The organism is Streptomyces sp. NPDC048291, assembly GCF_043201715.1.
In the GTDB taxonomy this organism is placed as follows: domain Bacteria; phylum Actinomycetota; class Actinomycetes; order Streptomycetales; family Streptomycetaceae; genus Streptomyces.
The window spans coordinates 202,546-260,216 of sequence record NZ_JBICZC010000013.1; the positions used below are offsets into that span (position 1 = coordinate 202,546).

Annotated in this window: 49 protein-coding genes and 1 pseudogene (1 of these 50 running past the window's edge); 34 read left to right on the forward strand and 16 right to left on the reverse strand. The window is 71.3% G+C overall.

What is annotated here, in order from left to right:
• Window positions 1-300 precede the first annotated feature (300 nt).
• Window positions 301-1,017 (reverse strand): IclR family transcriptional regulator NdgR, encoded by a 717-nt coding sequence (gene ndgR, locus ACGF5O_RS33560; protein WP_089098541.1) that lies wholly within the window; start codon window positions 1,015-1,017, stop codon window positions 301-303.
• A gap of 205 nt (window positions 1,018-1,222) precedes the next feature.
• Here ndgR and leuC point away from each other — a divergent pair, with 205 nt between their 5' ends.
• The 4 genes from leuC (at window position 1,223) to ACGF5O_RS33580 (ending at window position 4,540) form a co-directional block, all read left to right on the forward strand.
• Window positions 1,223-2,653: a 3-isopropylmalate dehydratase large subunit gene (leuC, locus tag ACGF5O_RS33565; protein ID WP_393813649.1), complete on the forward strand. Its 1,431-nt coding sequence runs from the start codon at window positions 1,223-1,225 to the stop codon at window positions 2,651-2,653.
• A gap of 6 nt (window positions 2,654-2,659) precedes the next feature.
• Complete coding sequence (gene leuD, locus ACGF5O_RS33570; protein ID WP_393813650.1) at window positions 2,660-3,253, forward strand: 3-isopropylmalate dehydratase small subunit; 594 nt, start codon at window positions 2,660-2,662, stop codon at window positions 3,251-3,253.
• A 286-nt stretch (window positions 3,254-3,539) separates the two neighbouring features.
• Window positions 3,540-3,770 (forward strand): hypothetical protein, encoded by a 231-nt coding sequence (locus tag ACGF5O_RS33575; protein WP_362583586.1) that lies wholly within the window; start codon window positions 3,540-3,542, stop codon window positions 3,768-3,770.
• 140 nt (window positions 3,771-3,910) lie between these two features.
• Entirely contained in the window at window positions 3,911-4,540 is a 630-nt protein-coding gene (locus ACGF5O_RS33580) for an HU family DNA-binding protein (RefSeq protein WP_393813651.1), read from the forward strand.
• 194 nt (window positions 4,541-4,734) lie between these two features.
• Here ACGF5O_RS33580 and ACGF5O_RS33585 read toward each other — a convergent pair whose 3' ends face one another.
• Together ACGF5O_RS33585 and cofC are read right to left on the reverse strand one after the other, a co-directional pair.
• Window positions 4,735-4,938: a hypothetical protein gene (locus ACGF5O_RS33585; RefSeq protein WP_393813652.1), complete on the reverse strand. Its 204-nt coding sequence runs from the start codon at window positions 4,936-4,938 to the stop codon at window positions 4,735-4,737.
• Between the two features lie 9 nt (window positions 4,939-4,947).
• On the reverse strand, window positions 4,948-5,586 hold the full coding sequence (gene cofC, locus ACGF5O_RS33590) for a 2-phospho-L-lactate guanylyltransferase (RefSeq protein ID WP_393813653.1): 639 nt from the start codon (window positions 5,584-5,586) through the stop codon (window positions 4,948-4,950).
• Between the two features lie 155 nt (window positions 5,587-5,741).
• On the opposite strand from cofC, the gene ACGF5O_RS33595 reads away from it, so the two are divergent.
• The 3 genes from ACGF5O_RS33595 to ACGF5O_RS33605 are packed head-to-tail and all read left to right on the forward strand — an operon-like array spanning window position 5,742 to window position 8,730.
• The gene (locus tag ACGF5O_RS33595; RefSeq protein WP_393813654.1) at window positions 5,742-6,506 is read left to right on the forward strand and encodes a lysophospholipid acyltransferase family protein; all 765 of its coding nucleotides are present in this window, start codon (window positions 5,742-5,744) and stop codon (window positions 6,504-6,506) included.
• A complete protein-coding gene (locus tag ACGF5O_RS33600) occupies window positions 6,503-7,513 on the forward strand; it encodes an NAD(P)H-dependent glycerol-3-phosphate dehydrogenase (RefSeq protein ID WP_362583570.1) in 1,011 nt (336 codons plus the stop codon). The genes ACGF5O_RS33595 and ACGF5O_RS33600 overlap by 4 nt, the downstream gene beginning before the upstream one ends.
• Window positions 7,514-7,572: 59 nt before the next feature.
• The gene (locus ACGF5O_RS33605; protein ID WP_393813655.1) at window positions 7,573-8,730 is read left to right on the forward strand and encodes a D-alanine--D-alanine ligase family protein; all 1,158 of its coding nucleotides are present in this window, start codon (window positions 7,573-7,575) and stop codon (window positions 8,728-8,730) included.
• Between the two features lie 79 nt (window positions 8,731-8,809).
• Here the strand turns inward: ACGF5O_RS33605 and ACGF5O_RS33610 are convergent, their stop codons facing one another.
• Window positions 8,810-9,298, reverse strand: coding sequence for a DUF3515 domain-containing protein (locus ACGF5O_RS33610; protein WP_393813656.1), 489 nt, complete (start codon window positions 9,296-9,298; stop codon window positions 8,810-8,812).
• Window positions 9,299-9,318: 20 nt separating this feature from the next.
• A complete protein-coding gene (locus tag ACGF5O_RS33615; RefSeq protein WP_093498875.1) occupies window positions 9,319-9,552 on the reverse strand; it encodes an Lrp/AsnC family transcriptional regulator in 234 nt (77 codons plus the stop codon).
• Window positions 9,553-9,758: 206 nt separating this feature from the next.
• On the opposite strand from ACGF5O_RS33615, the gene ACGF5O_RS33620 reads away from it, so the two are divergent.
• The gene (locus ACGF5O_RS33620) at window positions 9,759-10,724 is read left to right on the forward strand and encodes a thiamine-phosphate kinase (protein WP_093498874.1); all 966 of its coding nucleotides are present in this window, start codon (window positions 9,759-9,761) and stop codon (window positions 10,722-10,724) included.
• Entirely contained in the window at window positions 10,721-11,536 is an 816-nt protein-coding gene (gene thiD, locus ACGF5O_RS33625; RefSeq protein WP_393813657.1) for a bifunctional hydroxymethylpyrimidine kinase/phosphomethylpyrimidine kinase, read from the forward strand. Before ACGF5O_RS33620 ends, thiD begins: the two co-directional genes overlap by 4 nt.
• Here the strand turns inward: thiD and ACGF5O_RS33630 are convergent.
• From ACGF5O_RS33630 to rpmB, 3 genes and pseudogenes are all read right to left on the reverse strand, one after another.
• On the reverse strand, window positions 11,499-12,743 hold the full coding sequence (locus ACGF5O_RS33630) for an FAD-dependent monooxygenase (RefSeq protein ID WP_393813658.1): 1,245 nt from the start codon (window positions 12,741-12,743) through the stop codon (window positions 11,499-11,501). The genes thiD and ACGF5O_RS33630 overlap by 38 nt on opposite strands.
• Before the next feature lie 113 nt (window positions 12,744-12,856).
• A pseudogene (locus ACGF5O_RS33635) lies at window positions 12,857-14,713 on the reverse strand (ATP-binding protein); the annotation flags it as partial.
• A gap of 111 nt (window positions 14,714-14,824) precedes the next feature.
• A complete protein-coding gene (gene rpmB / locus ACGF5O_RS33640; protein ID WP_003993230.1) occupies window positions 14,825-15,010 on the reverse strand; it encodes a 50S ribosomal protein L28 in 186 nt (61 codons plus the stop codon).
• Between the two features lie 258 nt (window positions 15,011-15,268).
• Here rpmB and ACGF5O_RS33645 point away from each other — a divergent pair, with 258 nt between their 5' ends.
• Window positions 15,269-16,945, forward strand: a complete 1,677-nt coding sequence (locus ACGF5O_RS33645) for a DAK2 domain-containing protein (protein ID WP_393813659.1) — start codon at window positions 15,269-15,271, stop codon at window positions 16,943-16,945.
• A gap of 19 nt (window positions 16,946-16,964) precedes the next feature.
• On the opposite strand, the gene ACGF5O_RS33650 is transcribed toward ACGF5O_RS33645, so the two are convergent.
• Both ACGF5O_RS33650 and ACGF5O_RS33655 read right to left on the reverse strand, forming a co-directional pair.
• Window positions 16,965-19,880 carry a tetratricopeptide repeat protein gene (locus tag ACGF5O_RS33650; RefSeq protein WP_393813814.1) on the reverse strand — a complete coding sequence of 972 codons (2,916 nt, stop codon included), beginning with the start codon at window positions 19,878-19,880 and terminating at the stop codon, window positions 16,965-16,967.
• Window positions 19,877-21,703, reverse strand: a complete 1,827-nt coding sequence (locus ACGF5O_RS33655) for an HSP90 family protein (RefSeq protein ID WP_393813660.1) — start codon at window positions 21,701-21,703, stop codon at window positions 19,877-19,879. The genes ACGF5O_RS33650 and ACGF5O_RS33655 overlap by 4 nt, the downstream gene beginning before the upstream one ends.
• Window positions 21,704-21,872: 169 nt before the next feature.
• Here ACGF5O_RS33655 and ACGF5O_RS33660 point away from each other — a divergent pair, with 169 nt between their 5' ends.
• The 8 genes from ACGF5O_RS33660 (at window position 21,873) to mutM (ending at window position 30,245) form a co-directional block, all read left to right on the forward strand.
• Window positions 21,873-25,103 carry a helicase-related protein gene (locus tag ACGF5O_RS33660; RefSeq protein WP_393813661.1) on the forward strand — a complete coding sequence of 1,077 codons (3,231 nt, stop codon included), beginning with the start codon at window positions 21,873-21,875 and terminating at the stop codon, window positions 25,101-25,103.
• 131 nt (window positions 25,104-25,234) lie between these two features.
• A complete protein-coding gene (gene rsmD, locus ACGF5O_RS33665) occupies window positions 25,235-25,822 on the forward strand; it encodes a 16S rRNA (guanine(966)-N(2))-methyltransferase RsmD (RefSeq protein WP_393813662.1) in 588 nt (195 codons plus the stop codon).
• Between the two features lie 26 nt (window positions 25,823-25,848).
• Entirely contained in the window at window positions 25,849-26,328 is a 480-nt protein-coding gene (gene coaD / locus ACGF5O_RS33670; RefSeq protein ID WP_362583540.1) for a pantetheine-phosphate adenylyltransferase, read from the forward strand.
• Between the two features lie 57 nt (window positions 26,329-26,385).
• On the forward strand, window positions 26,386-27,480 hold the full coding sequence (locus ACGF5O_RS33675) for an ATP synthase F0 subunit B (protein WP_393813663.1): 1,095 nt from the start codon (window positions 26,386-26,388) through the stop codon (window positions 27,478-27,480).
• Window positions 27,481-27,613: 133 nt separating this feature from the next.
• Entirely contained in the window at window positions 27,614-28,264 is a 651-nt protein-coding gene (locus ACGF5O_RS33680; RefSeq protein ID WP_393813664.1) for a YceD family protein, read from the forward strand.
• 2 nt (window positions 28,265-28,266) lie between these two features.
• On the forward strand, window positions 28,267-28,440 hold the full coding sequence (gene rpmF, locus ACGF5O_RS33685; protein WP_007493396.1) for a 50S ribosomal protein L32: 174 nt from the start codon (window positions 28,267-28,269) through the stop codon (window positions 28,438-28,440).
• 8 nt (window positions 28,441-28,448) lie between these two features.
• The gene (gene rnc / locus ACGF5O_RS33690; RefSeq protein ID WP_393813665.1) at window positions 28,449-29,303 is read left to right on the forward strand and encodes a ribonuclease III; all 855 of its coding nucleotides are present in this window, start codon (window positions 28,449-28,451) and stop codon (window positions 29,301-29,303) included.
• 81 nt (window positions 29,304-29,384) lie between these two features.
• A complete protein-coding gene (gene mutM, locus ACGF5O_RS33695) occupies window positions 29,385-30,245 on the forward strand; it encodes a bifunctional DNA-formamidopyrimidine glycosylase/DNA-(apurinic or apyrimidinic site) lyase (protein WP_393813666.1) in 861 nt (286 codons plus the stop codon).
• On the opposite strand, the gene ACGF5O_RS33700 is transcribed toward mutM, so the two are convergent.
• Window positions 30,218-30,619 carry a winged helix-turn-helix transcriptional regulator gene (locus ACGF5O_RS33700; protein ID WP_393813667.1) on the reverse strand — a complete coding sequence of 134 codons (402 nt, stop codon included), beginning with the start codon at window positions 30,617-30,619 and terminating at the stop codon, window positions 30,218-30,220. The two genes, mutM and ACGF5O_RS33700, sit on opposite strands and share 28 nt — an antisense overlap.
• A 70-nt stretch (window positions 30,620-30,689) precedes the next feature.
• Entirely contained in the window at window positions 30,690-31,835 is a 1,146-nt protein-coding gene (locus tag ACGF5O_RS33705; protein ID WP_393813668.1) for a CAP domain-containing protein, read from the reverse strand.
• A gap of 190 nt (window positions 31,836-32,025) precedes the next feature.
• On the opposite strand from ACGF5O_RS33705, the gene ACGF5O_RS33710 reads away from it, so the two are divergent.
• The 4 genes from ACGF5O_RS33710 to ACGF5O_RS33725 all read left to right on the forward strand — a co-directional run bounded on the left by ACGF5O_RS33710 (window position 32,026) and on the right by ACGF5O_RS33725 (window position 38,593).
• A complete protein-coding gene (locus ACGF5O_RS33710; RefSeq protein WP_393813669.1) occupies window positions 32,026-32,307 on the forward strand; it encodes an acylphosphatase in 282 nt (93 codons plus the stop codon).
• 383 nt (window positions 32,308-32,690) lie between these two features.
• Window positions 32,691-32,894, forward strand: coding sequence for a hypothetical protein (locus ACGF5O_RS33715; RefSeq protein ID WP_089099736.1), 204 nt, complete (start codon window positions 32,691-32,693; stop codon window positions 32,892-32,894).
• A 257-nt stretch (window positions 32,895-33,151) separates the two neighbouring features.
• A complete protein-coding gene (locus ACGF5O_RS33720) occupies window positions 33,152-36,880 on the forward strand; it encodes an AAA family ATPase (protein WP_393813670.1) in 3,729 nt (1,242 codons plus the stop codon).
• Window positions 36,881-37,174: 294 nt separating this feature from the next.
• Entirely contained in the window at window positions 37,175-38,593 is a 1,419-nt protein-coding gene (locus ACGF5O_RS33725; protein ID WP_393813671.1) for a sugar porter family MFS transporter, read from the forward strand.
• A gap of 310 nt (window positions 38,594-38,903) precedes the next feature.
• Here the strand turns inward: ACGF5O_RS33725 and ACGF5O_RS33730 are convergent, their stop codons facing one another.
• Together ACGF5O_RS33730 and ACGF5O_RS33735 are read right to left on the reverse strand one after the other, a co-directional pair.
• Window positions 38,904-39,875, reverse strand: coding sequence for an LLM class flavin-dependent oxidoreductase (locus ACGF5O_RS33730; RefSeq protein WP_393813672.1), 972 nt, complete (start codon window positions 39,873-39,875; stop codon window positions 38,904-38,906).
• A gap of 61 nt (window positions 39,876-39,936) precedes the next feature.
• Complete coding sequence (locus tag ACGF5O_RS33735) at window positions 39,937-41,409, reverse strand: purine-cytosine permease family protein (RefSeq protein ID WP_393813673.1); 1,473 nt, start codon at window positions 41,407-41,409, stop codon at window positions 39,937-39,939.
• A 274-nt stretch (window positions 41,410-41,683) separates the two neighbouring features.
• Between ACGF5O_RS33735 and ftsY the strand changes: the two genes are divergently transcribed.
• Window positions 41,684-42,886 carry a signal recognition particle-docking protein FtsY gene (ftsY, locus tag ACGF5O_RS33740; protein WP_393813674.1) on the forward strand — a complete coding sequence of 401 codons (1,203 nt, stop codon included), beginning with the start codon at window positions 41,684-41,686 and terminating at the stop codon, window positions 42,884-42,886.
• A 100-nt stretch (window positions 42,887-42,986) separates the two neighbouring features.
• Here the strand turns inward: ftsY and ACGF5O_RS33745 are convergent, their stop codons facing one another.
• Window positions 42,987-43,643, reverse strand: coding sequence for a bifunctional DNA primase/polymerase (locus ACGF5O_RS33745; protein ID WP_393813675.1), 657 nt, complete (start codon window positions 43,641-43,643; stop codon window positions 42,987-42,989).
• 457 nt (window positions 43,644-44,100) lie between these two features.
• Between ACGF5O_RS33745 and ACGF5O_RS33750 the strand changes: the two genes are divergently transcribed.
• From ACGF5O_RS33750 to ftsH, 6 genes are all read left to right on the forward strand, one after another.
• Complete coding sequence (locus tag ACGF5O_RS33750; RefSeq protein WP_393813676.1) at window positions 44,101-45,585, forward strand: hypothetical protein; 1,485 nt, start codon at window positions 44,101-44,103, stop codon at window positions 45,583-45,585.
• 405 nt (window positions 45,586-45,990) lie between these two features.
• On the forward strand, window positions 45,991-47,331 hold the full coding sequence (locus ACGF5O_RS33755) for an ammonium transporter (RefSeq protein WP_393813677.1): 1,341 nt from the start codon (window positions 45,991-45,993) through the stop codon (window positions 47,329-47,331).
• A complete protein-coding gene (locus ACGF5O_RS33760) occupies window positions 47,328-47,666 on the forward strand; it encodes a P-II family nitrogen regulator (protein WP_362583488.1) in 339 nt (112 codons plus the stop codon). Before ACGF5O_RS33755 ends, ACGF5O_RS33760 begins: the two co-directional genes overlap by 4 nt.
• Before the next feature lie 35 nt (window positions 47,667-47,701).
• Window positions 47,702-50,158 carry a [protein-PII] uridylyltransferase gene (locus ACGF5O_RS33765; RefSeq protein WP_393813678.1) on the forward strand — a complete coding sequence of 819 codons (2,457 nt, stop codon included), beginning with the start codon at window positions 47,702-47,704 and terminating at the stop codon, window positions 50,156-50,158.
• A gap of 93 nt (window positions 50,159-50,251) precedes the next feature.
• Window positions 50,252-51,799, forward strand: a complete 1,548-nt coding sequence (ffh, locus tag ACGF5O_RS33770; RefSeq protein WP_393813679.1) for a signal recognition particle protein — start codon at window positions 50,252-50,254, stop codon at window positions 51,797-51,799.
• A gap of 49 nt (window positions 51,800-51,848) precedes the next feature.
• Window positions 51,849-53,792 (forward strand): ATP-dependent zinc metalloprotease FtsH, encoded by a 1,944-nt coding sequence (gene ftsH, locus ACGF5O_RS33775; protein ID WP_393813680.1) that lies wholly within the window; start codon window positions 51,849-51,851, stop codon window positions 53,790-53,792.
• A 137-nt stretch (window positions 53,793-53,929) separates the two neighbouring features.
• Here the strand turns inward: ftsH and ACGF5O_RS33780 are convergent, their stop codons facing one another.
• Window positions 53,930-54,790, reverse strand: a complete 861-nt coding sequence (locus ACGF5O_RS33780) for an SAM-dependent methyltransferase (RefSeq protein WP_393813681.1) — start codon at window positions 54,788-54,790, stop codon at window positions 53,930-53,932.
• 587 nt (window positions 54,791-55,377) lie between these two features.
• Here ACGF5O_RS33780 and ACGF5O_RS33785 point away from each other — a divergent pair.
• The 5 genes from ACGF5O_RS33785 to trmD form a co-directional block, all read left to right on the forward strand.
• The gene (locus tag ACGF5O_RS33785; protein ID WP_093498845.1) at window positions 55,378-55,974 is read left to right on the forward strand and encodes a hypothetical protein; all 597 of its coding nucleotides are present in this window, start codon (window positions 55,378-55,380) and stop codon (window positions 55,972-55,974) included.
• A gap of 306 nt (window positions 55,975-56,280) precedes the next feature.
• Window positions 56,281-56,700 (forward strand): 30S ribosomal protein S16, encoded by a 420-nt coding sequence (gene rpsP, locus ACGF5O_RS33790; RefSeq protein ID WP_351323544.1) that lies wholly within the window; start codon window positions 56,281-56,283, stop codon window positions 56,698-56,700.
• Window positions 56,701-56,705: 5 nt separating this feature from the next.
• A complete protein-coding gene (locus ACGF5O_RS33795) occupies window positions 56,706-56,945 on the forward strand; it encodes an RNA-binding protein (protein ID WP_003973401.1) in 240 nt (79 codons plus the stop codon).
• Between the two features lie 122 nt (window positions 56,946-57,067).
• On the forward strand, window positions 57,068-57,610 hold the full coding sequence (rimM, locus tag ACGF5O_RS33800; protein WP_393813682.1) for a ribosome maturation factor RimM: 543 nt from the start codon (window positions 57,068-57,070) through the stop codon (window positions 57,608-57,610).
• Window positions 57,610-57,671 carry the 5' portion of a tRNA (guanosine(37)-N1)-methyltransferase TrmD gene (trmD, locus tag ACGF5O_RS33805; protein ID WP_393813683.1) on the forward strand. Its footprint extends 772 nt past the window's final position, so the window shows 62 of its 834 coding nt (coding positions 1-62); it begins with the start codon at window positions 57,610-57,612; its stop codon lies beyond the right edge, outside the window. The genes rimM and trmD overlap by 1 nt, the downstream gene beginning before the upstream one ends.

Here is a 57,671-nt window from a genome sequence, read left to right on the forward strand (position 1 = left end):
GACGGCCGGTGGCTGTGCGAAGGGCTGCTTCGCTTGTCGCCCGGCTTGGGTGCGGCGCCCTGTAGGGGGCGCGGGGAACTGCGCGATCAGCCGCGACGGCGTCGCAGTCGGCTGGCGGCCGGTGGTGGCACGTTCTGTGCCGTGGGAATGCCGGTCACTGGTCGGGTGCGGGCCGCGCGTGGCTTGTCGCGCCCACGCGGCGGTAGCCGCAAAATCGATACGGCGCCGCGCCCCTGGGGGTTGCACTGCCGTAGGGAGAGACCTGCCGCGGCGTTGGGGCCGGGCTCTCCCTGCGGGGTGTCAGCCGGTGCGGCGCAGGGCCTCGGAGAGGCGGGCCGCCGCGTCGATGACGGCCTGGGCGTGCATGCGGCCGGGGTGGCGGGTCAGGCGCTCGATGGGGCCGGAGACGGAGACGGCGGCGACGACCCGGTTGGAGGGGCCGCGCACCGGCGCCGACACCGACGCGACGCCCGGCTCCCGCTCGCCGATGGACTGGGCCCAGCCGCGGCGGCGCACACCCGACAGGGCCGTCGCCGTGAAGCGGGCGCCCTGGAGGCCGCGGTGCAGCCGCTCCGGCTCCTCCCAGGCCATGAGGATCTGCGCCGAGGAACCGGCCTTCATCGTCAGCGTCGAGCCGACCGGGACCGTGTCCCGGAGTCCGGACAGGCGTTCCGCGGCGGCCACGCAGATCCGCATGTCGCCCTGGCGGCGATAGAGCTGCGCGCTCTCTCCGGTGATGTCACGGAGGTGCGTCAGCACCGGGCCCGCCGTCGCGAGCAGGCGGTCCTCGCCGGCCGCCGCCGCCAGTTCCGCGAGTCGGGGGCCGAGAATGAAACGGCCCTGCATGTCGCGTGCCACCATGCGGTGGTGTTCCAGGGCCACGGCCAGTCGGTGGGCCGTGGGTCGTGCCAGTCCGGTGGCCCCGACCAGACCCGCGAGGGTGGCCGGACCGGACTCCAGGGCGCTCAGGACAAGGGCCGCCTTGTCCAGCACGCCGACGCCGCTACTGTTGTCCATGCAACGATACTCACGTCTCACTCTGTGAAACGCAAGTTCAATTTTCCGTGGAACGCGCCACCCTGGAACCACACAGTGGCCCGCAGACCAACGGGCCCGGCGGCGGACGCCCGGAACCACGACTTCAGGGGCCCGGAACACGGGCAGCCGCCTCCTCAAGATCTCTAGTTGGGCCGGTGCACGTCTGCCGGCCGGAGGGAAAGCGATGGGTAGGACACTCGCGGAGAAGGTCTGGGACGACCACGTCGTCCGGCGCGCCGAGGGCGAGCCCGACCTCCTCTTCATCGATCTGCACCTGCTGCACGAGGTGACCAGCCCGCAGGCCTTCGACGGGCTGCGCCAGAACGGCCGCCCGGTGCGCCGCCTCGACCTCACCATCGCGACCGAGGACCACAACACCCCGACCCTCGACATCGACAAGCCCATCGCGGACCCGGTCTCCCGCGCCCAGCTGGAGACCCTGCGCAAGAACTGCGCCGAGTTCGGGGTGCGCCTGCACCCGCTGGGCGACGTCGAGCAGGGCGTCGTGCACGTCGTCGGCCCGCAGCTGGGCCTGACCCAGCCCGGCACGACCGTGGTCTGCGGCGACTCGCACACCTCCACGCACGGCGCCTTCGGCGCCCTCGCGTTCGGCATCGGCACCTCCCAGGTGGAGCACGTGCTGGCCACCCAGACGCTGCCGCTGGCGCGCCCCAAGACCATGGCCATCACGGTCGACGGCGAGTTGCCCGACGGCGTCACCGCCAAGGACCTGATCCTGGCGATCATCGCGAAGATCGGTACCGGCGGCGGCCAGGGCTACATCCTGGAGTACCGCGGCTCCGCCATCGAGAAGCTCTCGATGGAGGCCCGGATGACCATCTGCAACATGTCGATCGAGGCCGGTGCCCGCGCGGGCATGATCGCCCCCGACGAGACCACATTCGCCTACCTCGAGGGCCGCGCCCACGCGCCCGAGGGCGAGGACTGGGACGCCGCCGTCGCGTACTGGAAGACCCTGAAGACCGACGCGGACGCCGAATTCGACGCCGAGGTGCACATCGACGCCGCCGCGCTCTCGCCGTTCGTCACCTGGGGCACCAACCCGGGGCAGGGTGCGCCGCTTTCGGCCGACGTCCCCGACCCGGCTTCGTACGAAGACGCTTCGGAGCGCCTCGCCGCCGAAAAGGCCCTGGAGTACATGGGGTTGGACGCCGGCCAGCCGCTGCGCTCGATCAACGTGGACACCGTCTTCGTAGGCTCCTGCACCAACGGGCGGATCGAGGACCTGCGCGCCGCCGCCGAGATCCTCAAGGACCGCAAAGTCGCCGACGGCGTACGGATGCTGGTCGTCCCCGGCTCCGCCCGGGTCGGTCTGCAGGCCGTCTCCGAGGGTCTGGACGTCGTCTTCAAGGACGCCGGCGCCGAATGGCGGCACGCGGGCTGCTCGATGTGCCTCGGCATGAACCCGGACCAGCTGGCCCCGGGTGAGCGCTCCGCGTCCACCTCCAACCGCAACTTCGAGGGCCGGCAGGGCAAGGGCGGCCGTACCCACCTGGTGTCGCCGCAGGTCGCGGCCGCAACGGCCGTCCTGGGCCACCTGGCCTCGCCCGCCGACCTGTCCGACGCCGACGTTCGCACGCCCGCTGGAGTCTGATCAGCCATGGAAGCATTCACCACGCACACCGGCCGGGCCGTCCCGCTGCGCCGCTCCAACGTCGACACCGACCAGATCATCCCTGCTCACTGGCTCAAGAAGGTCACCAGGGACGGCTTCGAGGACGGGCTCTTCGAGGCCTGGCGCAAGGACGAGAACTTCATCCTCAACCGCCCCGAGCGGCAGGGGGCCACGGTTCTGGTCGCCGGCCCCGACTTCGGCACCGGCTCCTCCCGTGAGCACGCCGTCTGGGCGCTGCAGAACTACGGCTTCAAGACCGTGATCTCCTCCCGCTTCGCCGACATCTTCCGCGGCAACTCGCTGAAGAACGGCCTGCTCACGGTGGTCCTGGACCAGAAGATCGTGGAGGCGCTGCAGGAGCTCACCGAGAAGGACCCCGAGGCCGAGATCACCGTCGACCTGGAGGCCCGGGAGGTGCGCGCCGAGGGCGTCACCGCCTCCTTCGAGCTGGACGAGAACTCCCGCTGGCGGCTGCTGAACGGCCTGGACGACATCTCCATCACCCTCCGGAACGAGGCGGACATCGCCGCCTACGAGGCCAAGCGGCCGTCGTACAAGCCGCGGACGCTCCAGGTCTGAGCCGGAGCCGGTTCGGCGTGAACCCGCACATCTGAATACGGCTGGTTTCAGCCACCGCAACACCCCGCCTGTACCCCCGATCGCCACGATTGGGGGTACAGCCATGTCTGCACCCGAACGGGCGCTCGCGTTGTCGCAGGTCTTGCCAACTTCCCACGTTAGGGCGGATGTTGTCGGGGTAAGTGAGTGCTGTGTCCGTGGCTTCCGCAAGTGCCTGGAAGGCCATTCGAGGCGCCAGTTGCACCCTGCGCAGGCGACAACTCGCCCCAGATGGCACAATCTGTGCATGGAACACGACGGCCAACTCCAGCTCTATGCGGCAGTCGCGGACCAACTCAAGGAAGCGCACACAAAAGTGCGTGCACTGCAAGTCCCGGAGGGCGTACGGATGGCGCTGACCCGGAAGCTGCTGGTCATTACGGCCGCGGCCAAACACGACGTCGCCGACGCGGCACGGCGGCTCGAACGGTTCAACGCGGACCTCGACGCGGGTCGAATCCCCGAAGAGGACCGCTGACCGGACCGTACGAGCCGGCCGAGTCCGTTGCGGCACAAGGGTGATAAGCCCGTTTCGTGTTTGATTTGCGGTATATATCTGCCTAACGTGCGAAAAAGCTTGAACACATTCGTTCTGGCGATGTCTCCGAAGGGGAAGACGTGAACAAGGCGCAGCTCGTAGAAGCGATTGCCGACAAGATGGGCGGCCGCCAGCAGGCCGCCGAGGCTGTCGACCATGTCCTGGACGCCATCGTCCGCGCGGTCGTCGCAGGTGAGCGGGTCTCGGTCACCGGCTTCGGGTCCTTCGAGAAGGTGGACCGCCCCGCCCGCTACGCCCGCAACCCGCAGACGGGCGAGCGGGTTCGGGTCAAGAAGACCTCCGTGCCGCGCTTCCGCGCCGGTCAGGGCTTCAAGGACCTGGTGAGCGGCTCCAAGAAGCTGCCGCGCGGCGGCGAGGTCGCGGTCAAGAAGGCGCCCAAGGGCAGCCTGACCGGCGGCGCTTCGGCGACGGTGAAGAAGGCGGCGGCGAAGAAGACCACCACCGCCAAGAAGGCGACGGCGGCGGCGAAGAAGACCACCGCGAAGAAGACGGTGGCCAAGAAGACCACCACCGCTGCCGCGAAGAAGGCCACGGCGACCGCGAAGAAGACCACCGCCAAGAAGACCACGGCGACGGCGAAGAAGACGGCCGCGAAGAAGGCCCCGGCCAAGAAGGTCACCGCCAAGAAGGCGCCGGCCAAGAAGTCGACGGCGCGCAAGGCTGTCGCCAAGAAGGCCGCGGCTCGCTGAGCCGGGGCCCGCTTCAGGGCAGGGTTGGGACACTCACGCGACGGGCCGGACTCCCTCGGGGAGTCCGGCCCGCGGTGTGTTCGGTGACAGGGATGCGTTGGGTTTCGGGTGCGGCGCCGTTGGGGCTGGTCGCGCCCACGCGGCGGAGCCGCATACCGAATGCAGCCCCGCGCCCCTTACGGGGCGCTTGCGCTTCAGAACGTTTGCAGGGTCACCAGAGTCACGCGAAGTTCTTCGCCCGACCCCTCGGTCTCGATCCGCACCCGCTGTCCCGGCCGGAGCAGCCTGAGGCCGCCCGCCTCGAAGGCCCTGCCGTCGAACGGCACCGGGGTGCCGTCGTCCAGGAGCACCTGGCCGCTGCGGGTCTCGGGGTCGTACGTGTATGCGGTCGCCTGCATGGGCGCAGCCTACTGGTCCGGGATCAGCAGGCGGGCCGCCACCGCGGCGGTGCGGGGGCCGACGCCCAGGGCGAGGGCCGCGCGCAGGTCGGCGCCGGTGTCCACGTCCTGGCGTACCGAATCCACGCCCACCAGGCGCAGTTCCGCGGCGCCCGAGGCGGCGTGCCGGGCGCGGGAATCCGGGCCGAATGCGGGCGCCAATTCCTGGCCGGGGACCGCCGCCAGCAGGGTCGTGCCGATTGCCGCGGTGTCCGGGAGAAAAGCGCGCGGGAATTCCGCGGCCGCGTCGAGCACCCGGGCCAATTCCAGCGGGCGGACGGCCGGGAGATCGGCGTTCAGGGCCGCCACGGGGCTTTCCGGTCGCGATGCCCGGACGGCCGCCGCCCCGTGCCGCAGCGCCGCGTTCAGGCCGCTGCCCGGCGTGTCCGGGACGATGCGCGCACCCAGCGCCGACAACTCGCGCCCGGCCAGCGTGTCGTCCGTGACGACCGCCACATCCTTCACCGACTGGCAGGCCAGGGCCGCCGCCACCGTGTCCTGGGCGAAGGCGAGGGCCAGTGACGGACGCACACCGTCCGCCGCGGTGTCCGCGAGCCTGCTCTTGGCGCGGGCCAGAGGTTTGAGCGGGATGACCAAGGTCCACTGCACAGTCGTACCGTCCCTCCCTTGTTGCCTCATTGTCACCCGGGCCCACGGGGTGGTCGCGACACCGAGGCGTACGGTGTTCTCGACAGGCCGGCGGGCCGGGGCCACACTTCTTCCCGATCCCAGGCCGGGAAGAAGTCCTAGAGGAAGGTGTCCGCGTGCCCCGCCGGAGAATCGGCTTCTGGTACCGCTTCGCTGCGGTGCTCTGCAAACCTCCGCTGGTGGTTCTGATCAAGCGGGACTGGCGTGGAATGGAGAACATTCCGGCCGAGGGCGGTTTTATCACCGCGGTGAACCACAATTCCCACATCGACCCCTTCGCCTACGCCCACTATCAGTACAACACCGGCCGTGTTCCGCGATTCCTCGCGAAGAGCGGGCTTTTCAAGAAGGGATTCGTCGGCGCCGCCATGCGGGGGACCGGCCAGATCCCCGTCTACCGCGAGTCCACCGACGCGCTCAGCGCCTTCCGGGCCGCGATCGACGCCGTGGAACGCGGCGAGTGCGTCGCCTTCTACCCCGAGGGAACGATCACCCGAGACCCCGACCAGTGGCCCATGGCCGCCAAGACCGGTGCCGCCAGGGTCGCGCTGCAGACCAAGTGCCCGGTGATCCCGGTCGCCCAGTGGGGCGCCAACGAACTCCTCCCGCCGTACGCGAAGAAGCCCGACCTGCTGCCCCGCAAGACGCACCACGTCCTCGCGGGCCCGCCCGTCGACCTCACGCGCTTCTACGGCATGGAGATGACCCAGGACGTCCTCAAGGAGGCGACCGAGGTCATCATGGCGGCCATCACCCGCCAGCTTGAGGAGATCCGCGGCGAGAAGGCTCCCGAGACCCCCTACGATCCTCGCCAGGTGCGGATCGAGCAGCGGCGCCGCACGCGTGCGCAGAGCGGTCCGGAAGAGGAGAGCGGCAAGTGAGCAAGCCTGCCAAGGCGGCGGTCTTCAGCGCGGGTTCGTGGGGTACGGCCTTCGGAATGGTGCTCGCCGACGCGGGGTGCGACGTCACCCTGTGGGGGCGGCGCGCGGAGGTGGTCGAGGCGATCAACTCCGGCCGTACCAACCCCGACTACCTGCCCGGTGTGGAACTCCCCGGGAACCTGCGGGCCACCACCGACCCCGCCGAGGCGGCCGCCGGCGCCGACTTCACGTTCCTGTCGGTGCCGTCCCAGACCATGCGGGCCAACCTCGCCGAGTGGACGCCGCTGCTCGCTCCCGAGACGGTCCTGGTGTCCCTCATGAAGGGGGTCGAACTCGGCACCGCCATGCGGATGAGCGAGGTCATCGAGGACGTCACCAAGGTCGGCGCGGACCGGATCGCCGTCGTCACCGGCCCCAACCTCGCCCGCGAGATCGCGGCCCGGATGCCGGCCGCCGCCGTGGTCGCCTGCACCGACGAGACGGTCGCCCGGCGGCTGCAGGCCGCCTGCCACACCCCGTACTTCCGGCCGTACACCGAGACCGACGTGGTCGGGTGCGAGCTGGGCGGCGCGGTGAAGAACGTGATCGGCCTCGCCGTGGGCATCGCCGACGGCATGGGGCTCGGCGACAACGCCAAGGGCTCGCTCATCACGCGCGGTCTCGCGGAGACCGCGCGGCTCGGCCTCGCCCTCGGCGCCGACCCGCTGACCTTCTCGGGACTCGCCGGGCTCGGCGACCTGGTGGCCACCTGCTCCTCCCCGCTCTCCCGCAACCACACCTTCGGCACCAACCTCGGCAAGGGCATGACCCTGGAGGAGACCATCGCGGTCACCCGGCAGACCGCCGAGGGCGTCAAGTCCTGCGAGTCGGTGGCCGATCTGGCCCGCCGGCACGGCGTGGAGATGCCGATCACCGAGACGGTCGTCGACATCGTGCACGAGGGCAAGCCCCCGGTGGTCGCCCTCAAGGAGCTGATGTCGCGCAGCGCGAAGCCCGAGCGACGCTGAGCCACCCCGCCCTGCCGACGCTGTCTCGGGGCCCTACCACCGGGTACTCTCAACGCGATATGAGCACCGAGAACCTCTCCCAGAGCCCTGAGCAGCCCGCTCGCAAGCCGCGCGTGGCCGTCGTCTTCGGCGGCCGGAGCTCCGAGCACGGGATCTCCATGGTCACCGCCGGAGCCGTGCTGAGCGCCATCGACCGGACGAAGTACGACGTCCTGCCGATCGGCATCACCCGGGAAGGCCGCTGGGTGCTCACGGCCGACGAACCCGAACGCATGGCGATCAGCGAACGCCGTACCCCCGAGGTCGCCGACCTCGCGGAGTCCGTCGAGGGCGGCGTGGTGCTCCCCGTCGACCCGGCCAACCGCGAGGTCGTCTACAGCGAGCCCGGCTCGGTGCCCAAGGCGCTCGGCGAGGTCGACGTCGTCTTCCCGATGCTGCACGGCCCGTACGGCGAGGACGGCACCCTGCAGGGCCTCCTGGAGCTGTCCGGCGTCCCGTACGTCGGCTCGGGCGTGCTCGCCTCGGCCGTCGGCCAGGACAAGGAGTACATGAAGCGGGTGTTCGCCTCCTTCGGGCTGGCCGTCGGCCCGTACCTGGTGATCCGCCCCCGGGAGTGGCAGCAGGACGAGTCCGCCGCCCGCAAGAAGATCGTCGACTTCGCCGGCGAGCACGGCTGGCCGCTGTTCGTGAAGCCGGCGCGCGCGGGTTCGTCGATCGGCATCACCAAGGTCGACGGTCTCGCCGGGCTGGACGAGGCGATCGCCGAGGCCCAGTCCCACGACCCGAAGATCCTGATCGAGGCGGCCATCCGCGGCCGTGAGATCGAGGTCGGCGTCCTGGAGTTCGAGGACGGCCCGCGCGCCTCGGTCCCGGCGGAGATCCCGCCGCCCTCGGAGCACGCCTACTACGACTTCGAGGCCAAGTACATCGACTCCACCCCCGGCATCGTCCCGGCCCCGCTGACGGTCGAGGAGACCGCCGAGGTCCGCGAGCTCGCGGTGGACGCCTTCGAGGCCGCCTCCTGCGAGGGCCTGGTCCGCGCCGACTTCTTCCTCACGGAGGACGGCGACTTCGTCATCAACGAGATCAACACGATGCCGGGCTTCACCCCGATCTCCATGTACCCCCAGATGTGGCAGGCGACCGGCATCCCCTACCCCGAACTCGTCGACCGCCTGATCCAGGCCGCCCTCAACCGTTCGACAGGGCTGAGGTGACCCACCTGGGGGCGCGGGGAACTGCGCGAGCAACCACCACGCACCGGCACCCGACACACAACGGCTCCGCGCACGGCGCCTAGTCGGCAATCCCCTCCGGAATCGCCTTCTTGACGGCAGGCGCCAAGCTCACCAGCGGCGCCATGCCGTCCCCGGTCCGCCCCGCGGGAATCGTCACCTCGACATACGCCTTCCGTAGCGTCGTGGTGAACCGAAACGATTTGTCGGACTCCTGTTCCAGCAGCCACCCGACCCCGTTCACCTCGACCCCGTCGGCCTCGGCGTCGGCCATCTTCGCAGGCCGCTCGACACCGCAGCGCAGTATGATCGCCGGGTCGCCGCCCCAACCGGCGGTCAGCGGGGAGGCCGGTTCGGGATCCCGTCGGCCCAGCTTGTCGACCTTCGTCGGCAGCACCCGGTCAAGGCGATCGCAGAGCGTCGCAACCGCCCCGCCCGGACTGGGAACCGCCGCAGACGGGGCGTCGTCTGCTGATGAGCAGCCCGCTGCGGCGATCATCAGCGCGGCGAGCGCGGGCAGACCGAATGGCCGGTGACGGAAGGAGTTCACCGGCCAAGGGTAGACGGGGGCTACAGATGGACCACCGGGCAGGTCAGGGTACGCGTGATGCCGTCCACTTGCTGGACTCTCGCGACCACCAGCCGACCGAGCTCGTCGACGGTCTCCGCTTGCGCGCGCACGATGACGTCGTACGGTCCTGTCACGTCCTCGGCCTGGATGACTCCAGGGATCTTGCTGATGATCTCGGCGACGGTCGACGCTTTGCCGACCTCCGTCTGGATCAGGATGTACGCCTGTACCACGGAACCTCCAGGGCGGCCACGAGGATCATGTGGGGAAAAGGAACGCCACGGTATCGCGTCGCCGCTCACCGCGGGGAGACCTGCGCGGACAGGGGCTTGCGCGCCGGGGTGCAGGCACGACAGATGTTGACGGTCACCTCGACCGTATCCAGGACGACGGTGACGCGCGAGCGGGCACGGCAAGGCAGAGAAGGGGCGAAAGGGCAATGAAGGGCACTGTTGGTGAGCTGGGGGAGTTCGGGCTCATCAGGGAGCTCACCTCCCGTCTCACCACCACTCCTGCGGTCCGGGTCGGCCCCGGCGACGACGCCGCGGTGGTCGCCGCGCCCGACCGCCGGGTGGTGGCGAGCACCGACATCCTGCTGGAGGGGCGGCACTTCCGCCGCGACTGGTCCACGGCCTACGACGTGGGCCGCAAGGCGGCCGCGCAGAACCTCGCGGACATCGCCGCCATGGGTGCCGTGCCGACCGCGCTGCTGCTCGGCCTGGTGGTGCCCGCCGAACTCCCGGTGACCTGGCCCAGCGAGCTGATGGACGGCATCCGGGACGAGTGCCAGGTGGCCGGTGCCTCGGTGGTCGGCGGCGACGTGGTCCGCGGCGACACGATCATGGTGTCCATCACCGCCCTCGGCGACCTGCGCAACCAGGAGCCGGTCACCCGGGCCGGCGCCCAGCCCGGCGACCTGATCGCGGTCACGGGCTGGCTGGGCTGGTCCGCGGCCGGCTACGCGGTGCTCTCCCGCGGCTTCCGCTCGCCCCGGGCGTTCGTGGAGGCGCACCGCCGCCCCGAGCCGCCGTACCACGCGGGCCCGGCCGCCGCCGCCCTCGGCGCGACCGCGATGTGCGACGTGAGCGACGGGCTGATCGCCGACCTCGGGCACATCGCCGAGGCCAGCAAGGTGCGGATCGACATCCGCTCCGGCGCGATCGACATCCCGACCCAGATGAACGACATCGGCCAGGCCGTCGGCGTCGACCCCATCCAGTGGGTGCTCACCGGCGGCGAGGACCACGCGATCGTGGCGACCTTCCCGCCGGACGTGAAGCTGCCCGCCCGCTGGAAGGTCATCGGCGAGGTCCTCAACCCGTCCGCGCTGCCCCAGGTGACCGTCGACGGCGCACCCTGGACCAGCAAGGGCGGCTGGGACCACTTCGGGGACATCGAGTCGTGACCCCGCCGCGCGTGCTGACGGTCGCCGGTTCCGACTCCGGCGGCGGGGCCGGGATCCAGGCCGACCTGAAGACGATGCTCGCGCTGGGCGTGCACGGCATGAGCGTGCTCACCGCGGTGACCGCGCAGAACTCCGTGGGTGTACAGGGCGCTTGGGAGCTGCCGGTGGCGGCCGTCCGCGCCCAGTACCGGAGCGTGGTGGACGACATCGGGGTCGACGCGGTGAAGACCGGGATGCTCGCCTCCGCCGAACTCGTGGAGACGGTAGCCGAGTTGCTCGCCGGGACCGACGCGCCCGTGGTCGTGGACCCGGTCGGCGTCTCCAAGCACGGCGACCCGCTCCTCGCCGCCTCCGCCCTCGACTCGGTCCGCACCAGGCTCCTCCCGCTGGCCACCGTCGCCACCCCGAACCTCGACGAGGTGGCCCGACTGACCGGCGTACACGTCGAGTCGGAGGCCGATCTGCGCCGGGCCGCGGCGGCCGTGCTGTCGTACGGCCCGACCTGGGTGCTGGTCAAGGGCGGGCACCTGCCCGGCGAGGCCGTCGACCTGCTCACCGACGGCAGCGACGAACTCCTGCTGCGCGCACCCCGGCACGACAACCGGCACACCCACGGCACCGGCTGCACCCTCGCGTCCGCGATCGCGTCGCAGCTCGCGAAGGGGCAGCCCGTGCCGGAGGCGGTGGCCGGGGCCAAGGAGTACGTCACCGGGGCGATCGCGGCCGGGTTCGCGCTCGGCGCCGGGATCGGTCCCGTGGACCACGGCTGGGCCCTCAGGCCGCAACCGGGGCCGGGTACTCCCGCAGCCTGATGTCGGTGGCCGCCTTCTCGGTCATCCGCTTGAAGAACCGGGCCAGCGGACGGGAGGCGAGCACCCGGTACATCCGGTCCCGGCTGCGGATCGGCCGCTCGGTCGGCGGGGCGAAGAACGGGCCCGCGTTCCCGGAGATCTTCTGGCAGCCCTTGGCGAAACCCCGGATCCGGGACTCGTACTCCGCGAAGGCGGTACGGAAGTCACCGCCCGCGAGAGCCAGTTCACCGGCGAGGACATAGGCGCCGACGATCGCGACCCCCGTCCCCATCCCGCCCGTCGTCGCCCCGTACCCGGCGTCCCCGAGCAGCGCCACGCGCCCGTTGACGAGCCGGTCGACGTGGATCTGGGTGATCGCGTCGAAGTACACGTCGTCGGCGTCCGCCAGGACCCTGAGGACGGCCGGGGTCTCCCAGCCCATCCCGGCGAAGCGGTCCGCCAGCAGCCGCTTGACCGCCGCGAGGTCCCTGCGGTCGTACGACAGCTCCTCGGACCGGAAGACCAGCAGCGCGCCCGCGCGGTCCGGGTCGCCGTCGTAGTTGCCCACGACGATCCCGCGGCCCGGCTCGCTGTAGGCCCGGCCGGTGCGGTCCAGGCCCAGGTGGTTGGGGACGTCGAAGCCGGCCACGTAGTGGTCGAAGAAACGCAGGTAGCGGGACTCGTCGCCGAAGACCAGGCGACGGGTGTCGGAGTGCAGCCCGTCGGCGCCGACGACCAGGTCGAAGCGGCGGGGCGCGCCTTTCTCGAAGGCGACGTCGATACCGCCGGCGTCCTCCGCGAGGGCGGCGATCGAGTCGCCGAAGACGTACTCGACGTCGTCCCGGGTGCGTTCGTACATGAGCCGCGCGAGGTCGCCGCGGAAGATCTCCACGTCGCCGCTCATCAGCTCGGCGGGCAGGTCGACGCGCGGGCTGCCGTCGGCGTCGACGACCGTCTGGCGGCCCATGTGGGTCTGGCGGGCGTGGATCTCGTCCCAGATGCCCATGGAGGTGAGGACCGTGCGGTGCACATGGCCGCGGAAGTCGACCGCGAAGCCGCCGCCGCGCAGCCCGGCCGCCTTCTCGACGACGGTGACGCGGGCGCCGAGCCGGGCGAGGTTGAGGGCGAGGGCGGGTCCGGCGACGCCGGCACCGGAGACCAGGACACCGAGGTGGGCGAGGTCCGCGGACGGCTTGGTGGTCGTGTTGTGCGCCGTGTTCTTCGTCATGCGACGAGCTTCGGAGGGGGCGCTGACCGTCCTCCTACCGTTCGCCGACCGCCGCTGACCGTTGCCGTCGGCCCTGCTCGAAGGCCTGGTCGTAGGCCTGGTCGTAGGCCTCGGCGGACAGCTTCGCCGGTGTCGTGGCGGACCAGGTGGCGCAGGGCCGCGTCCAGGTTGGCGTGCTCGGCGGCGAGCCGGGCCAGCCAGGGCAGCTGCCCGCCGCCGCGCAGCCGCGGTTCGGCCTCCCCGGCCAGCCGCAGGAAGTAGCCGGCGTGGGCGGTCGCCGGGTCCTCCGGACCGGGCAGGTTCGGCAGGCTCTCGGCGGCGAACGCCCGGATCGTCTCCAGCATCCGGTAGCGGCCCTCGGACACCTCCAGGAACGACTTCTCCACCAGCGAGGCCAGCACGTCCTCCGGATACGGCAGTCCGCACACCGCCTCGACGGCCGCCAGCGTCGCGCCCCCGGAGAACGCCGTCAGCCGCCGCGCCAGCTCCCGCTCCTCCTCGTCCAGCAGCCCCCAGCTCCACTCCACGACCGCGCGCAGGGTGCGGTGCCGGGGCGCCTTGGACCGGTCGCCGCGGGACAGCAGGCGGAAGCGGTCGTGGAGGCGGTCGGCGAGTTCGTCGGGGGTGAGGGTGCGCAGCCGGGCCGCGGCCAGCTCGATGGCGAGCGGCAGCCCGTCCAGGGCGGCGCAGATGCCGGCCACGCGCGCCTGCCCGTCGAATCCGGGGCGCACCGCGCGGGCCCGGTCCAGGAAGAGCCGCACCGCGGGTTCCGGCGGCAGCGGGGGCACCGGGACCAGGACCTCGCCGGTGATGCCGAGCGACTCCCGGCTGGTGGCGAGCACCCGCACCCCCGGGCAGGCGGCGAGGAGCAGCGCGGTGAGCCGTGCGGCCTCCTCGACCAGGTGCTCGCAGTTGTCCAGGACGAGCAGCAGCTCGCGCTCCTCCAGGGCGGCCAGCAGCCGGTCCGTGGTGTCGGCGGCGGGACTGCGCAGCCCCTCGCGGACGCCGAGGGCGGCCAGGACGGCGTACGGCATCGTGGCGCCGTCGGTCAGGGGCGCGAGTTCCACGAAGCAGGCGGCGGGGTGCTGCTGCGCCGCCTCGATCGCGAGCCGGGTCTTGCCGGCCCCGCCCGGGCCGGTCAGCGTGAGCAGCCGGGACCCGGCGAGGCCGGCGGCGATCCGGGCGAGCTCGGGCTCGCGGCCGACGAAACGGGTGAGCTGGACCGGGATCCGGGGCCGCTCCGGCGCCGCGCCCCGCAGCAGCTCCAGATGGAGCGCGGACAGCTCGGGGGAGGGATCGGCACCCAGCCGGTCGGCGAGCGTGCGGCGGGCGTCCTCGTACACGGCGAGGGCCTCGGCGGGGCACCCGGCCGCGTGCAGGGCCCGCATCAGCTGCCCGTACAGCCGCTCGCCCAGCGGCCGGGCGGCCAGCAGCGCCCGCAGCTCCGGCACCAGCCCCGAGCCGCCGCCGAGCGCCAGGTCCGCCTCGATCCGGTCCTGTACGGCGGCCAGCCGCAGCTCTTCGAGGCGCGCGGCCTCGGCCTCGGCGTCCGGAAGGTCGGGCAGCGCGGGGCCGCGCCACAGGGCGAGGGCCTCGCGGAACCGGGCCGCGGCGGTCACGTGGTCGCCGGCGGCGAGGGCGGCGCGTCCGGCCGCGGAGACGGTTTCGAACCGGTGCGCGTCCACGGTGTCGGGGGCGACCGCGACCCGGTACCCGGTGGCGGTGGCCTCGATCTCCGCGTGCGGGGCCAGCCGCCCGCGCAGCCGGGAGATCTGCGACTGGAGTGCGTTGGCGGCCCCGGCGGGCGGCTCGGCGCCGTACAGGCCGTCGGTGAGGCGCTGGACGGAGACCGGCCGGCCGGCGTCCAGGAGCAGCAGGGTGAGCAGGGCGCGGGGGCGGGGGCCGCCGGGGTCGAGAGGGGTGCCGTCGCCGGTGCGTACGTCCAGGGGGCCCAGGATGCCGAAGCGCATGGGATCAGCTTGTCAGGCCTGGTGCGGGGCACGGCAAAAAGCCGGCCCACCCGGAGGTGGACCGGCTCAGTGCAGCGAACCAGCGGTGGCCGCGCGCTCAGCGACAGTGCGTCAGCGCGAGACCTTGCCGGCCTTGATGCACGAGGTGCAAGCGTTCACGCGCTTCGGCGTCCCGCCGACCACAGTACGCACGCGCTGGATGTTCGGGTTCCAGCGACGGGACGTACGGCGGTGCGAGTGCGAGATGTTGTTGCCGAAGCCCGGCCCCTTGCCGCAGACGTCGCAGTTGGCAGCCACGGGTCACTCCAAAGACTTCAGATGCACTTACGGTTGAATCCCGGCGTGCCGGGATCGAGACCCTACGGATCAGAGATCTTGAGTGGCGTTGCCAGGGAATGGCCCGATCGGATCGGGCAACCGGAGCAGCATACAACGGCTGCGTCCGTTAGACGAAACTAGCATGGCAGCTCAGGGGCCCGCCCCCGGCCCTCTTCCGGCGGACACCCTTCCGGGGTCTACGCTGCGTCCACGTTCGGCCGGCTCAAGGAGGCGCAGGTGGCGCAGGTGCCGCAGACATTCTTCGATGCTCTCGCGGTACGCACCTGGTGCGGACTGTCGCTCGGGGCGCTCGGGCGGGCGCGCGAGGAGATCGACGCGATCAACGTCTACCCGGTGGCAGACGGCGACACCGGCACCAACCTGTACATGACGGTGGAGTCGGCCGCGGGGGCCGTGGAGGCCGTCTTCGCGGGCTACGAGCTGGGCGAGGAGGTGCCGACCCTGGCCGACGCCGTCCGCGCGATGGCGCACGGCGCCCTCATAGGCGCGCGCGGCAACTCCGGCACGATCCTGGCGCAGTTGCTGCGCGGCATGGCCCACGTCCTCACCGAGGGTGAGGCGACTCACATCGACGCGGAGCGGCTGCGGCTCGCCCTGCGGTATGCCGCCGACGCCGCCCGCCGGGCCGTCGCCCACCCGGTGGAGGGCACGGTGCTGTCGGTCGCGACGGCCGCCGCGGACGCCGCCGAGGCGGCCGAGGGCGACTGCGGGGCGGTCGCGCGGGCCGCCTACGAGGGAGCGTGCAAGGCGCTCGCGGCGACGCCGGGACAGCTGGCCGCGCTGGAACGGGCCGGCGTGGTGGACGCCGGCGGGCGGGGCCTTGTCGCGGTGCTCGGGGCGCTCGTCGAGGCGTTCACGGGGGAGACACCCGCCTCTTTCGACGTGTACACGCGCGCGGAGGGCCCGGCCGGCCACGCGCGCGTGGACGCCGTCTCCGGCGCCCGGGCCGAGAACCGCGCGGAGCGCGCCGGCGGGCCCGCGTTCGAGGTCGTCTACCTCCTGGAGGCCGAGGACACCGCCGTGGACCGGCTGCGGGCCCGGCTCGACGCCCTCGGCGACTCCCTGGTGGTGGTCGGCGGCGACGGCCTGTGGAACGTCCACGTGCACGTCGACGACGCCGGCGCCGCCGTCGAGGCGGGTGTGGAGGCCGGACGCCCTCACCGGATCCGGATCACGCACTTCGGCGTCGGGGACGTGCACACCGGCGGGGCACGGCCGCCGCGCGAGCGGGTGCAGCGGGCCGTGGTGGCCGTCGTACCGGGGGAGGGCCTGGCGGGGCTGTACACCGACGCCGGCGCGACCACCGTGCTCGCCCGCCCGGGGGAGCCGCCGGCCAGCGGGGAGCTGGTGGACGCCGTGCGCCGCGCCAACGCCCGCGAGGTGGTGGTGCTGCCCAACGACGCCGACCTGCGGCACACGGCAGCCGCCGCGGCCGAGCAGGCCCGCGCGGAGGGCATCCGGGTCGCCCTCATCCCGACCCGCTCGGCGGTCCAGGGCATCTCCGCGCTCGCGGTGCACCAGCCGGACCGCCGCTTCGACGAGGACGTCGTCCAGATGACCTCGGCGGCCGGAGCCACCCGCTACGCCGAGGTCGTGGTCGCGGAGCGGCAGTCCTGGACCATGGCCGGCATCTGCCAGGCCGGGGACGTCCTGGGGCTGATAGACGGGGACGTGGCGGTGATCGGCTCGGACGTGACGGCCACCGCCGAGACCGTCCTGGACCGCATGCTCCAGGCCGGCGGCGAGCTGGTCACCCTCGTCCTCGGCGACGAGGCCCCCGACGGCGTCGCCGACCGCCTGGAGGCACGCGTGCGCGAGGCGTACCTCGCCGTCGACACGGTGGTCTACCGGGGCGGCCGGCAGGGGGCTCCGCTCCTCATCGGCGTCGAGTGAGCCCCGCTCCCGGCCGCCCTCACTCCTCCGTGGGCTCCAGCAGCTGCCGGGCCTCCGCCCGCCGGGCCCGGACCGTCTCGTCGGCCGGGTCGGCGCCCTCGTAGGCGTCCAGCACCGCACGCGCGCGGGCCGCCGCCGCGGCCGGCCTGCTCAGGTCGGCCTCCAGCCAGCCCGCGGCCAGCTCCGCGGCGGTACGGCTGTGCAGCCCGTCCTCGCCCAGCCCGGCGAACACCGAGATCGCGGCCGTCATCTGCGCGAGAGCCGCCTCGAACGCCTCCTGGATCGCCGGATCGTCGGCGTCCTCCGGCACCGAACGGGCCAGCAGGTCCCCGAACTGCCGGCGGGTGTGCCCGAGTTCGCCGGCGAGCCGCTCCGCCGCGGCCGGGTCCCCGACGGCCTCCAGCGCCGCCTCGCACTCCCGGACCGCGTCCGCCATCAGCTTCCGCGCGCCCTCCGGCCCCGCCTCCGTCCGCAATGCCAGCCAGGCGCGGGCCCGCAGCGAGCGCACCAGGAAGTGCACGTTGCCCATCGCCCGCCACAACTCGCCCGCGCGCGTGTAGGCCCGGTCCGCCTCCGCGGGCAGCCCCGCGTTGCCCAGCGACTCGGCGGCCAGGTGGGCGAGGGTGGCGTGGTCGTGCTGCTCGGGCCAGTGCCGGGCGATCTCGGCCGCCTGCAGCCGCCGTTCCGCCGCCGCGTGGTGCTCGCCCAGCTCGCTCAGGCAGTCCCCGAGCCACCACTGGGTCTGGACGACCGCGCCGTCGCCGTGCGTCTCGGCGCTCAGGTCGGCCAGCGCCGACTCCAGCACCTCGGCGGCCTCCGCGAACCGCCCCTGCCGCAGCAGGAAGCCGCCCAGCTGGTGCCGGGCCCAGGCACCCAGCGTGCCGCTCTGCCCGGCCTCGTCGGCCCAGTGCGCCGCCTCCAGGGCGTGCTCGGCGGCCTCCTCGGCCGCGCCCCGGCCGCCGAGGACCTCGGCGAGCTGCAGATGCAGCTGCGCCCGCCCGACCGGCTCCACGTACGGCCCGCCGTGCTCCAGCGCCGCGCGCAGCGCCCGCTCCGCCTCGGCCAGGTCGCCCTGCTCATGGGCGAGCGCGGCCACCCGCACCTCGTACTCGACCGCGAACCACGGCAGCTCCGCGCCGACGAACTGCGCCGTCGCCTGCCGGAACAGCTCGCCCGCCCGCTCCCCGTCCCCGGCGTGCTCGGCCAGTTCGGCCAGCATCGCCCGACCCTCGGCCGCCCGGGACACCAGCCGCAGGTCGGACCCGCCGCGCCCGCCGACCAGCGCCAGCAGCTCCCGTACCGCCTGCTCGGCGTCCCCGGCGCCCGTGGACCGCTCGTGCACCTGGCGCATCAGGATCCGCGCCCGGCTCATCAGCACGGACGCCGTCTGCCGCACCCCGGTCGCGTCGTCCGCGTAGAGCGCGAGGATCCGGTCGTACGGCTCGTCGAGCGCGGCCAGCGCCTCGTCCAGCTCCCCGGAGAGCGCGCGGACGTAGGCCGCACGCGCGCGTGCGGCGATCGCCTCGCCCTCGTCGCCCGCCTCCGCGTACAGCTCCGCCGCCCGCTCGAACAGCTCGACCCCCTCGGGGCCGCGCCCCATCGCCGTGTGGTCGGCGATCTCCGCGCGGACGTACGTGTCCACCTCGGTCTCCTCGGCGGCCTCCGCGACCGCCGCCCAGGCCTCCAGCGCGTGCGGCCGGAGCGTGTCCGACAGCCGGCGTGCCTCGGCCAGCAGCGCGGGGAACGACGGCTGCCCGGCCTGCTCCGGCGCGGGCGCGGGCGCGGGCGCGACCGGCGCGAGGGGCCCGGCGGGCGCCGTACGCACCGCCCGCACGCCCAGCGGCAGCCGGTCCACCAGCGGCTGCTGCGCCATCCGCTCGCGCAGCTGGTCGCCGACGTAGGAGGTGCCGTTGCGGGCGTCGAACCGCGCGGCCAGCTCCAGGGCCTCCGCGCGCGCGTGCCCGGCGAGTTCCCCGGCGGTCCACGTGCGCCCGGCGGGCCCCGGCACCCGCTGCCCGCCAAGACCCAGCCCGGTCAGCCGGTCCATCAGCAGCGCCACCACCGCGAGGAAGTCCATCCGGCTGCGCGGCTGCCCGGTGTCCGTGAAGTAGGCGGGACGTTCCGCCAGCAGCTCCAGACCGCGCGCCTCGTTGCCGGTCAGCGCACAGAACTCCACATGGTCCGCGTAGGCGCCCCGCATGCTCTCCATGGGGCGCACCAGACGGAAACCGCGCAGATGGTGCGCCCGGGCCTCGTCGACGCGGCCGAGGCGCAGCAGCGGCGCCAGGGAGGAGGCGAGCACCGTGTGCGGCTCGTGGGCGCAGCTGTACTCGCCGTCCAGCACCGGCCCCCACAGCTCCAGGGCCGCCTCGTCCCGGCCGTTCTTCAGCTGCCAGCCGCCCTGCCCGTGCAGCTCGCACGCGTGGCAGTCGGCCATCCGGTCCCGGTCCGCCGCCAGCCAGGCCGTGTACGCCCGCTCCGCGCGCGGCAGGTCACCGACGTGCCCGGCGACACTGAACTCCGCGCTGCGCACCGCCCGCTCGGAGTGCCCGGCCAGCCGGTAGCGGTGCTCCATCTCGCCCAGCCACTTCTCGATCGAGGCGAGCGGTATGTGCGGCTGGTCGAGCATGCCGGCCGTCATCCACTTGAAGACCCAGTGCAGCGAATGCGTCTCGTACTCGTCGAAGTCCTCGGGCCGCTCGTCCCACATCCGCAGCAGTCGCGCGAACGGGACGAACATCCTGTCCTTCTCGGAGCTGTAGTTGTAGACCTTCAGCTGATGCCCGAGCGCCTCGATCACGGCGAGCGGGACGTTCAGCTTCTCGGCCTCCACCAGCAGCTGCTCCGCGCGCGCGTTGCGGGCGGGACCCTCCGGCTCCTCGGAGTTCTCCGCCATCGCCCGGCGCAGCGAGTCGAAGTCAGCAATCTCCATCAGCGATCGTCTTCCCCATGCGTGGCCCATTCCAGGAGGCCGATGAACGAGCGGTTGAGCAGCGCCGAGTCGGCCGGCCGCAGCGGGCGCTGGGCCATCAGCAGCGCCTGACCGTAGAGCGACTCGGTCGCGGTGCCGATCAGCTCGGGGTCCCTGAGGGCACTGATCCGCCGGATCAGCGGGTTGAGGTGGTTGAGCACCAGCCGGGCCCGGGGCGCGCTGCCGCGCAGCGAGCCGAGGATGCCCGCCCACAGGTCGTCGGCCTGCTCCTCGGCTTCGGCACGGGCCTGCTCGTGGCGGGCGGCGCGGTCGTCGAGGTGGAGGGCGGGGACCGAGAGGGGGTGGAAGGCCCTCAGTACAATGTCACATTGCAGTGGGTCCAGCTTCGCCCGCGCCACCCCCAGGAACCCCGCCACGGCCAGCTCCTCCGCCGGGTCCACCGCGTCCAGATGCGCGGTCACGGTGTCCGCGTCCAGCTCCGCGACCACCGACCCGGGCCGCACCGAAGGCAGCGCCTCGACCAGCTCGCTGTCGTACGTGTAACCGCCGTTGACCACCCCGACGCCCTGCGCGGAGGCGATCGGCGCGACCTGCCGGTACTCCTCGACCGTCCGCGTGAAGTGCACCACCGGGTGCCGCTGCGCGAACTCCTCCAGGGACAGCTGCCCGTCGGTGGTCTCGAACGGCAGCCACGGCAGCATCGTCCGCAGCATCTCGCTGTCGTGCCGGGCCAGCGACTTCACACCCAGGTGGTGCACGGACAGGAACGCGGAGAGCCGTTCCGGATCGCCCGCCGCGAGCCCGGTCAGCCAGGACCGAATCCTTTCGCCCAGCGCCTCCCGCACGGCCGCCAGCGTCTCGTCCTCGTACAGCGACTCGCGCGAGGCCGTCGGCCGCAGGCTGTCCGTGTCCAGGACGCAGCGCACGAAGAACGCCCAGTCCGGCAGCAGCTGTTCGGCCCGCTCGGTGAGCAGCATGCCCTTCAGATGCACCCGGTGCGTGGCCCGCTGCGCCGGACTCACCGCGGACGGCAGCACGTACGCCACCCCCCGGATCCCGGCCAACGGCACGTCCAGCGCGATCGAGTCCAACGGCGTGAACCCGAACAGCTCGTGACAGTGCCGGGCCAGCGCCACCCGCCGGGTGCTGGGGGAGGGGTACGGCCGGTCCCAGGGCGCCGGCAGGTCGGTGACCGCCTCGTCGCCCACCCGGACGTCGTAGGGCAGCAGCGAACCGAAGTCCCGCGCCAGCGCGAGCACCCGCCGCTCGTCCAGCCACTCCGCCGCACCCGCCCGCGCCACCAGATGCACGGTGGTACCGGGCTCGGGCCGGGCCTCGGGCGCCAACGTCCGCACGGTGTACGACCCGTCGTCCCGGGCCGTCCACTCCACGGGCAACGCGTCCGGCGTCCGGGCGCTGCGGCTGACCACCCGGATCCGCTCGGCGACCACGAAACAGGCCAGCAGCCCGATGCCGAACTGGCCCAGGAAGTCGGAACGGGCCTCCTGCAGCCCGTCCCCCCGCTTGGAGCTGCGCCCGATCGTGGCGAGCAGGCTGTGCACGTCCGACTCGGTGAGCCCGACGCCGCTGTCCTCCACCCGGAGCGAACTGCCGTCCGCGTACAGCCGCACCCGCGCCGGGGCGTCGGGCTGCTCGGCCCGTCTCGCGGTGATCGCGTCCACGGCGTTCTGCAGCAGCTCGCGCAGGTAGACCTTGGGGCTGGAGTACAGGTGATGGGAGAGCAGGTCCACCAAACCACGCAGGTCGACCTGGAACGTATGAGGTGACTGTGATGCCTGGGATGACTGTGAGGTCTGGGAGTCCATCGTCGCTGCGCCGGAGGGGGGAAGACGTGGTCGGCGCGGGGTCGGGCGGTCCCTGGTGGGGCGGTGACCGCGGAAGGATGGCCGGAGCGCGCCATCCTATGACTCAAAACGGCCGCCTGACCAGGGGTTTCCCGAGACATATGCGGCAATGTCAGTGGTGTGGTGTGCAATGGATCTCGTGCCCGCACTGGAAGAACCACTGAAACAACCGCTGAAGTCAGTGCTCGGCCCCGCCACCGCAAAGGTGATGGCCGAGCATCTCGGCCTGCACACCGTCGGCGACCTCCTGCACCACTATCCGCGGAGATACGAGGAGCGCGGCCAGCTCACCCACCTCGCCGACCTGCCCATGGACGAGCACGTCACGGTGGTCGCCATGGTCGCGGACGCCCGCCTGCACACGTTCGCCTCCGCCAAGGCGCCCCGCGGCAAGGGCCAGCGTCTGGAGGTCACGATCACCGACGGCAGCGGCCGGCTCCAACTGGTCTTCTTCGGCGCCGGCGTGCACAAACCGCACAAGGAACTCCTGCCGGGCACCCACGCGATGTTCGCCGGCAAGGTCTCGGTCTTCAACCGCCGCCTCCAACTGGCGCACCCGGCCTACGAGTTGATCCGCGGCGACGATCCCTCCGAATCCGTCGAGACCTGGGCGGGCGCCCTCATCCCGCTCTACCCGGCCACCGCCAAACTGGAGTCCTGGAAGATCGGCAAGGCGGTCCAGACGGTCCTCCCCAGCGCCCAGGAGGCCCTCGACCCCCTCCCCCCGACCCTCCGCGAGGGCCGCGGCCTGCTCCCCCTCCCCGAGGCCCTCCTCAGGATCCACCGCCCGCACACCAAGGCGGACATCGCGGCGGCCCGCGACCGCCTCAAGTGGGACGAGGCCTTCGTCCTCCAGGTGGCCCTGGCCCGCCGCCGCCACGCCGACGCCCAACTCCCGGCCGTTGCCCGCCGGCCTTCCCCCGACGGCCTCCTCGCCGCCTTCGACGACCGCCTGCCCTTCACCCTCACCGACGGCCAGCAGAAGGTCTCGAAGGAGATCTTCGACGACCTGGCGACGGAGCATCCGATGCACCGCCTGCTGCAGGGTGAAGTGGGTTCGGGGAAGGCACAGCCTCTCGACTCACTGGTGCTCACACCCGCCGGTTTTCGTCGGATGGGGGACTTGGATGTGGGGGACGAGGTCATCGTGCCGCAGGGGGAGATTGCCCTCATCGACGGTGTCTTCCCGCAAGGAGAACGCGACGTCTGGCGCCTTGTGCTCTCCGATGGCAGCTCTGTGGAATGCGATGACGAACATCTCTGGATCGTCGGAACAAGCTGCGGGTGGCACCGAGGTCAAGCCCCCAAGGTCATGACGACTCGGGAGATCCGCCTGGACACGTTCAGAGCCAACGGATCTTCGAAGTGGTATCTCCCGGTTGCGACCCCTGTCGACCTCGGAGGTGACTCCGGGCTACCGATGGATCCGTACCTGTTCGGCCTCCTCCTCGGCGATGGCTCATTCCGCCATAACCTGCGTCTGTCCACCATCGACGAAGAGATCCGCGACGCTGTGGCAACGGAGGTGGCTCCGCACTGCCGACTGGTGCCTGTGAAGGGTTCCCGTTGCGACTACACGATCCAGCTCACCGAGCGTGCCGGTGGAGTTCGTAACCCGGTGATCCAGGCCTTGCGGGAGCTGCACCTGTGGGGCCGAACGTCCCACGACAAATTCATTCCCGACGACTATAAGAACACGTCCGTCAAAAACCGTCTGGCTGTGCTCCAGGGACTCATGGACACCGACGGCACCATCCATGCCGACGGTATGAGCGCTTCCTTCTGCTCAGCCTCACGTACGCTTGCCGACGATGTCGCCTGGCTTGTGCGCTCGCTGGGGGGTCGTGCGCGCGTCCTGCCGAAGAGTTCCGCTTTCAACGTCTCGGTGGCTCTGCCCGCTGAGTACCCGCCCTTCCGTCTGTCCCGAAAGGCTGCCCGCGTCCGGTCACGGCCGAAGTACGACACCTTTCGACGAGGAATCCGCGCGGTCGAGTACGTCGGGCAGAAGCCGGTTCAGTGCATCAGCGTTGCTCATCCGAGTCACGCGTACGTCACCGACCACTTCACGGTCACCCACAACACGATGGTGGCCCTCCGCGCCATGCTCGCCGTGGTGGACGCGGGCGGCCAGGCCGCCATGCTCGCTCCCACCGAGGTCCTCGCCCAGCAGCACCACCGCTCGATCACCGAGATGATGGGCGAGCTGGCCGAGGGCGGCATGCTCGGCGGCGCGGACCACGCCACCAAGGTCGTCCTGCTCACCGGCTCGATGGGCACGGCCGCCCGCCGCCAGGCGATGCTGGACCTGGTCACGGGCGACGCGGGCATCGTCATCGGCACGCACGCGCTGATCGAGGACAAGGTCCAGTTCCACGACCTCGGCCTGGTCGTGGTGGACGAACAGCACCGCTTCGGCGTGGAGCAGCGCGACGCCCTCCGCGGCAAGGGCAAGCAGCCCCCGCACCTCCTCGTCATGACCGCCACCCCCATCCCGCGCACGGTCGCGATGACCGTCTTCGGCGACCTGGAGACCTCGGTCCTGGACCAGCTCCCGGCCGGCCGCTCCCCGATCGCCACCCATGTCGTCCCCGCCGCCGACAAGCCCCACTTCCTGACCCGCGCCTGGGAACGGGTCAGCGAGGAAGTCGGCAACGGCCATCAGGCCTACGTCGTCTGCCCCCGCATCGGCGACGAGGAGGACGACCCGAAGAAGGCGAGGAAGTCGGCCGAGGACGAGGCGGAGAAGCGCCCCCCGCTGGCCGTCCTCGACGTGGCCGACCACTTGGCCAAGGGCCCGCTGAGCGGCCTCAAGGTCGAGGTCCTGCACGGCCGCATGCACCCCGACGACAAGGACGCGGTCATGCGTCGCTTCGCGGCGGGGGAGACCGACGTCCTCGTCGCCACCACGGTCATCGAGGTCGGCGTCAACGTCCCCAACGCGACCGCCATGGTGATCATGGACGCCGACCGCTTCGGCGTCTCCCAGCTCCACCAGCTGCGCGGCCGGGTCGGCCGGGGCTCCGCCCCCGGCCTCTGCCTCCTGGTCACGGAGATGCCGGAGGCGAGCCCGGCCCGCCAGCGCCTCACGGCCGTGGCCTCGACCCTGGACGGCTTCGAGCTCTCCCGCATCGACCTCGAACAGCGCCGAGAGGGCGACGTCCTCGGCCAGGCCCAGTCGGGCGCCCGCTCCAGCCTCCGCGTCCTCGCCGTCATCGACGACGAGGAGATCATCGCGGAGGCGAGAGAGGAGGCGACGACCCTGGTCGCGAGAGACCCCGACCTCACCGACCTCCCAGGCCTGCGAACGGCCCTGGACGCCCTCCTGGACGAGGAGAGAGAGCAGTACCTGGAAAAGGGCTAGAGGCGACTGACTCAGGGGCGCGGGGCTGTGCCGATATGCGGCTCCGCCGCGCGGGCGCGAGCAACCACGACGCACCTGCTGCCAAACTGAATCCGTAACCACCCCGGAAAACCCCAGACCGAGGATTCGAGATGACCCGCGTGATCGCCGGCCAAGCAGGCGGACGGCGCCTCTCCGTGCCGCCCGGCACAGGAACCCGGCCGACATCGGACCGCGCACGCGAAGGCCTCTTCTCCACCTGGCAGTCCCTCCTCGGCGGCCCCCTGGACGGCGAACGCGTCCTCGACCTCTACGCCGGCTCGGGCGCCGTGGGCCTGGAGGCGCTCTCCCGCGGTGCCGGCCACACCCTCCTCGTGGAGGCCGACCCCAGAGCCGCCCGCGTCGTACGCGAGAACGTGAAGAGTCTGGGTCTCCCCGGCGCCGAGGTGAGAGCAGGTAAAGCCGAGCAGATCATCCAGTCCCCGGCCCCGGACCGGCCGTACGACATCGTCTTCCTCGACCCGCCCTACGCGGTCACAGATCACGATCTTCGGGAGATTCTCCTCACACTCCACTCGCAGGGCTGGCTCGCGCCGGATGCTCTCGTCACCGTGGAGCGCAGCACCAGAGGTGGCGTTTTCAACTGGCCGACCGGCTTCGAAGGCCTCCGGTCCCGTCGCTACGGCGAGGGAACGTTTTGGTACGGTCGCGCCGCCGCTACGTGCGAAGACGCACGATGACCGGACCGGAGAGCGAGGGATCTCAAGTGCGCCGCGCCGTCTGTCCCGGGTCGTTCGACCCGATCACCAACGGACACCTCGACATCATTTCCCGTGCGTCCCGTCTCTACGACGAGGTCTACGTCGCGGTGATGATCAACAAGTCCAAGAAGGGCCTGTTCGAGATCGACGAGCGGATCGACCTGATCCGCACGGTCACCGCCGACTACGGCAACGTCCGGGTCGAGGCGTTCCACGGCCTCCTCGTCGACTTCTGCAAGCAGCGCGACATCCCGGCCATCGTCAAAGGCCTCCGGGCGGTCAGCGACTTCGACTACGAGTTGCAGATGGCCCAGATGAACAACGGTCTGTCGGGTGTCGAGACGCTGTTCGTGCCGACCAACCCGACCTACAGTTTCCTCTCCTCCTCGCTGGTCAAGGAGGTGGCCCAGTGGGGCGGCGACATCGCCCACCTGGTGCCGCCGGCCGTTCTGGAGGCCCTCAACAAGCGTCTCGGCAAGGACTGATGGGGCTACAGTCGTCCCGTCCGTCTCCAACCCAGCTGTAGAGAGTGGCGAGCACAGGTGGACGTGCAGAAGAAGCTCGACGAGATCGTGAGCACGGTCTCCGGCGCCCGGTCCATGCCCATGTCGGCGTCGTGCGTGGTCAACCGTGCCGAGCTGCTCGCGATGCTCGAAGAGCTGCGTCTGGCGCTGCCCGGTTCGCTCGCGCAGGCCGAGGAGCTGATCGGCGGCCGGGACCAGATGGTCGAGCAGGCCCGCATGGAGGCCGAGCGGATCATCGAGACCGCGCACGCCGAGCGCGGCTCGCTGATCTCCGACACCGAGGTGGCCCGCCGCTCGCAGACCGAGGCCGACCGGATCCTGGCCGAGGCCCGGCAGGAGGCCGAGGAGGTCCGGGCCGACGCAGACGACTACGTCGACTCCAAGCTCGCCAACTTCGAGGTCGTCCTCACCAAGACCCTCGGCTCGGTCGGCCGCGGCCGGGAGAAGCTGCTCGGCACCGGCCCCGGCCTGGACGAGCAGGGGTACGAGGACGAGGACGCCCCCGAGCGCAGCCACGACCCCGAGACCCTGCGCCGGGACGCCGACGCCTACGTGGACGTCAAGCTCGGTGCCTTCGAGGCGGTGCTCGCCAAGACCCTGGAGGCGGTCGGCAAGGGCCGCGCCAAGCTGCACGGCCGGATCGCCTCCGACGCCCTCGGCGCCCTGGCCGACGACAACACGACGTTCCAGCACTCCAGCGACGCCGACTACCTGGCCGACCTCGCGGCCCTCGCCGACCAGGACGAGCGGGCCGCCCAGGCGGCCCAGGCCGAGCAGCCCGCCGCCGCCCAGCCGCAGCAGCAGCCGCAGTACGACCAGCAGCCCATGCAGCAGCCGGTGGCGCAGGATCCGTACGGCTACCCCCAGCAGCAGCCGGTCTACGCCCAGCAGGACGCCTACGGCTACCAGCAGGACCCCTACGGCTACCAGCAGGCCGATCCGTACGCCGCCGCCTACCAGGGCTACGACACCGGCCAGCAGCCCGTCTACGACCCCCAGCAGGCGGCCCAGCAGCAGAACCAGTCGTACGCCCTCGACGAGACCAGCCTCTTCGACACCGGCATGATCACGCCGGAGCAGCTGCGGGCCTACGAGCAGGGCCGGGGCCTGTAGCGACCGGCCGGATTGGGCCGACAGCGAAAGGTCCAGTATCCTGGCTCTTCGGTCGCGTCTACGTCCGCGATCAACGCTGCCCCGGAGGGATCTCCGGACGGCGTCCCTCTGAACTCGAAGATCGAAAGCAGGAATGGCTCCTCACGCGCGCCTCGACCACCGCAACCCGTTCGTGTTCGACACACACGAGCTGGGCCGGCGTCCTGGTGCCTTGCAGCGCCTGCCCCGCACGATCGACGCTCCCGAGGACTTCGGGATCAAGGGGGTCATCGGAGTGCCGCAGGGCGCCCCGGTGGAGCTCGACCTCCGGCTCGAGTCGGTCATGGAAGGTGTGCTCGTCACCGGCACCGCCCGTGCACAGGCCGAGGGGGAGTGCGTAAGGTGTCTGGAGCCGGTCGGGCAGGAGCTCGAAGCGGACTTCCAGGAACTGTTCTCGTACCCTGACGCCGACGACCGGGGCCGCGTGATCGCGGAACCGGGCGACGACGCCGAGGACGACGAGGACAGGTTCTTCATCGAGGACGGCCTGTTCGACCTCGAACCAGTGCTGCGTGATGCGGTGGTGCTCGCACTGCCGATGCAGCCGGTGTGCCAGGACGACTGTGCAGGGCTGTGCTCCGAGTGCGGAGCCCGTCTTGCCGACGACCCGGACCACCACCACGACGCCGTCGACATCCGTTGGGCGGCTTTGCAGGGACTCGCCGGTTCCACGAAGGACGGCGAGAAGGACGAGATGTCCGGCGCTGACGCGGAAGCGGGCGTCGACGAGAAGCAGGAGAAGTAGCCGTGGCTGTTCCGAAGCGGAAGATGTCGCGCAGCAACACGCGCCACCGCCGGTCGCAGTGGAAGGCTGCGGTCCCCACCCTGGTTGCGTGCGAGCGCTGCCACGAGCCCAAGCTGCAGCACATCGCGTGCCCGTCTTGCGGCACCTACAACAAGCGCCAGGTCCTCGAAGTCTGAGCGGCCAGGTGAGAGGCACTGTGTCCAGTCCCAAGAAGGGCGATGAGCCCAAGGCGGACCCAACCGCCAAGAAGAAGACGGACAGCACGGCCTCGTCCCACACGCTTCTGGAAGGGCGGCTCGGGTACAAGCTCGAGTCCGCCCTTCTGGTGCGTGCGCTGACCCACCGTTCCTACGCGTACGAGAACGGCGGCCTGCCGACGAACGAGCGGCTGGAGTTCCTCGGTGACTCCGTCCTCGGTCTCGTCGTCACGGACACGCTGTACACCACCCACCCCGACCTGCCGGAGGGCCAGCTGGCCAAGCTCCGTGCGGCGGTGGTGAACTCGCGTGCGCTCGCGGAAGTGGGCCGCGGTCTCGACCTGGGCTCCTTCATCCGGCTCGGCCGCGGTGAAGAGGGCACGGGCGGCCGGGACAAGGCGTCCATCCTCGCCGACACCCTGGAAGCGGTGATCGGCGCGGTCTATCTCGACCAGGGCCTCGATTCGGCGTCCGAGCTGGTGCACCGGCTCTTCGACCCGCTGATCGAGAAGTCCTCGAACCTCGGAGCCGGCCTGGACTGGAAGACCAGTCTCCAGGAGCTCACCGCGACGGAGAGCCTCGGCGTGCCCGAGTACCTCGTCACGGAGACCGGCCCCGACCACGAGAAGACCTTCACTGCTGCCGCCCGCGTCGGAGGCGTCTCGTACGGCACCGGCACCGGCCGCAGCAAGAAGGAGGCGGAGCAGCAGGCCGCCGAATCCGCCTGGCGCGCCATCCGCGCCGCGGCGGACGAACGCGCCAAGGCCAAGGCGGCCGAGCAGGCCGCCCGGGCCGAAGCCGAGGAGGACGACGGCCCGCCGTCGTCCGCCGCCTCCGCCTGACGAACAGCGCAGCCCGAGCGCCCGCCACCTTTCCACGGAGGCGGGCGCTCGGATCGTCCACGGTCCTTCCCGGGAGTCCCGATGCCTGAATTGCCCGAGGTGGAGGTCGTACGGCGCGGCCTGGAGCGATGGGTCGCCCATCGCGTCGTGGCCGAGGCCGAGGTCCTGCACCCGCGTGCGGTACGACGGCACCTCGCCGGCGCCGACGACTTCACGCACCGGCTCAAGGGCCACCGCATCGGCACCCCGAGCCGGCGCGGCAAGTACCTGTGGCTGCCGTTGGAGGACACCGGCCAGTCGGTCCTCGCCCACCTCGGCATGAGCGGCCAGCTGCTGGTCCAGCCGCACGAGGCACCGGACGAGAAACACCTGCGCATCCGCGTCCGGTTCGCCGACGAGGTGGACACCGAGCTCCGCTTCGTCGACCAACGCACCTTCGGCGGACTGTCGTTGCACGACAACACCCCCGACGGACTCCCGGACGTCATCGCGCACATCGCCCGCGACCCCCTCGACCCGCTGTTCGACGACGAGGCCTTCCACCAGGCGCTGCGCCGGAAGCGGACCACCATCAAGCGGGCGCTGCTCGACCAGTCCCTGATCAGCGGAGTCGGCAACATCTACGCGGACGAGGCCCTCTGGCGCGCCCGCGTCCACTACGAGCGGCCGACCGCCGGCTTCACCCGCCCGCGCACCGCCGAACTCCTCGGCCACGTACGGGACGTGATGAACGCGGCGCTGGCCGTCGGCGGCACCAGCTTCGACAGCCTGTACGTCAACGTCAACGGCGAGTCCGGGTACTTCGACCGCTCGCTGGACGCCTACGGCCGGGAGGGGCTGCCCTGCCGGCGGTGCGGTACGCCGATGCGCAGGCGGCCCTGGATGAACCGGTCCAGCTACTTCTGCCCGCAGTGTCAGCGGGCGCCGCGCGTCTCGTCGTAACGCTCGCGGGCGGTCAGCACCTCGTCCATCCGGCCCTCGACGAAGTGCACGACGGTCAGCAGGCGCTCGGCGACCCCGCGGCCGAGCGGGGTCAGTTCGTAGTCGACGCGCGGCGGGTTGGTCGGCTGGGCCTCGCGGTGCACCAGGCCGTCGCGCTCCAGGGCCTGGAGCGTCTGGGAGAGCATCTTCTCGCTGACGCCGTCCACGCGACGGCGCAGCTCGTTGAACCGGAACGATCCGTCGTACAGCGCGCTCAGCGTGAGCCCGCCCCAGCGGCCCATCACGTGTTCGAGGGTGGTGCGCGAGGGACAGGCCCGGGCGAAGACGTCGTACGGAGGCTGCGGCTCCACGGCGCCGTCCTGGGTGATGGTCATGCGTCAAGCGTACGGGAGCACAGCGCTAACCGACAGGGTGCGCTAACCGGTGGTTAGTGGGCTGGTCGGGTCAGTACCCGAAGTCCTGCGTCCACCACGGCCCGCCCTCGCCGAAGTGCACGCCGACCCCGAGGGTCTTGAAGTCGCAGTTCAGGATGTTGGCGCGGTGGCCCTCGCTGTTCATCCAGGCGTCCATGACGGCCTGCGCGGTGGCCTGGCCGCGGGCTATGTTCTCGCCGCCGAGGTTGGCTATGCCGGCCGCCGCGGCCCGGTCCCACGGCGTCTTGCCGTCCGGGTCGGTGTGGTCGAAGAAGTCCCGCGCGGCCATGTCGTCACTGAACGCCTCGGCCAGCTTGGTCAGCGAGGAGTTCGCCGACAGGGCACTGCAGCCGACCTTGGCCCGCTCCTCGTTCACCAGCTTCAGCACCTCGGCCCCGACGACCGCCTCCTCGGAGGAGGTGATCGGCGCGGCGGTCTTCACCGGCGCCTTGGTGGCCGTCTTGCTCGGCGTGGCCTTCGGCTCCGTGGACGCCGTGGCGGTGGGCGTCGGCTTCTCGGTCGCCGTCTTCGCCGGGGCGGGCGACGCGGAGGTGGAGGTGGAGGTGGAGTCCGAGGCGGACGCCGACGCCGTCGGCGAGCCGGAGCGCCGGGTGTCGCGGCTGGTCGAGGAGCCGGTGTCGCGGCTCTCGGCGCTGCCGGAGGTGCCGCCCTGCTCGGCGGCCGTGTTGCTGGGCTCGCCGTCGGCCTGCACCCGCTCGCCGCCGGTCGTGCTGCTGTTGCCGCCGAGCTTGTAGTTCTCCAGGCCGGGCACCATGCCGGTGGCCACCGCGACCGTGCCGATGGCGACGGCCGCCGAGACCCCGAGCAGGCCCGTGGCCACGGGCCGCCCGCTCTTCTTCCGCCGCCGGTGCCCGCCGCCCGAGGGGGAGCCGCCGGCCGGGGCGAACTCCTCGGCCGGGAACTCGGTGGTGTTCATGAAGCGGGCGTAGTCGTCCTCGGTCGCGAACAGATAGGCCGAGCTGCGCGCGTTGGTGTCCGCGTACTCCTGGTACTCCTGCTCCTGGCGCAGGTAGGCGGCCGTGCCCGTGCCGTAGCGGAGGCCCGCGTACGAGTCCTGCGGGTCGTGGCCGCCCGGGTACGAGCCGTCGCTTTCCGTGACCCCCGTGGCGTGGCCCGTGGTGGCGCGGCCGGCGGCGTGGCGTCGGTGGCGTCCCATTGTCCTTGCCCTCTTCCCTCGTCCTCGCGGTCGCGGTCGACCAGGGGCCGGTGTGGCCAGTGACTCCTTCTGGTCAACCAGGCTCACTCGATCGAGTGAGTTTCATATGAGATTCATTGGGTGGGGACGGTACCCCATACCGCTGGGGGAGGAGGCGTCCCGAGGGACATTGGCCCGTTAGGTTGCATCCATGAGCGAGGATGTGCGACTGGTCGCCTGGGTCCGTGGACGGGTGCAGGGTGTGGGTTTCCGCTGGTTCACGCGGGCCAAGGCGCTGGAGATCGGGGGCCTGAGTGGTTTTGCCCTCAATCTGGGCGACGGCCGCGTCCAGGTGGTCGCGGAGGGTCCCCATGCGGGCTGCCAAGGGCTGCTCGACTGGCTCCAGGGCGATGACACGCCCGGGCGGGTGGAGGGTGTCACCGAGATCTGGGACACACCCCGGGGTGGCTACGACGGCTTCGCCATCCGCTGAGCCCGCTCTGTAAAGCCGCGCAGGAAGAAGCGGAGCGATCTGCCACCGGCATGTGCCCCGAGCAGAAATGGCCTGGTGGTTGCCAAGAACCGCGTGTCGTGGCAGGCTCCGCACTTACAGATGATCGCCTCGCCCTGAGGGCCCCGCGGGAGTCGCAGCGCCACCCGGTCAGGGCCGCCCGACTACGGGTTCACCCGCCAATGCAGGGTGTGATCGTGTTGACCGTCAAACTTTTTGGTGAGACGCTGAAAGCCCCGCGCACCTTAGCTGTTTGGCATGGCGCAACAGTCGAGCAACACTCGGATGTGTCAAGCACCGCGGGTGCGAATCCCTCACGACCCACACCGCTACGGTCGGTCACTCAGTGTGGAGGACCATCCATCATGGCAAAGGCGCTTCTCGGTTACGTCGGCGGCTCCGACCCGCGACTCCTCGCCGAGATGCGACGGCTCCAGCAGCGAGTCCAGGACCTCGAATCCGAGCTGGTACGGATCCAGGCCGAGAACGACGAGCTGACGGCTGCCGCTTCTCCCGACAGGATCATGGAGAGCATCGACGCACACCAGGCGGAGCCTGCGCTCACCTGATCGCTGCATCGCTCCACAACAGCACATGCGGCGGTTGGGCAGCCCTTTCAACCGCTTAAGTTGTCAAGATTTGCAAGGGACGCCTCGGCGTCCCTTCTTTCTTGTACTCCCTGCGCCCCCGCGCCCCGCCCCGATCCAGCTCCGCGCATCCTTTCACCTTCTTTAACGTCTGGTGTGCCCTGCATGTTCATACGCGAAACCGCGAGGTTGCGAGGGGTCGTGGAGTGCGGTAGCGGCGCCGGGTAGAGTCCGACGGCGTGCACCTCAAGGCCCTGACCCTCCGCGGGTTCAAGTCGTTCGCCTCGGCGACCACGCTCCGGTTCGAGCCGGGGATCACGTGCGTCGTCGGTCCGAACGGCTCGGGCAAGTCCAATGTGGTGGACGCGCTCACCTGGGTCATGGGCGAGCACAGCGCCAAGTCGCTGCGCGGCGGCAAGATGGAGGACGTCATCTTCGCCGGCACCACCGGCCGCCCCCCGCTGGGCCGCGCCGAGGTGTCCCTGACCATCGACAACTCCGACGGCGCGCTGCCCATCGAGTACGCCGAGGTCACCATCACGCGGATCATGTTCCGCAACGGCGGCAGCGAGTACCAGATCAACGGCGACACGTGTCGCCTCCTGGACATCCAGGAACTCCTCTCCGACTCCGGCATCGGCCGCGAGATGCACGTCATCGTCGGCCAGGGCCAGCTCGACTCCGTCCTGCACGCCGACCCGATGGGCCGCCGCGCCTTCATCGAAGAGGCCGCGGGCGTGCTGAAGCACCGCAAGCGCAAGGAGAAGGCCCTCCGCAAACTGGACGCGATGCAGGCGAACCTGGCCCGCGTACAGGACCTGACCGACGAACTCCGCCGCCAGCTCAAGCCCCTCGGCCGGCAGGCCGCCGTCGCCCGCCGGGCCGCCGTCATCCAGGCGGACCTCCGCGACTCCCGCCTGCGCCTGCTCGCCGACGACCTCGTACGGCTCCGCCAGGCACTCCGGACCGAGGTCGCCGACGAGGCCGCCCTCAAGGAACGCAAGGAAGCCGCCGAGCAGGAGCTGAAGAAGGCCCTCCAGCGGGAGGCCCTCCTGGAGGACGAGGTACGGCAGCTCACCCCGCGCCTGCAGCGGGCCCAGCAGACCTGGTACGAGCTCTCCCAGCTCGCCGAGCGGGTCCGCGGCACCACCTCGCTGGCCGACGCCCGGGTCAAGAGCGCCACCTCCGCGCCCCCCGAGGAACGGCGCGGCCGTGACCCCGAGGACATGGAGCGCGAGGCCCACCGCATCCGTGAACAGGAGGCCGAGCTGGAGGCCTCCCTGGAGGCGGCCCAGCACGCCCTCGACGACACCGTCGCCCACCGCGCCGAGCTGGAGCGCGAACTGGCCCTCGAAGAGCGGCGCCTGAAGGACGTGGCCCGCTCCATCGCCGACCGCCGCGAGAGCCTCGCCCGGCTGAACGGCCAGGTGGGCGCGGCCCGCTCCCGTGCCGCGTCCGCCCAGGCCGAGATCGACCGGCTGGCCGCCGCCCGCGACGAGGCCCAGGAACGGGCGGTCTCGGCTCAGGAGGAGTACGAGGCGCTGAAGGCGGAGGTCGACGGCCTCGACGCCGGCGACGAGGAACTCGCCGGCCGGCACGACCAGGCCAAGCACCGGCTCGCCGAGGCGGAGGCGGCCCTGACCGCGGCCCGCGAGGACGTCACGGCGGCGGAACGCAAGCGGGCTGCGACCCAGGCCCGGCACGAGGCGCTGGCCATGGGCCTGCGCCGCAAGGACGGCACCGGAATACTGCTCGGCGCCCGGGACCGCCTCACCGGAGTCCTGGGCCCGGCGGCAGAACTCCTCACCGTGACCCCGGGCCACGAGGTCGCCCTGGCAGCGGCCTTCGGCACAGCCGCGGACGCCATCGCGGTCACGACCCCGTCCTCGGCAGCCGACGCCATCCGCCTCCTCCGCAAACAGGACGGCGGCCGCGCCGCCCTCCTCCTGGCAGGAGCCCCGGAACCACCCCGACTCGAAGCCCCTCGCCTCGAAGCCCCCCAGTCCGCAGCGCCCCATAGGGGCGCGGGGAACGGCGCGACGAGCCCCCACGCACCCGCACCCGAAGTCACGGCCGCGGGGGCCGTGCCCCATAGGGGCGCGGGGAACGGCGCGACCGGCCACGACGGCGCCGCACCCGACCGCCGACCCCCCACGGCCCCCCCGTCAGGGAACTTCGCCGCAGATCTCGTCCGCGGCCCCGCCGACCTGATGCCCGCCGTACGACGCCTCCTCGGCGACATCGTCGTCGTCGACACCCTCGAAGCCGCCGAGGACCTGATCTACCGCCACCCCCACCTCACCGCGGTGACCGCCGAAGGCGACCTCCTCGGCGCCCACTTCGCGCACGGCGGCTCCGCCGGCGCCCCCAGCCTGCTGGAAGTGCAGGCCTCCGTGGACGAGGCCGCCGCCGAGCTGGAGGAACTCGCCGTCCGCTGCGAGGAACTGTCCGAGGCACAGCACACGGCAGGGGAGCGCCGCAGGGAGTGCGCGGCCCTCGTCGAGGAACTCGGCGAGCGGCGCCGCGCCGCCGACCGCGAGAAGTCGGCCGTGGCCCAGCAGCTCGGCCGCCTCGCCGGACAGGCACGCGGCGCGGCAGGCGAGGCGGAACGCTCCACGGCAGCCGCCGCCCGCGCCCAGGACTCCCTCGACAGGGCTCTCGAAGAGGTCGAGATCCTCGCCGAGCGGCTCGCCGTGGCCGAGGAGATGCCCGTCGAGGAGGAGCCCGACACCTCGGCGCGCGACCGCCTCGCCGCCGACGGCGCCAACGCCCGCCAGACCGAGATGGAGGCCCGCCTCCAGGTCCGCACCCACGAGGAACGGGTCAAGGGCCTCGCAGGGCGTGCCGACTCCCTCGACCGCGCCGCCCGCGCCGAACGCGAGGCACGCGCGCGTGCCGAGCAGCGGCGCGCCCGGCTGCGTCACGAGGCGGCGGTCGCCGAGGCCGTCGCCGCCGGCGCCCGGCAACTGCTCGCGCACGTCGAGGTCTCGGTCGGCCGGGCGGAGCAGGAACGCGCCGCCGCCGAGGCCGCGAAGGCCCGCCGCGAGCAGGAGCTGACCGCTGCCCGCACCGCAGGCCGCGACCTCAAGGCCGAACTCGACAAACTCACGGATTCAGTTCACCGGGGCGAGGTACTCGGCGCCGAGAAGCGGCTGCGGATCGAGCAGCTGGAGACCAAGGCGCTGGAGGAACTCGGTGTCGAACCGGCGGGGCTCGTCGAGGAGTACGGCCCGCACCAGCTGGTGCCGCCCTCGCCCCCCGCCGAGGGCGAGGTGCTGCCGGACGACCCCGAGCACCCGCGCAACCAGCCGAAGTCCTTCCACCGGGCCGAGCAGGAGCGCCGGCTCAAGGCGGCCGAGCGGGCCTACCAGCAGCTCGGCAAGGTCAACCCGCTGGCCCTGGAGGAGTTCGCGGCCCTTGAGGAACGGCACAAGTTCCTCAGCGAGCAGCTGGAGGACCTGAAGAAGACCCGCGCCGACCTGCTTCAGGTCGTGAAGGAGGTCGACGAGCGGGTCGAGCAGGTCTTCACCGAGGCCTACCGGGACACGGCCCGCGAGTTCGAGGGCGTCTTCAGCCGCCTCTTCCCGGGCGGCGAAGGACGGCTGATCCTCACCGACCCCGACAACATGCTCACCACGGGCGTGGACGTCGAGGCCCGCCCGCCGGGCAAGAAGGTCAAGCGGCTCTCCCTGCTGTCGGGTGGCGAACGCTCGCTGACCGCCGTCGCGATGCTGGTGTCGATCTTCAAGGCCCGCCCCAGCCCGTTCTACGTCATGGACGAGGTCGAGGCGGCCCTGGACGACACCAACCTGCAACGGCTGATCCGCATCATGCAGGAGCTCCAGGAGTCGTCCCAGCTCATCGTGATCACGCACCAGAAGCGGACGATGGAGGTCGCCGACGCGCTGTACGGCGTGTCCATGCAGGGCGACGGTGTGTCGAAGGTCATCAGCCAGCGGTTGCGCTGACGCTGGGTCCTGGCCGACTTCTTCGGGTGCGGCGCCGTTGTGGCTGGTCGCGCAGTTCCCCGCGCCCCCAGGTAGATCATCTCCTCCCATTCTTCAAGAAGTGAACGCATCTTCGTTGCGTGGTATCTGCAACTTCACACTCCACCGCCTATTGACTTCGAAACTTGAAGGCATAGTCTCTGCAACGTTGCTTTTACCTTCAGGTGTGAGCGGTGTGCGGATGTGCGCCACTTAGACCTGGGAGGGCTCACCCCCCACCCCCGGCGGCGTTGCCGGTGGCCCGAGGAGTTTCTTGTGACCAGCACTGCGCAGGCACCCCAGTCAGGAGCCGGGACGGCTCACCCCGATCACCTCGGGCATGTCATCTTCATCGCGGCGGCGGCCGCGATGGGCGGTTTCCTCTTCGGCTACGACAGCTCCGTCATCAACGGTGCCGTCGAGGCCATCCGGGACCGCTACGACATCGGGTCCGCGGCTCTCGCCCAGGTCATCGCCATCGCCCTGATCGGCTGCGCCATCGGCGCCGCGACCGCCGGCCGGATAGCCGACCGCATCGGCCGTATCCGCTGCATGCAGATCGCGGCCGTGCTGTTCACCGTCAGCGCCGTCGGCTCGGCGCTCCCCTTCGCCCTCTGGGACTTCGCCTTCTGGCGGATCATCGGCGGCTTCGCCATCGGCATGGCCTCCGTCATCGGCCCCGCCTACATCGCCGAGGTCGCCCCGCCCGCCTACCGCGGCCGTCTCGGCTCCTTCCAGCAGGCCGCGATCGTCGTCGGCATCGCCATCTCGCAGCTGGTCAACTGGGGTCTGCTGAACGCCGCCGGCGGCGACCAGCGCGGCAAGCTGATGGGCCTGGAGGCCTGGCAGGTCATGCTCGGCGTCATGGTGGTCCCGGCCGTCCTGTACGGCCTGCTCTCCCTCGCGATCCCCGAGTCCCCGCGCTTCCTGATCTCCGTCGGCAAGCGTGACCGCGCCCGCGCGATCCTCGAAGAGGTCGAGGGCAAGAACGCCGACCTGGACGCCCGGGTCACCGAGATCGAGCACGCGATGAAGAGCGAGCACAAGTCCACGTTCAAGGACCTGCTCGGCGGCTCCTTCTTCTTCAAGCCGATCGTCTGGGTCGGTATCGGCCTCTCCGTCTTCCAGCAGTTCGTCGGCATCAACGTCGCGTTCTACTACTCCTCGACGCTGTGGCAGTCGGTCGGTGTCGACCCGACGGACTCGTTCTTCTACTCCTTCACGACGTCGATCATCAACATCATCGGCACCGTGATCGCGATGATCTTCGTGGACCGCATCGGCCGCAAGCCGCTGGCCCTCATCGGTTCGGTCGGCATGGTCGTCGGCCTGGCGCTGGAGGCCTGGGCCTTCTCCTACCACCTGGTCGACGGCAAGCTCCCGTCCGCGCAGGGCTGGACCGCCCTGATCGCCGCGCACATCTTCGTCCTCTTCTTCGCCCTGTCCTGGGGCGTGGTCGTCTGGGTCATGCTCGGCGAGATGTTCCCGAACAAGATCCGCGCCGCCGCCCTGGGCGTGGCCGCCGCCGCGCAGTGGATCGCCAACTGGGCGATCACCGCGAGCTTCCCGTCGCTGGCCGACTGGAACCTCTCCGGCACCTACGTGATCTACACGGTCTTCGCCGCCCTCTCCATCCCGTTCGTCCTCAAGTACGTCAAGGAGACGAAGGGCAAGTCCCTGGAGGAGATGGGCTGACCCGCACCGGGACCCCCTGAACTCGGGGAGAAGGGCCAAGTCCCCGCTGCCCCTCTCCTCGTACCCCCCGCCGCCCCGCCCGGTCACTGCCCGGGCGGGGCGGCGGTTCGCATGCGCCCGCCCGCTCCGGCGTTCCCCGGTCCACCCGGCCGCCGTGGACCCCGCATCGCGATCCGCCGCGGAATCCCCGGTCCCCGGTCCTGACCTCTGCCGCACCTTTTTCCCCGCCGCAACGGCGATCAGTCACGACGGTGCCACCCGGCAGGGCCGCCACCTTCCCGCACCCACCTGTCGGCGAACCCCGCCCCCGCTACGCCGCCAGTGCCGGAAGCACGGCCTCGGCGAACAAGCGCAGGCTCCGCCAGCCCTCCGCCACCGGCATCCCGCCGGCCAGCGGATGCAGCACCAGGTTGTCCAGCCCCGCCGACACGCACTCCTCCGGCGTGACGATGCGGTAGACGCCCTCCGCGCGGAGTTCCGCCACCGTCGTCGCCCCGGAGCGCACCGCCGAGTGGATCTCCCCGGACTGCCAGGACGCGTACGTCAGGGCCTCGTGCAGGAAGTGCTCGCCGAACTCCGCCCACGCCCGGTCCGGGTCCTCGGCGATGTGCAGCAGCGGTGTCTCGGCCGTGGGCATCATCGTCCAGCCCTCCGTGCCGTACTCGGTGAGCCGCTCCTTGTAGTACGCCTCCAGCTCCGGCAGGTGCGCGCTCGGGAAGAACGGCAGGCCGAGGCGGGCGGCGCGGCGGGCGGCGGCCTTGGAGGAACCGCCGACCAGGAGGAGCGGGTGGGGGTCGGTGAGGGGGCGCGGGGTGACCCGTACCGTGCGGCCCCGGTACTCGAACTCCTCCCCGGTCCAGGCCTTGAGCAGCGTTTCGAGCAGTTCGTCCTGCAGCCGCCCGCGCCGCTTCCAGTCCACGTCGAACAGGGCGTACTCCTCGGGCCGGTAGCCGATCCCGGCGACCGTCACCAGCCGGCCCCCGCTGAGCAGGTCGAGGACCGCGATGTCCTCCGCGAGCCGCAGCGGGTCGTGCAGCGGGCCGATCACCGCCGACACGGTCACCGCGATGCTCCGGGTCGCTCCGAACACCGCGCCCGCGAAGGCGAACGGCGACGGCAGCCAGTTGTTGCCGACGCCGTGGTGCTCCTCGGTCTGCACGGTGGTGACCCCGTGCTCGTCGGCGTACGCGGCCATGTCGAGGGCCGCTCGGTACCGGGCGCCCAGGCCGGCCGGGGAGGCGCCGGGCTCGACGAGGTTGAAGCGGACGACCGAGACGGGCATGGGAGTTCCCCTTCACCTTGGCTGGCCGGGCGGGTGTGCGGGGACAGTAGCTGACGGTGCGTCAGACGGCCAGGGGTGCGGGCTTCCCGGCCTGCGCCGGCACCACCGCCGGTTTCGGCAGCACCACGTAGAGCAGGCCCGAGACGGCGATCGTGGCGATCCAGCCGAGTCCGTACCGGCCGACGGGGTTGTCCGTGGCGAGCGGGCCGGTGAACCAGTCGCACGTGGTGAAGAGCAGGCCGGCCGCCAGGCCGAGCGCCCAGGCCGCGACGGCGGCAGGGGAGAAGCCCGCCCGGTACCAGTAGGCGCTGGTGCGCGTGGTGTCGAGGAGGGCCGCGCCGTCGTACTCCCGGCGGCGGAGCATGTCGGTCCCGAACACCCCGACCCATGCCGAGAACGCCACCGCCAGCAGTGACAGGAAGGCGGTGAAGGAGGCCATGAAGGAGGTGGCCACCAGCATCAGGACGGCCCCGAGGGCCAGCGAGATGACCGCGTTGACGGAGACCGCCCAGGGGCGGGGGACCCGGAAGCCGAGCGTCTGCGCGGTGAAGCCCGCCGAGTACATCGACATCGCGTTGATCAGCACCATCCCGACCAGGGCGATGAGCAGGTAGGGGACCGCCAGCCAGAGCGGCAGGATCGCGCCGAGGAAGGAGACCGGGTCGGCCGCCCTGGCGAGGCCCGGGGCGCCGGACGCGGTCACCGCGCCCATCAGGATCAGGGGGAGCACGACGATCCCGGCACCGCCGACCGTGTTGCGTACGATCGCCGCCGAGGACGCCGTACCCGGCAGGTACCGCGTGAAGTCCGGCGCGGCCGGTGCCCAGCTCATCCCGCCCGCCGCGATCAGTCCGGCCCCGGCGACCATCGCGGTCGCGGGGCCGGCGGGCTGCCCGAACACCCGGGCCCAGTCCGTCACCGCGATCAGGCGCCCGAGGACCAGCAGCGAGAAGCCGCCGAACAGCCAGGTCGCCCACCGGTTGCAGTACCGCACCGCCTTGATGCCCATGCCGGAGATCGCGAACGTGGCGATCACGAAGAGGAGGAGGGCGACGATGACCAGGGCGGTGTTGCTCCTGATCCCGAACAGGATGTCGAGGACGGTCAGCGCGGCGTAGCAGCCGGTCACCGCGTTGATCGTCTCCCAGCCCCAGCGCGCGACCCAGATCAGCGCACCGGGCAGCAGGTTGCCGCGCTGGCCGAAGACCGCCCGGGAGAGTGCCATGCCCGGTGCGCCGCCCCGCTTGCCGGCGATGCCGATGAGGCCGACCAGGCCGTACGACACGAGCGGCGCCGCGACGCCGACCACCAGGGACTGCCAGAAGTTCAGCCCGAACGACACCGCGAGGCTCGCGCCCACGGTCACCAGCAGGACGGTGATGTTGGCGGCGATCCAGGTGGGGAGCAGACCGCGGGGTGTGCCGGTGCGCTCGGAGTCCGGGACCGGTTCGATGCCCCGGGTTTCGAGGCCGTGGTGCTCCAGCGACTCTTCGAGATGTTCGAGCGGGCCATCGTGGTGGGCGGTGGTGCTCATGCCAGCATCGTAAGCTAGGTGGACTTATACGCTCAAAAGCGGCAGGGTGTTCATGCCGATGGCGAGGGCGTGTCACGGCCCACTGCATGAACCGTGACCCGCCCTGGGTACGCCATGACGTACCCCACCCGTCGGATACTGGACGGGTTGTGACTCCGCCCGTGAGGGCTTCCCGCCGACACGCGGCCGACGGCGGGCCGGCCCGGCCCGGGGGCGCGCGGCCCCACTCTGGGAACGACCGGCCGCGCAGGGGGTCACGCATACTGGAGCGGTTATGGAAACCGTCATCCTTGCTGTAGTCATCGCCGTGGTCGTGCTCGGTGCGCTCGGCGGGCTCGTCGTCGGCAGCCGGCGCAAGAAGTCGCTGCCCCCGCCGCCCCCCGCCGCCCCCGACATCACCGCGCCCCCGGCCGAGCCGCACATCGGCGACGAGGCCGAGACGCCGCGCGACGAACCGCGCCGGACGATAGAGGAGGTCGACCTTCCCGACGGCTCGGCTTCCGTCGCCGTCGAAGAGCCCCCCGCGGTCGAAGCGCCCGAGATCGAGATCCCCGAGCCCACCGCCGGCCGGCTGGTCCGGCTGCGCGCCCGGCTCTCCCGCTCGCAGACCGCCCTCGGCAAGGGGCTGCTCACGCTGCTCTCGCGCGAGCACCTCGACGACGAGACCTGGGAGGAGATCGAGGACACCCTGCTCACCGCCGACGTCGGCGTGCAGCCCACCACCGAGCTGGTCGACCGGCTGCGCGAGCGCGTCAAGGTGCTCGGCACCCGGACCCCCGAGGAGCTGCGCGGCCTGCTGCGCGAGGAGCTGCTCAAGCTGGTCGGCACCGACGCCGACCGCGAGGTGAAGACCGAGCCGGCCGACCGCAAGCCGGGCATCGTGATGGTCGTCGGCGTCAACGGCACCGGCAAGACCACCACCACCGGCAAGCTCGCCCGCGTCCTGGTCGCCGACGGCCGTACGGTGGTGCTCGGCGCCGCCGACACCTTCCGGGCCGCCGCCGCCGACCAGTTGCAGACCTGGGGCGAGCGGGTGGGCGCCCACACCGTGCGCGGCCCGGAGGCCGGTGACCCCGCCTCCGTCGCCTTCGACGCGGTGAAGGAGGGCAAGGAGATGGGCGTCGACGTGGTGCTCATCGACACCGCCGGGCGGCTGCACACCAAGACCGGCCTCATGGACGAGCTGGGCAAGGTCAAGCGGGTCGTGGAGAAGCACGCCCCGCTGGACGAGGTGCTGCTCGTCCTCGACGCCACCACCGGCCAGAACGGCCTCGTCCAGGCCCGGGTCTTCGCCGAGGTCGTCGACATCACCGGCATCGTCCTCACCAAGCTGGACGGCACCGCCAAGGGCGGCATCGTGATCGCGGTCCAGCGTGAACTGGGTGTCCCCGTGAAGCTCATCGGCCTCGGTGAGGGCGCGGACGACCTGGCGCCGTTCGAGCCGGAAGCGTTCGTGGATGCCCTTATCGGTGACTGACGGCAGTAAATCCACCGGCCGCCTTCGTGAGAAGCGCCCGATCCCCGAGGTGCAGTCGGGGACGGGCGCTTCGGCGTATGGGCCGCCGGGTCCGCCGCGGTTACGCCCGCGACCGGTGCGCCACGTAGGCCAGCGTCCCCAGGAGCAGCCTCGCCGCGGGCGGCCTCGTCGCCGAGTCCAGGGCCGGCGGGCGCAGCCAGCGCACCGGGCCCAGGCCGCCCCGGTCGGACGGCGGGGCGGTGATGTGCGTACCCGTGCCGAGGCCGCGCAGGTCCAGGGAGGTCGGGTCGTCCCAGCCCATGCGGTAGAGCAGCGCGGGGAGTTCGGCGGTGGCGCCGGGGGCCACCAGGAACTGGGCGCGGCCGTCCGGGGTGGCGGTGACCGGGCCGAGCGGGAGGCCCATCCGCTCCAGGCGGACCAGGGCTCGGCGCCCGGCGGGCTCGGCGACCTCGATCACGTCGAACGCGGAGCCGACCGGCAGCATCACCGCCGCGCCGGGGAACTCGCCCCAGGCCTTGGTGACCTCGTCGAGCGTGGCGCCCGCGGGCACCTGGGGCGCGAAGTCCAGCGGATGCGCTCCCGGCGCGGGACAGTCGGCGTGCCCGCAGGAGCACGCCCCGGCCGCGGCCCGGGCGCCCGGGACCACGTCCCAGCCCCACAGCCCGGTGAACTCGGCGACGGCGGTGCAGTCCGATGAACGACCGCGCCGGCGTGTGCCGGAACGGATCTCGCGAATGCCGCCGATCGTGAAGCCCATACCCCCTCCAACGGGTCCGCCGCGCCGGTGGTTACGACACGGAACGAGACGGAAACGGAACGTGACGCTACGGCTCCGCCTTCCCTCCGGCCCGCAAGGTCACGGCGGCGCCCTGAAGCTCCCCGGGTGGTGCACCTGGGGATGTGCGCCCCCGAGTGCACCGCTCCGCCTACTCCCGGCCGTCCTATGTCAAGTGAATCGCGCCCAGGGCATCGTGAGTTCATTCGAAGGGGTGGCGAATGGTGGCGTTTCCGGGATCGCCGTGGCTGGAGCAGTGATCGTAGGATTACTTTGAGTGCACGAGGCCTGGGGGCACTTGCACTCGTGGGTATGCCGGAGGCAACTCGGCATCCCGTTCGAAGGGTGAGAACTACCGGACGGGCAGCCGTATTTACCGGCATTCTGATAGGGCTTGGCGCATCCGGCATCAAGTGGTCTCAGGGATGGGGGCGTTCCAGTGGGCGGCAACGGCGGAAGCGGGGCGACCGCGACCAGCACCGACAAGCGCCCCAACGAGCTGCTCAACTCGTGGTTCGTGCGCAGCGGCTGGTCGAAGGGCGAGCTGGCGCGGCAGGTGAACCGCAGAGCACGCCAGTTGGGCGCCAACCACATCTCCACGGACACGTCCAGGGTGCGCCGCTGGCTCGACGGGGAGAACCCGCGCGAGCCGATCCCCCGGATCCTCTCCGAGCTGTTCTCCGAGCGGTTCGGCTGTGTCGTCTCGGTCGAGGACCTCGGTCTGCGGGCCGCCCGCCAGTCGCCCTCCGCGACCGGCGTCGACCTGCCCTGGACGGGCCCGCAGACGGTGGCCCTGCTCAGCGAGTTCTCGCGCAGCGACCTCATGCTGGCGCGGCGCGGCTTCCTCGGAACCTCGCTGGTGCTGTCGGCGGGCCCGTCCCTCATCGAACCCATGCAGCGCTGGCTGGTCCCCTCGCCGGGTGGCCCGCAGCAGGCCCCCGAGCCGGCCGCCGACCCCCGCCGCCCGGGCCGCATCTCCAAGCCCGAGCTGGCCCTCCTGGAGTCCACCACGGAGATGTTCCGCCAGTGGGACGCCCAGTGCGGCGGCGGCCTGCGCCGCAAGGCGGTCGTCGGCCAGCTGCACGAGGTCACCGACCTCCTCCAGGAACCCCAGCCCGAGTCCACCGCCCGCAAGCTCTTCAAGGTCGCGGCCGAACTCGCCGAGCTGGCCGGGTGGATGTCGTACGACGTCGGTCTCCAGCCCACCGCCCAGAAGTACTTCGTGCTCGCCCTGCACGCGGCCAAGGAGGCCGGCGACAAGCCGCTCGGCTCGTACGTCCTCTCCAGCATGAGCCGCCAGATGATCCACCTCGGCCGGCCCGACGACGCCCTGGAACTGATCCACCTCGCCCAGTACGGCAGCCGGGACTGCGCGAGCCCGCGCACCCAGTCGATGCTGTATGCGATGGAGGCCCGCGCCTACGCCAACATGGGCCAGCCCGGCAAGTGCAAGAGGGCGGTCCGGATGGCCGAGGACACCTTCGCCGAGGCCGACGAGTGGGACGAGCCGGATCCCGACTGGATCCGCTTCTTCTCCGAGGCCGAGCTCTACGGCGAGAACAGCCACTCCTTCCGCGACCTCGCCTATGTCGCGGGCCGCAGCCCGACCTACGCCTCGCTGGCCGAGCCGCTGATGCGGAAGGCCGTCGAGCTGTTCGCGAAGGACGCCGAGCACCAGCGGTCGTACGCGCTCAACCTCATCGGCATGGCCACCGTGCACCTGCTGCGCGGCGAGCCCGAGCAGAGCACGGTTCTGGCCTCCGAGGCCATGGGCATCGCCAAGAAGGTGCGCTCCGAGCGCGTCAACACTCGTATTCGAAAGACGGTCGACTCGGCCGTCCGTGACCACGGCGACCTGGCCGCGGTCGTCGACCTCACCGAACAGCTCGCCGTCGACCTCCCGGAGACCGCCGAGGCGGTCTGATCCCCGGTACCTCCCAGACCCCGGCCGCGGCCGGCCCTCCCGAACTGTCCGACTCGGCTCCCCCACGCCAGGTCATCGGAGGGCCGACCGCGGCCGGTTCCCCTTTTTGCGCCTAAACCGGCGCCGCTCTCGCGGACGTGGCTGGTCGCCGTAGGGGTCCTCAATTGATGGTTGCGCTTGATCTCGCAATGGTTGCGTCACGATAACGATCGGCGAGCCCGGAATCCGGTAGTTCATCCAGGCGTAACACACGCGGCGCCTTCGTCACTCCGGCGAAACAACGAGGGGCAACGACCGAAACCGCGCTGCGCCAATCTCATGGCGCATAACCGGCCCACCCCCCGCTTGACCGGACCTTTCACGCTCCGACCCGCACGGGGCCGTACAACCGACGAGGAGACGCCGATGGCACCAGCCGCCATCACGCTTGCCGCGGAGGCACCCAAGCTGTCCTCCGCGAACACAGGCTTCATGCTCATCTGCTCCGCCCTGGTGCTGCTCATGACGCCGGGACTCGCCTTCTTCTACGGAGGCATGGTCCGCGTCAAGAGCACCCTGAACATGCTGATGATGAGCTTCGTCAGCATCGGGATCGTCACCATCCTGTGGGTGCTCTACGGCTTCTCCCTGGCCTTCGGCTCCAGCAACGGCTTCATCGGATTCAACTCCGACTGGCTGGGCATGAGCAACGTCGGCCTGACGGAGCTGTGGGACGGCTACACGATCCCGATCTTCGTCTTCATGGTCTTCCAGATGATGTTCGCGGTCATCACCCCGGCCCTGATAAGCGGTGCCATCGCCGACCGCGTCAAGTTCTCGGCCTGGGCGCTCTTCGTCGCCCTGTGGCTGACGGTCGTCTACGTCCCGGTCGCCCACTGGGTCTGGGGCGCCGACGGCTGGGCCTACAAGCTCGGCGTGATCGACTTCGCCGGTGGTACCGCGGTCCACATCAACGCCGGTGCCGGCGCCCTCGGCGTCATCCTGGTGATCGGCAAGCGCGTCGGCTTCAAGAAGGACCCGATGCGCCCGCACAGCCTCCCGCTGGTCATGCTCGGCGCCGGTCTGCTGTGGTTCGGCTGGTTCGGCTTCAACGCCGGCTCCTGGCTCGGCAACGACGACGGCGTCGGCGCGCTGATGTTCGTCAACACGCAGGTCGCCACCGCCGCCGCCATGCTCGCCTGGCTCGCCTACGAGAAGATCCGGCACGGCGCGTTCACCACCCTCGGTGCCGCCTCCGGCGCGGTCGCCGGTCTGGTCGCCATCACCCCGTCAGGTGGTGCGGTCTCCCCGCTCGGCGCGATCGCCGTCGGCGCCATCGCCGGTGTCGCCTGCGCCGCGGCCGTCGGCCTGAAGTTCAAGTTCGGCTACGACGACTCCCTGGACGTCGTCGGCGTCCACATGGTCGGCGGCATCATCGGCTCCCTGCTCATCGGCTTCTTCGCCACCGGCAAGGGCCAGTCCACCGCGACCGGCGTCTTCTACGGCGACCACTCCTTCACCCAGCTGTGGAAGCAGTTCGCCGGTGTCGGCGCGGTCCTCGCCTACTCCCTGGTCGCCTCCGCGGTCCTCGCCTTCCTCCTCGACAAGACCATCGGTATGCGGGTCACCGAGGACGAGGAGGTCTCCGGCATCGACCAGGCCGAGCACGCCGAGACTGCATACGACTTCAGCGGTACGGGCGGCGGTGTCATCGGCGCGGTCTCCGCCTCGGCCCTGGCCGGTTCGAGCAAGAAGGTGGACGCATGAAGCTCATCACCGCCGTCGTGAAGCCCCACCGGCTCGACGAGATCAAGGAGGCCCTCCAGGCCTTCGGCGTCCACGGTCTCACGGTCACCGAGGCCAGCGGCTACGGTCGGCAGCGCGGCCACACCGAGGTCTACCGTGGTGCGGAGTACACGGTCGACCTGGTGCCCAAGATCCGTATCGAGGTGCTGGCCGAGGACGAGGACACCGAGCAGCTGATCGACGTCATCGTCAAGGCCGCCCGCACCGGCAAGATCGGTGACGGCAAGGTCTGGTCGCTCCCGGTCGAGACCGCCGTACGGGTCCGCACCGGCGAGCGCGGACCGGACGCACTGTAGAACAGAACCATCTGAATACAGGCAGGAGTCGCTGGGTGACGGGTACGGAAGTTCGGAACGACGCGGAGAACACGGGACCCAGCGGCTACGCGGCGGCCCGGCTGCGCCTCCTCACCGAGGGGGCGCGGTCCGGGCCGCCGCGCCGTACCGCCCTCGCCGAGCTGACCGACGAATGGCTGACCGGGCTGTTCGCGGCGGCCACCGAGGGCATCAGGGGCGGCGTCTCCCTGGTCGCCGTCGGCGGCTACGGCCGCGCCGAACTCTCCCCGCGCAGCGACCTCGACCTCCTGCTGCTGCACGACGGCGCCGACTCCGGTGCGGTCGCCGCCGTCGCCGACCGGCTCTGGTACCCCGTCTGGGACCTGGGCCTGGCCCTCGACCACTCCGTGCGCACCCCCGCCGAGGCCCGCAAGACCGCGGGCGAGGACCTCAAGGTCCAGCTCGGCCTCCTCGACGCCCGCCACATCGCCGGCGACCTCGGCCTCACCTCCGGACTGCGCACCGCGATCCTCGCCGACTGGCGCAACCAGGCGCCCAAACGCCTCCCCGAACTCCAGGAGCTCTGCGCCGAGCGCGCCGAACGCCAGGGCGAGCTCCAGTACCTCCTGGAACCCGACCTCAAGGAGGCCCGCGGCGGCCTCCGCGACGCCACCGCGCTGCGCGCCGTCGCCGCCTCCTGGCTGGCCGACGCCCCGCGCGAGGGCCTCGCCGACGCCCGCAGGCGCCTCCTGGACGTCCGCGACGCCCTGCACCTGACCACGGGCCGGGCCACCGACCGCCTCGCGCTCCAGGAGCAGGACCAGGTCGCCGCCGAACTGGACCTCCTCGACGCCGACACCCTGCTGCGCCAGGTCTACGAGTCCGCCCGCGTCATCTCCTACGCCAGCGACGTCACCTGGCGCGAAGTGGGGCGCGTACTGCGTTCACGCGCCGTCCGCCCGCGCCTGCGCGCCATGCTGGGCGGCGGCAAGCCGGTCACCGAGCGCTCCCCGCTCGCCGAGGGCGTCGTGGAGCAGGACGGCGAGGTGGTGCTCGCCCGCGCCGCACGCCCCGAACGCGACCCCGTGCTCCCGCTGCGCGCCGCGGCCGCCGCCGCCCAGGCCGGCCTCCCGCTCTCCCTGCACGCCGTACGGCGCATGGCCGCCACCGCACGCCCCCTGCCCACGCCCTGGCCCGCCGAGGCCCGCGAGCAGTTGGTCACCCTGCTCGGCTCCGGCCGTCCCACCGTCGAGGTCTGGGAGGCGCTGGAGGCCGAGGGCCTGATCACCCGCCTGCTGCCCGACTGGGAGCGGGTCCGCTGCCGACCCCAGCGCAACGCCGTGCACGTCTGGACCGTCGACCGCCACCTCATCGAGACCGCCGTCCGCGCCTCCGAGTTCACCCGCCGCGTCCACCGCCCCGACCTGCTGCTGGTCGCCGCCCTGCTGCACGACATCGGCAAGGGCTGGCCAGGCGACCACTCGGTGGCCGGCGAGATCATCGTCAAGGACGTGGCGGCCCGGATCGGCTTCGACCGCGCCGACGTGGCGGTCCTGTCCACCCTGGTCCGCCACCACCTGCTGCTCATCGAGACCGCCACCCGGCGCGACCTGGACGACCCGGCCACGGTCCGCCTGGTCGCCGACGCGGTCGGCACCCAGGGCACCCTGGAGCTGCTGCACGCCCTCACCGAGGCCGACGCGCTGGCCACCGGACCGGCGGCCTGGTCCTCCTGGCGCGGCTCGCTCGTCACCGACCTGGTGAAGCGGGTCTCCGCGGTCCTCGCCGGGGACGGCACCGACGAGCCCGAGCCGGGCGCGCCCACGGCCGAGCAGGAGCGGCTGTCCATCGAGGCCTTCCGCACCGGCGCCCCGGTCCTCGCCCTGCGCGCCCAGACCGAGCCGGCCGCCACCGACGACGAGCCCGCCGGCGAACCCGAACCGCTCGGCGTCGAGCTGCTCATCGCCGTACCCGACCAGCCGGGCGTGCTCCCGGCCGTCTCCGGTGTGCTCGCCGTGCACCGCCTGACCGTCCGCACCGCCGAGCTGCGCTCCCTGCAACTCCCCAACGACGTCGACGACGGCACGGTCCTGCTGCTCGACTGGCGGGTCGCGGCCGAGTACGGCTCCCTGCCGCAGGCCGCCCGGCTCCGCGCCGACCTGGTCCGCGCCCTGGACGGCTCCCTGGACATTGCAGGCCGCCTCGCCGAGCGGGACGCGGCCTACCCGCGGCGCCGCGGCTGGGTGGCCCCGCCGCCGCGCGTGACGGTGGCCTCCGCGGCCTCCCGGCACGCCACCGTCTTCGAGGTACGGGCCCAGGACGCCCCGGGCCTGCTGTTCCGGATCGGACGGGCGCTGGAGGACGCCGAGGTACGGGTGCGCAGCGCGCACGTCAGCACGCTCGGCTCCAACGCCGTCGACGCCTTCTACGTCACCGGCACCGACGACGCGCCGCTGCCCGCGGAGGAGGCGGCCTCCGTGGCGCGCAAGCTGGAGGAGACCCTGAGGGGCTGATCGCACGGCTGTGCAAGGCGGGGACCACTTCCTTGCGCGGCCGGATACCCTGGAAGACGCTCACTGCCCCCGACTCCGAGGACCGACGCCGCCGTGTTCGACACTCTCTCCGATCGCCTTTCAGCGACCTTCAAGAATCTGCGCGGCAAAGGGCGTCTGAGCGAAGCGGACATCGACGCCACGGCCCGGGAGATCCGCATCGCGCTTCTCGAAGCCGACGTGGCCCTCCCGGTCGTCCGCACGTTCATCAAGAACGTCAAGGAGCGCTCGCTCGGCGCCGAGGTCTCCAAGGCGCTCAACCCGGCCCAGCAGGTCCTGAAGATCGTCAACGACGAGCTGGTCACGATCCTCGGCGGCGAGACCCGGCGGCTGCGGTTCGCCAAGCAGCCGCCCACCGTGATCATGCTGGCCGGTCTCCAGGGTGCCGGTAAGACCACCCTCGCAGGCAAGCTCGCCCACTGGCTCAAGGAGCAGGGCCACTCCCCGCTGCTCGTCGCCGCCGACCTCCAGCGCCCCAACGCCGTCAACCAGCTCAGCGTGGTCGCCGAGCGCGCCGGTGCCGCGGTCTACGCGCCCGAGCCGGGCAACGGCGTCGGCGACCCGGTCAAGGTCGCCAGGGACTCCATCGAGTTCGCGAAGTCCAAGGTCCACGACATCGTGATCGTGGACACCGCCGGCCGGCTCGGTATCGACCAGGAGCTGATGCAGCAGGCGGCCGACATCCGGGACGCCGTCTCGCCCGACGAGATCCTCTTCGTCGTCGACGCCATGATCGGCCAGGACGCCGTCACCACCGCCGAGGCCTTCCGTGACGGCGTCGGCTTCGACGGTGTGGTCCTCTCCAAGCTCGACGGTGACGCCCGCGGTGGTGCCGCGCTCTCCATCCGCCAGGTCACCGGCAAGCCGATCATGTTCGCGTCGAACGGCGAGAAGCTCGACGACTTCGACGCGTTCCACCCTGACCGGATGGCCTCCCGCATCCTCGACATGGGTGACCTGCTCACCCTGATCGAGCAGGCGGAGAAGACGTTCAGCCAGGAAGAGGCCCAGAAGATGGCCTCCAAGCTGGCGTCCAAGAAGGGCCAGGACTTCACCCTGGACGACTTCCTGGCCCAGATGGAACAGGTCAGGAAGATGGGCTCCATCTCGAAGCTCCTCGGGATGCTGCCCGGCATGGGCCAGATCAAGGACCAGATCAACAACCTGGACGAGCGGGACGTCGACCGCACCGCCGCGATCATCAAGTCGATGACCCCGGGCGAGCGCCAGGACCCGACGATCATCAACGGCTCCCGCCGCGCCCGTATCGCCAAGGGTTCCGGTGTCGAGGTCAGCGCGGTCAAGGGGCTCGTCGAGCGGTTCTTCGAGGCCCGCAAGATGATGTCCCGCATGGCGCAGGGCGGCGGGATGCCGGGCATGCCGGGGATGCCGGGCATGGGCGGTGGCCCCGGCCGTACCAAGAAGCAGCCGAAGCAGGCCAAGGGCAAGCAGCGCTCCGGCAACCCCATGAAGCGCAAGCAGCAGGAGCTGGAGGAGGCCCAGCGCCGCGAGGCCGCGGCCCAGGGCGGCGCCTTCGGCCTGCCGCAGCAGGACGCTCAGGACTTCGAGCTGCCGGACGAGTTCAAGAAGTTCATGGGCTGAGTTCACCTGTGCGGGTGCCAGGGGTTGGTCCGTGTCGTACGGTCCGCATATGACCAACCCCGCGCCGCCGCGCAAGTCACCCGACCAGCCCTGGCGTACCGAGGGGGCTCCCGAGGAGCCCCCGAAGCCGCCGAACGGCGGGCGTCGGATGCACGGCGGCTGGTGGCGGCTGATCGTGACCGCGCTGGTCGTGTACCTGCTGGCCAACCTGGTGCTGTCCTACTTCGACGAGGCGAACGAGCCGACCGTCTCGTACACCGAGTTCAGCAAGCAGGTGGACGCGGGCAACGTCGAGAAGATCTACGCCAAGGGCGACTCGATCCAGGGGCAGCTGAAGAAGAAGCAGAAGAACCCCGAGGGCGGCGGCGACTACACCAAGTTCAACACCGAGCGCCCGTCCTTCGCCGGGGACGACCTCTGGACCAGCCTGACCAAGCACAACGTGACGGTCACCGCCGAGCCGGTCGTCCAGCACCGCAGCTTTCTCGCCAATCTGCTGATCTCACTGGCGCCGATCATCATCCTGGTCGCGGTGTGGGTCTTCATCGCCCGCCGGATGAGCGCCGGGCTCGGCGGCGCGGGCGGCATGCTGGGCCGCAAGGCGCCGCCCAAGCCGGTCGAACTGGAGCCCGGACAGCAGCGGACCACCTTCGAGGACGTGGCCGGCATCGACGAGGTAGAGGGCGAGCTCAACGACGTCGTCGACTTCCTCAAGAACCCCGACGCCTACCGGAAGATGGGCGCCAAGATGCCGAGGGGCGTGCTCCTCGCCGGCCCGCCCGGCACCGGCAAGACGCTGCTCGCCCGGGCCGTCGCCGGCGAGGCGGGGGTGCCGTTCTTCTCGGCCTCCGCCTCCGAGTTCATCGAGATGATCGTGGGCGTCGGTGCGTCCCGGGTGCGCGAACTGTTCGCCGAGGCCCGCAAGGTCGCCCCCTCCATCATCTTCATCGACGAGATCGACACCATCGGCCGGGCCCGCGGCGGCGGTGCCTCGATGGGCGGTCACGACGAGCGCGAGCAGACCCTGAACCAGATCCTCACCGAGATGGACGGCTTCTCCGGTTCGGAGGGCGTCATCGTCATCGCGGCCACCAACCGTGCCGACATCCTCGACCCGGCGCTCACCAGGCCCGGCCGCTTCGACCGGGTCGTCCAGGTCTCACCGCCCGACCGCACAGGGCGCGAGGCCATCCTGGAGATCCACACCCGCCAGATCCCGCTCGCCCCGGACGTCGACCTGGCCCAGGTCGCCCGTACGACCCCGGGCATGACCGGCGCCGAACTGGCCAACCTCGCCAACGAGGCCGCCCTCCTCGCCGTCAAGCGCAAGCAGGACCAGGTCACCCGGTCCGACCTCTCGGAGGCACTGGAGAAGGTCCAACTGGGCGCCGAACGGCCGCTGGTGATGCCCGAGGAGGAGCGCAGGCGCACCGCCTACCACGAGAGCGGGCACGCCCTGCTCGGCATGCTCCAGCCGGGCGCCGACCCGGTCCGCAAGATCACCATCGTGCCGCGCGGCCGCGCCCTCGGCGTCACGCTCTCCACGCCGGACGCCGACAAGTACGCGTACACCGAGGAGTACCTGCGCGGCCGGATCATCGGCGCCCTCGGCGGCATGGCGGCCGAGCAGGTCGTCTACGGCGTGATCACCACCGGTTCGGAGAGCGACCTGGAGCAGGTCACCAACATCGCCCGCGGAATGGTCTCCCGTTGGGGCATGAGCGAGGAGGTCGGCCGCCTCTCCGCCCTCCCGAGCGACGCCCAGCAGGCCTACGGCCTCGCCGCCGCACCCCAGACCCTCGACGCCATCGACACCGAGATGCGCCGCATCGTCGACGAGTGCTACGAAGAGGCCCGCCGCAAACTCGTCGACCACCGCGACCAACTGGACGCCCTGGCCCAGGCCCTCCTGGAGAACGAGACCCTGGAAGAGGCGGACGCCTACCGCATCGCAGGAATCACCCGCCTGACCAAGGACCTGGACGAGTCCTGAGCGCCCCGCATCCGAGCGCCTCGCATCCGAGCGCCCCGCATCCGAGCGCCCTCGCCTGAGCGCCCCAAAGGGGCGCGGGGAACTGCGCGACCAGCCCCCACGGCGCCGCACCCGGACACGGCGGCCGAGACCCAGCGTCAGCGAACCCGCGCAATCAGGTACCGGAACACATTCGGCATCCACACCGTGCCGTCCGCCCGCCGATGCGGATGCAGCGCCTCGGCCAGCTCCTTGCCGACCTGCTCCTCGTCGGTCGCCAAGATCCCCGCATCGAACAGCCCGGTGGACAACAGCCCCCGCACCGCACTGTCCACGTCGGCGTACCCGAACGGGCAGGAGACCCGCCCGGACCCGTCGATCCCCAGACCGGCCCGCTGGGCGACCTCCTCCAGATCGTCCCGGCGCGCCGGGCGCCAACTCCCCGCGCTCCGCAAAGGATCGGCCAATCTCGCCGCCACCCGCAGCACGGACGAGGTCGCGCAGCGCTCCGGCGGACCCCAGCCGGCCAGCACCACGGCGGCCCCGCGCTCCGCCAGGGGAGTCGCCTCGGCCAGCAGCTCACCGAGCCGTCCGGCGTCGCCGGCCCGGCAGCCGATCGGGTCGAAGGCGGTGATCAGGTTGTACGCCGGTGCCTGCGCGTCCGCCGCGTCCCGGGGCGTGCCCTCGACGATCCGGGCGGCACGGCCACGCGCGCGTGCACCAGGGGCCGGGTCGGGCAGCAGGCGCTCACGGGCGAGGGCGAGCCGTTCGGGGGAGGAGTCGACTCCGGTGACCGCAGCCCCTCTGGTCGCCGCCATCAGCAGGGCGAGACCGGAACCGCAGCGCAGGCCGAGCAGCCGGGTGGCCGGGCCCACTTCGAGTCGCTCGTGGACGGTCTCGTAGAGCGGTACCAGCATCCGCTCCTGGATCTCGGACCAGTCACGCGCGCGTGCGCCCAGGTTCACACGGGGTGGTGAGCCCGCGTGAGAAAGGTGGTGCCGCACGAGCGTAGGTGTCATAGGTAAGCGCCCCAATCCGCAGAGAGATACGCACTGACCGATTCCGTGGCCCCCGTGCCGTGCGCTCGCACTTCCCACCTATGCCACATAACTCCGGGCTCGCGATGGCGTCCAGAGGTCTCGGGTCCCCGCTTGTGCATGGACTATGACTGTGGCGAGATTTCACATCCCGGCAACTTGGGGCCCTACCATCGGACCCACGACACGGCGGTTCTGGCCATGGTCGGCCGGGACGGTGACGGTACGGAGTCCGGTCGTCCGGGGACGGGCCGGTGCCGGATGACGACGGGCCGCGGGTAACGTCGGGGCCGCCGCGGACGCTGAGCGTGGTGGGACCCCGGCCACGAGAGCGACCGAAACGCCTCTTGCGCATCCGCCGACCTCCGTTGCCCAGGCGTCCGGACCAGGGGTACGTGGTGGGTCGTACGTCAGACTACGCACCGGCTTGGTACGAGCTGTGAGGCTTCTCCGCAGATCAGCGCACCCGTGGTCGTCTCCGCGCATCAGCGGCAACTGACGGGTACGTGCAAATTATTTGGGATGCCCCGGAATAGGAACACAGGGGCCCTCCCGCTCGTTCTCATTACGTGAGCACGACACAGACACCACCTGTTCTCGCCGCAGAGCTGGCAGAGGCGTGGGCCGACATTCAGCGGTACCACCCCGAGCTGCCGGACCTTGCCGCGCCAGAGTCCCTGATCGGGGAGTCGTCGTCCGCGTGCGGTCACGAGCTCTCCTTCGAACGGCTGCTCCATGAGGCAGTCCACGGCATCGCCGCGTCCCGGGGAGTCCGCGACACCTCCCGGGCCGGCCGCTACCACAACCGCCGATTCCTCGCGATCGCCGAGGAGCTGGGCCTGGACCACCCCGACGAGCCGCATCCCAGCAGCGGCTTCTCGCTGGTCACGCTCAACCCCGAGGCGAAGCGACGCTACCGCCCGACCATCGAGAGACTGCAGCGCGCTCTCAAGGCGCACACGGTGGCCACGTCCGCCGACACCTCCCGCACCTTCCGCGGACCGGCCGCCCGGCACGGCTCCTCCGGTGGTGGCGTCCGCGTCAAGGCGGTATGCGACTGCGGTCGCAACGTCCGGGTGGTCCCGTCGGTCCTGGCGCAGGCCCCCATCGTCTGCGGCGGCTGCGGCAAGCCGTTCCGGATCCCGGAGGTCGTGGGAGCGGCATAGGCCACGGCTGCTCGTGGCAGCCGCAGCCATTGCCCGCCCCACACCCTCCGGCCCGACGGCGCCGGTCAGCGCACCCGACGTGACCTCACCTCCACGCCGGGTGCCTCTCCGGCATGCCTGCACGCTTCCGCCCGACCGTCGGCCGGAGTGACCCGCAGGGTGTGGCACAATGGCTAGCTGTACTCGACAGCCGCACAGGACCCCTCTCTCCTCCGGCTGACGCGTCCATCGGGCACTCGGGTACCGCAACCCCACGCGGCAGCCTCGCCGTGCCCAACCACGTCAAATCCAGGAGAACCCACTCCCGTGGCAGTCAAGATCAAGCTGAAGCGTCTGGGCAAGATCCGTTCGCCTCACTACCGCATCGTCGTCGCCGACTCCCGCACCCGCCGTGACGGCCGTGCGATCGAGGAGATCGGCAAGTACCACCCGACCTACAACCCGTCGGTCATGGAGGTCGACGCCGACCGCGTCGCCTACTGGCTCGGCGTCGGCGCCCAGCCGACCGAGCCCGTGCTCGCCATCCTGAAGAAGACCGGCGACTGGCAGAAGTTCAAGGGCGAGCCCGCCCCGGCTCCGCTGCTCGTGGCCGCTCCGAAGGCCACGCGTCCGACGTTCGAGGCGCTCGGCGGTGACGACGAGGGCAAGGGTGAGGCGATCACCCAGAAGAAGAAGGCTGAGAAGAAGGACGAGGCCGCTGCCGAGTCCGAGTCGACCGAGGCCTGAGCAGCATGCTCGAAGAGGCGCTTGAGCACCTCGTGAAGGGCATCGTCGACAACCCCGACGATGTGCAGGTCGCCTCGCGCAACCTGCGCCGCGGGCGCGTGCTGGAGGTCCGGGTGCACCCCGACGACCTCGGCAAGGTGATCGGCCGCAACGGCCGCACCGCGCGTGCCCTGCGTACCGTCGTGGGCGCCATCGGCGGTCGCGGAGTCCGTGTCGACCTCGTCGACGTGGACCACGTCCGCTGACGCTTCATCGCAACCGGCTCGGGCCGGGGAGGGCCGTAACCGGCTGTCCCCGGCCCGTAGTCGTATGAGCAGGCCGCGCAGCATGAGCAGGCCGAGCAGGAGATGACAGGAGAACTGGCACAGTGCAGCTCGTAGTCGCACGGATCGGCCGCGCCCACGGCATCAAGGGCGAGGTCACCGTGGAAGTACGTACCGACGAACCGGAGCTCCGGCTCGGGCCCGGCGCCGTACTCGCCACCGATCCCGCCGGCGTGGGACCGCTCACCATCGAGACGGGCCGCGTGCACAGCGGCCGCCTGCTCCTGCGCTTCGAGGGCGTCAAGGACCGCACCGGCGCCGAGGCCCTGCGCAACACCCTCCTGATCGCCGAGATCGACCCGGAGGAGCTGCCCGAGGGCGAGGACGAGTACTACGACCACCAGCTCATGGACCTGGACGTGGTCACCGTCGACGGCACCGAGGTCGGCCGGATCACCGAGATCTCGCACCTGCCTTCCCAGGACCTCTTCATCGTCGAGCGGCCCGACGGCAGCGAGGTGATGATCCCCTTCGTCGAGGAGATCGTCGTCGAGATCGACCTGGAGGAGCAGAAGGCAGTCATCTCCCCGCCGCCCGGTTTGATCGACGACCAGGCCGAGATCGCCTCCTCCCGGGACGAGTCGTAATGCGCCTCGACGTCGTCACGATCTTTCCCGAGTACCTCGAACCGCTGAACGTCTCGCTGGT

Bases quoted from the DNA above. Each gene is read 5' to 3' on its own strand.
- ACGF5O_RS33760 (WP_362583488.1), top strand. From the start codon at position 47,328: ATGAAGCTCATCACCGCCGTCGTGAAGCCCCACCGGCTCGACGAGATC.
- ftsH (WP_393813680.1), top strand. From the start codon at position 51,849: ATGACCAACCCCGCGCCGCCGCGCAAGTCACCCGACCAGCCCTGGCGT.
- ACGF5O_RS33680 (WP_393813664.1), top strand. From the start codon at position 27,614: ATGGCTCCTCACGCGCGCCTCGACCACCGCAACCCGTTCGTGTTCGAC.
- ACGF5O_RS33655 (WP_393813660.1), bottom strand. From the start codon at position 21,703: ATGGACTCCCAGACCTCACAGTCATCCCAGGCATCACAGTCACCTCAT.
- ACGF5O_RS33780 (WP_393813681.1), bottom strand. From the start codon at position 54,790: ATGACACCTACGCTCGTGCGGCACCACCTTTCTCACGCGGGCTCACCA.
- leuC (WP_393813649.1), top strand. From the start codon at position 1,223: ATGGGTAGGACACTCGCGGAGAAGGTCTGGGACGACCACGTCGTCCGG.
- ACGF5O_RS33795 (WP_003973401.1), top strand. From the start codon at position 56,706: ATGCTCGAAGAGGCGCTTGAGCACCTCGTGAAGGGCATCGTCGACAAC.
- ACGF5O_RS33745 (WP_393813675.1), bottom strand. From the start codon at position 43,643: ATGGGCTTCACGATCGGCGGCATTCGCGAGATCCGTTCCGGCACACGC.
- ACGF5O_RS33715 (WP_089099736.1), top strand. From the start codon at position 32,691: ATGGCAAAGGCGCTTCTCGGTTACGTCGGCGGCTCCGACCCGCGACTC.
- ACGF5O_RS33705 (WP_393813668.1), bottom strand. From the start codon at position 31,835: ATGGGACGCCACCGACGCCACGCCGCCGGCCGCGCCACCACGGGCCAC.
- ACGF5O_RS33735 (WP_393813673.1), bottom strand. From the start codon at position 41,409: ATGAGCACCACCGCCCACCACGATGGCCCGCTCGAACATCTCGAAGAG.
- ndgR (WP_089098541.1), bottom strand. From the start codon at position 1,017: ATGGACAACAGTAGCGGCGTCGGCGTGCTGGACAAGGCGGCCCTTGTC.
- ACGF5O_RS33755 (WP_393813677.1), top strand. From the start codon at position 45,991: ATGGCACCAGCCGCCATCACGCTTGCCGCGGAGGCACCCAAGCTGTCC.
- ACGF5O_RS33620 (WP_093498874.1), top strand. From the start codon at position 9,759: ATGAAGGGCACTGTTGGTGAGCTGGGGGAGTTCGGGCTCATCAGGGAG.
- ACGF5O_RS33700 (WP_393813667.1), bottom strand. From the start codon at position 30,619: ATGACCATCACCCAGGACGGCGCCGTGGAGCCGCAGCCTCCGTACGAC.
- ACGF5O_RS33730 (WP_393813672.1), bottom strand. From the start codon at position 39,875: ATGCCCGTCTCGGTCGTCCGCTTCAACCTCGTCGAGCCCGGCGCCTCC.
- ACGF5O_RS33660 (WP_393813661.1), top strand. From the start codon at position 21,873: ATGGATCTCGTGCCCGCACTGGAAGAACCACTGAAACAACCGCTGAAG.
- ACGF5O_RS33630 (WP_393813658.1), bottom strand. From the start codon at position 12,743: ATGACGAAGAACACGGCGCACAACACGACCACCAAGCCGTCCGCGGAC.
- ACGF5O_RS33585 (WP_393813652.1), bottom strand. From the start codon at position 4,938: ATGCAGGCGACCGCATACACGTACGACCCCGAGACCCGCAGCGGCCAG.
- ftsY (WP_393813674.1), top strand. From the start codon at position 41,684: ATGGAAACCGTCATCCTTGCTGTAGTCATCGCCGTGGTCGTGCTCGGT.
- ACGF5O_RS33710 (WP_393813669.1), top strand. From the start codon at position 32,026: ATGAGCGAGGATGTGCGACTGGTCGCCTGGGTCCGTGGACGGGTGCAG.
- leuD (WP_393813650.1), top strand. From the start codon at position 2,660: ATGGAAGCATTCACCACGCACACCGGCCGGGCCGTCCCGCTGCGCCGC.
- rsmD (WP_393813662.1), top strand. From the start codon at position 25,235: ATGACCCGCGTGATCGCCGGCCAAGCAGGCGGACGGCGCCTCTCCGTG.
- ACGF5O_RS33605 (WP_393813655.1), top strand. From the start codon at position 7,573: ATGAGCACCGAGAACCTCTCCCAGAGCCCTGAGCAGCCCGCTCGCAAG.
- mutM (WP_393813666.1), top strand. From the start codon at position 29,385: ATGCCTGAATTGCCCGAGGTGGAGGTCGTACGGCGCGGCCTGGAGCGA.
- ACGF5O_RS33575 (WP_362583586.1), top strand. From the start codon at position 3,540: ATGGAACACGACGGCCAACTCCAGCTCTATGCGGCAGTCGCGGACCAA.